The sequence below is a fragment of the Labilibaculum filiforme genome (assembly GCF_002843315.1).
Taxonomy (GTDB): Bacteria; Bacteroidota; Bacteroidia; order Bacteroidales; family Marinifilaceae; genus Labilibaculum; species Labilibaculum filiforme.
This window is the reverse complement of record NZ_MVDD01000012.1, coordinates 57,672-115,342: the sequence shown is the minus strand read 5'-3', so window position 1 is coordinate 115,342 and position 57,671 is coordinate 57,672. Positions and strand designations below refer to the sequence as shown.

36 protein-coding genes (2 of these 36 cut by a window edge) are annotated in these 57,671 nt (G+C 36.1%); 18 read left to right on the top strand and 18 right to left on the bottom strand.

Going from position 1 to position 57,671, the window contains the following annotated elements; all coding sequences use genetic code 11:
- The 5 genes from BZG02_RS15175 to BZG02_RS15155 form a co-directional block, all read right to left on the bottom strand.
- Positions 1–273, bottom strand: partial view of an LOG family protein gene (locus BZG02_RS15175; protein ID WP_101262288.1) — the 5' portion only. Its footprint begins 294 nt before the window's first position; the window shows 273 of its 567 coding nt (coding positions 1–273); its start codon is at positions 271–273; its stop codon lies off the left edge, out of view.
- A gap of 141 nt (positions 274–414) precedes the next feature.
- The gene (gene gyrB / locus BZG02_RS15170) at positions 415–2,376 is read right to left on the bottom strand and encodes a DNA topoisomerase (ATP-hydrolyzing) subunit B (protein ID WP_101262287.1); all 1,962 of its coding nucleotides are present in this window, start codon (positions 2,374–2,376) and stop codon (positions 415–417) included.
- Positions 2,377–2,723: 347 nt separating this feature from the next.
- Positions 2,724–3,224, bottom strand: a complete 501-nt coding sequence (locus BZG02_RS15165; RefSeq protein WP_101262286.1) for a hypothetical protein — start codon at positions 3,222–3,224, stop codon at positions 2,724–2,726.
- A gap of 133 nt (positions 3,225–3,357) precedes the next feature.
- Complete coding sequence (locus tag BZG02_RS15160) at positions 3,358–5,067, bottom strand: TonB-dependent receptor (RefSeq protein ID WP_101262285.1); 1,710 nt, start codon at positions 5,065–5,067, stop codon at positions 3,358–3,360.
- A 22-nt stretch (positions 5,068–5,089) separates the two neighbouring features.
- Positions 5,090–8,149 (bottom strand): tetratricopeptide repeat protein, encoded by a 3,060-nt coding sequence (locus BZG02_RS15155; RefSeq protein ID WP_180335746.1) that lies wholly within the window; start codon positions 8,147–8,149, stop codon positions 5,090–5,092.
- Between the two features lie 391 nt (positions 8,150–8,540).
- On the opposite strand from BZG02_RS15155, the gene BZG02_RS15150 reads away from it, so the two are divergent.
- Both BZG02_RS15150 and BZG02_RS15145 read left to right on the top strand, forming a co-directional pair.
- Positions 8,541–9,254 (top strand): cell division ATP-binding protein FtsE, encoded by a 714-nt coding sequence (locus BZG02_RS15150; RefSeq protein ID WP_101262283.1) that lies wholly within the window; start codon positions 8,541–8,543, stop codon positions 9,252–9,254.
- A gap of 51 nt (positions 9,255–9,305) precedes the next feature.
- Positions 9,306–9,986, top strand: coding sequence for a rhomboid family intramembrane serine protease (locus tag BZG02_RS15145; RefSeq protein ID WP_245868100.1), 681 nt, complete (start codon positions 9,306–9,308; stop codon positions 9,984–9,986).
- 91 nt (positions 9,987–10,077) lie between these two features.
- Here the strand turns inward: BZG02_RS15145 and BZG02_RS15140 are convergent, their stop codons facing one another.
- Both BZG02_RS15140 and BZG02_RS15135 read right to left on the bottom strand, forming a co-directional pair.
- Positions 10,078–10,881, bottom strand: a complete 804-nt coding sequence (locus BZG02_RS15140) for a M48 family metallopeptidase (RefSeq protein ID WP_245868099.1) — start codon at positions 10,879–10,881, stop codon at positions 10,078–10,080.
- A gap of 129 nt (positions 10,882–11,010) precedes the next feature.
- Positions 11,011–13,128, bottom strand: coding sequence for a thioredoxin domain-containing protein (locus BZG02_RS15135; protein ID WP_218972256.1), 2,118 nt, complete (start codon positions 13,126–13,128; stop codon positions 11,011–11,013).
- A gap of 483 nt (positions 13,129–13,611) precedes the next feature.
- On the opposite strand from BZG02_RS15135, the gene BZG02_RS15130 reads away from it, so the two are divergent.
- The gene (locus BZG02_RS15130; RefSeq protein WP_143470490.1) at positions 13,612–14,235 is read left to right on the top strand and encodes a hypothetical protein; all 624 of its coding nucleotides are present in this window, start codon (positions 13,612–13,614) and stop codon (positions 14,233–14,235) included.
- Between the two features lie 486 nt (positions 14,236–14,721).
- Here the strand turns inward: BZG02_RS15130 and BZG02_RS15125 are convergent, their stop codons facing one another.
- From BZG02_RS15125 to BZG02_RS15100, 6 genes are all read right to left on the bottom strand, one after another.
- On the bottom strand, positions 14,722–16,104 hold the full coding sequence (locus tag BZG02_RS15125) for a family 43 glycosylhydrolase (RefSeq protein ID WP_101262281.1): 1,383 nt from the start codon (positions 16,102–16,104) through the stop codon (positions 14,722–14,724).
- A 24-nt stretch (positions 16,105–16,128) separates the two neighbouring features.
- Entirely contained in the window at positions 16,129–17,541 is a 1,413-nt protein-coding gene (locus BZG02_RS15120) for a sulfatase-like hydrolase/transferase (RefSeq protein ID WP_101262295.1), read from the bottom strand.
- A gap of 127 nt (positions 17,542–17,668) precedes the next feature.
- Positions 17,669–19,495, bottom strand: coding sequence for a sulfatase-like hydrolase/transferase (locus tag BZG02_RS15115; protein WP_101262280.1), 1,827 nt, complete (start codon positions 19,493–19,495; stop codon positions 17,669–17,671).
- A gap of 44 nt (positions 19,496–19,539) precedes the next feature.
- A complete protein-coding gene (locus tag BZG02_RS15110; RefSeq protein WP_101262279.1) occupies positions 19,540–21,360 on the bottom strand; it encodes an arylsulfatase in 1,821 nt (606 codons plus the stop codon).
- A gap of 47 nt (positions 21,361–21,407) precedes the next feature.
- Entirely contained in the window at positions 21,408–24,086 is a 2,679-nt protein-coding gene (locus BZG02_RS15105; protein ID WP_101262278.1) for a VPS10 domain-containing protein, read from the bottom strand.
- Positions 24,087–24,136: 50 nt separating this feature from the next.
- Positions 24,137–27,262, bottom strand: a complete 3,126-nt coding sequence (locus tag BZG02_RS15100; protein WP_180335745.1) for a T9SS type A sorting domain-containing protein — start codon at positions 27,260–27,262, stop codon at positions 24,137–24,139.
- A gap of 426 nt (positions 27,263–27,688) precedes the next feature.
- On the opposite strand from BZG02_RS15100, the gene BZG02_RS15095 reads away from it, so the two are divergent.
- From BZG02_RS15095 to BZG02_RS15065, 7 genes are all read left to right on the top strand, one after another.
- Positions 27,689–28,636 (top strand): YitT family protein, encoded by a 948-nt coding sequence (locus BZG02_RS15095; protein ID WP_101262277.1) that lies wholly within the window; start codon positions 27,689–27,691, stop codon positions 28,634–28,636.
- Positions 28,637–28,966: 330 nt separating this feature from the next.
- Positions 28,967–31,144, top strand: coding sequence for an amino acid permease (locus tag BZG02_RS15090; RefSeq protein WP_101262276.1), 2,178 nt, complete (start codon positions 28,967–28,969; stop codon positions 31,142–31,144).
- Between the two features lie 172 nt (positions 31,145–31,316).
- Entirely contained in the window at positions 31,317–32,126 is an 810-nt protein-coding gene (locus tag BZG02_RS15085) for an amidohydrolase family protein (RefSeq protein WP_101262275.1), read from the top strand.
- Positions 32,127–32,499: 373 nt separating this feature from the next.
- Complete coding sequence (locus BZG02_RS15080) at positions 32,500–32,823, top strand: hypothetical protein (protein ID WP_101262274.1); 324 nt, start codon at positions 32,500–32,502, stop codon at positions 32,821–32,823.
- Between the two features lie 334 nt (positions 32,824–33,157).
- Positions 33,158–34,681, top strand: coding sequence for an alpha-L-fucosidase (locus BZG02_RS15075; protein WP_101262273.1), 1,524 nt, complete (start codon positions 33,158–33,160; stop codon positions 34,679–34,681).
- A gap of 275 nt (positions 34,682–34,956) precedes the next feature.
- Entirely contained in the window at positions 34,957–36,708 is a 1,752-nt protein-coding gene (locus tag BZG02_RS15070) for a sensor histidine kinase (protein ID WP_101262272.1), read from the top strand.
- Positions 36,709–37,466: 758 nt separating this feature from the next.
- The gene (locus tag BZG02_RS15065; RefSeq protein WP_101262271.1) at positions 37,467–39,875 is read left to right on the top strand and encodes a glycoside hydrolase family 2 TIM barrel-domain containing protein; all 2,409 of its coding nucleotides are present in this window, start codon (positions 37,467–37,469) and stop codon (positions 39,873–39,875) included.
- A 128-nt stretch (positions 39,876–40,003) separates the two neighbouring features.
- Here the strand turns inward: BZG02_RS15065 and hutG are convergent, their stop codons facing one another.
- The 3 genes from hutG to hutH form a co-directional block, all read right to left on the bottom strand.
- Positions 40,004–41,023, bottom strand: a complete 1,020-nt coding sequence (gene hutG / locus BZG02_RS15060) for a formimidoylglutamase (protein WP_218972255.1) — start codon at positions 41,021–41,023, stop codon at positions 40,004–40,006.
- Between the two features lie 76 nt (positions 41,024–41,099).
- Positions 41,100–43,097, bottom strand: a complete 1,998-nt coding sequence (locus BZG02_RS15055) for a urocanate hydratase (RefSeq protein ID WP_101262270.1) — start codon at positions 43,095–43,097, stop codon at positions 41,100–41,102.
- A 13-nt stretch (positions 43,098–43,110) separates the two neighbouring features.
- On the bottom strand, positions 43,111–44,601 hold the full coding sequence (gene hutH / locus BZG02_RS15050; protein ID WP_101262269.1) for a histidine ammonia-lyase: 1,491 nt from the start codon (positions 44,599–44,601) through the stop codon (positions 43,111–43,113).
- Positions 44,602–44,684: 83 nt separating this feature from the next.
- Between hutH and BZG02_RS15045 the strand changes: the two genes are divergently transcribed.
- Complete coding sequence (locus tag BZG02_RS15045) at positions 44,685–45,572, top strand: LysR family transcriptional regulator (protein ID WP_101262268.1); 888 nt, start codon at positions 44,685–44,687, stop codon at positions 45,570–45,572.
- A 147-nt stretch (positions 45,573–45,719) separates the two neighbouring features.
- On the opposite strand, the gene BZG02_RS15040 is transcribed toward BZG02_RS15045, so the two are convergent.
- Positions 45,720–46,586, bottom strand: a complete 867-nt coding sequence (locus tag BZG02_RS15040) for a helix-turn-helix transcriptional regulator (RefSeq protein WP_101262267.1) — start codon at positions 46,584–46,586, stop codon at positions 45,720–45,722.
- A gap of 165 nt (positions 46,587–46,751) precedes the next feature.
- Between BZG02_RS15040 and BZG02_RS15035 the strand changes: the two genes are divergently transcribed.
- From BZG02_RS15035 to BZG02_RS15025, 3 genes are all read left to right on the top strand, one after another.
- A complete protein-coding gene (locus tag BZG02_RS15035) occupies positions 46,752–47,786 on the top strand; it encodes a uroporphyrinogen decarboxylase family protein (RefSeq protein ID WP_101262266.1) in 1,035 nt (344 codons plus the stop codon).
- Between the two features lie 91 nt (positions 47,787–47,877).
- Entirely contained in the window at positions 47,878–48,948 is a 1,071-nt protein-coding gene (locus BZG02_RS15030; RefSeq protein ID WP_101262265.1) for an L-rhamnose/proton symporter RhaT, read from the top strand.
- Positions 48,949–49,269: 321 nt separating this feature from the next.
- Positions 49,270–49,719 carry a KTSC domain-containing protein gene (locus BZG02_RS15025; RefSeq protein WP_101262264.1) on the top strand — a complete coding sequence of 150 codons (450 nt, stop codon included), beginning with the start codon at positions 49,270–49,272 and terminating at the stop codon, positions 49,717–49,719.
- Positions 49,720–49,800: 81 nt separating this feature from the next.
- On the opposite strand, the gene BZG02_RS15020 is transcribed toward BZG02_RS15025, so the two are convergent.
- A complete protein-coding gene (locus tag BZG02_RS15020; RefSeq protein WP_218972254.1) occupies positions 49,801–50,235 on the bottom strand; it encodes a 2OG-Fe(II) oxygenase in 435 nt (144 codons plus the stop codon).
- A gap of 366 nt (positions 50,236–50,601) precedes the next feature.
- Between BZG02_RS15020 and BZG02_RS15015 the strand changes: the two genes are divergently transcribed.
- From BZG02_RS15015 to BZG02_RS15000, 4 genes are all read left to right on the top strand, one after another.
- A complete protein-coding gene (locus BZG02_RS15015; protein ID WP_101262263.1) occupies positions 50,602–51,225 on the top strand; it encodes a hypothetical protein in 624 nt (207 codons plus the stop codon).
- 153 nt (positions 51,226–51,378) lie between these two features.
- Positions 51,379–51,894: a CIA30 family protein gene (locus tag BZG02_RS15010; protein WP_218972253.1), complete on the top strand. Its 516-nt coding sequence runs from the start codon at positions 51,379–51,381 to the stop codon at positions 51,892–51,894.
- 180 nt (positions 51,895–52,074) lie between these two features.
- A complete protein-coding gene (gene bamA, locus BZG02_RS15005) occupies positions 52,075–53,895 on the top strand; it encodes an outer membrane protein assembly factor BamA (protein WP_101262262.1) in 1,821 nt (606 codons plus the stop codon).
- A gap of 21 nt (positions 53,896–53,916) precedes the next feature.
- Positions 53,917–57,671, top strand: partial view of a translocation/assembly module TamB domain-containing protein gene (locus BZG02_RS15000; RefSeq protein ID WP_180335744.1) — the 5' portion only. It continues 832 nt past the right edge of the window; the window shows 3,755 of its 4,587 coding nt (coding positions 1–3,755); the start codon lies at positions 53,917–53,919; its stop codon lies off the right edge, out of view.

The window sequence follows — 57,671 nt, the reverse complement described above, 5'->3', positions numbered from 1 at the left end:
TTTTTTCCGTTCCGACATATCCGAAGTAATGATCAATTCGTCTAAAAAGTCGGCAGTTAATCCATAATCAGCAATTAATTTAGGAACAACACCAATTACTTTGCCACCAGCCTGCTTCGCGGAAACTGCAACTTGATTCATCAACCCAACATTGGTTCCTCCATAAACTAAATTGTAGCCACAAGAGGCAATTGCTATTCCCAAATTTTCGGCTTCCTGAAAATACTTTTTATCTACAGAATTACTGGAAGAACAAAACACACAAATATTCATATTTTTTACATTTATAATTTGCAGGAAAATTATTCATTTTGTTTTACACAACAAATAATAAAACACAAATTTGATGATTTGGTAATAATAAAAAAAGCCCTTGAGAGTTAACTCAAGGGCTTCAGCTTCTTTATTTAAACCTTATGCATCAATGTTCGCATAAGTTGCATTTTTCTCAATAAATTCTCGTCTAGGAGGAACTTCATCACCCATTAACATAGAGAATGTATGATCTGCTTCTGCAGCATTATCAATAGTTACCTGGCGCAAAGTTCTAGCTTCTGGATTCATTGTTGTAGTCCATAATTGCTCCGCACTCATCTCTCCAAGACCTTTGTAACGCTGAATGTGCATAGAAGATTCTTTTCCCCCACCCCATTCGTCGATTAAACGCAAACGCTGATCTTCATTCCAGCAATATTGTTCGTTCTTTCCTTTTTTCACCAAATACAAAGGAGGTGTTGCAATATATAAATAACCACTTTCGATTAATGACTTCATATATCGGAAAAAGAAGGTCATAATAAGAGTAGCGATATGACTACCATCGACATCGGCATCACACATGATAACGATTTTGTGATAACGAATCTTCTCCACATTAGCCGCTTTACTATCCTCTTCGGTTCCAATTGTAACTCCTAAAGCAGTAAATATATTCTTGATCTCTTCACTTTCGAAAACTTTGTGTTGCATGGCTTTCTCCACATTCAGAATTTTACCTTTTAAAGGCAGAATTGCTTGAAATTTACGATCACGACCTTGCTTAGCAGTACCACCCGCCGAATCACCCTCGACAAGGAATACTTCGCAGTTAACTGGATCTTTATCTGAACAATCAGAAAGCTTACCTGGAAGTCCAGAACCTCCTAATATTGTTTTTCTTTGTACTAATTCACGAGCTTTTCTAGCCGCATGACGAGCCGTAGCTGCCATTATTACTTTTTGCACAATTGTTCTAGCATCTTTTGGATGTTCTTCCAAGTAATTCGCCAACATTGTACTTACAGCCTGATCAACAGCAATACTAACTTCCGAGTTTCCTAATTTTGTTTTTGTTTGTCCTTCGAACTGAGGTTCTGCAACTTTCACAGAAACAACAGCTGTTAATCCTTCTCGAAAATCATCCCCACTAATATCAAACTTTAATTTAGACAACATTCCAGACTTGTCTGCAAATGCTTTAAGAGTTCGGGTCAATCCTCGACGGAAACCTGTTAAGTGAGTTCCTCCTTCGATTGTATTAATATTATTCACGTATGAGTGAATATTTTCCGAATAGGAAGAATTATATTGAAGTGCTATCTCAACAGGAACTTCATTCTTATCGATTGAAACATGAATTGTTTCTTCTATTAAACGCTCTCTTGTACTATCAAGATATTCAACAAACTCTTTTAATCCTTCTTTCGAGTAAAATGTTTCGAAACGGAACTCGCCTTTGTCATCCACATCCCGTTTATCGGTAAGATTCAATCGAATTTCCTTATTAAGGAAAGCAAGTTCTCTTAAACGAGCCGCTAAAATATCGTATTTATACTCTGTAACCAAGAAGATAGAATCATCTGGTTTAAAAGTAATATTTGTTCCGGTATGATTTGTCTCCCCAATCACTTTAACATCTCCAAGAGGAGCACCTTTTGAATACTCTTGATGATATACTTTTCCATCGCGATGAATTTCTGCGGTTAAAAGTATTGACAATGCGTTCACACAAGAAACACCTACACCGTGCAATCCACCAGATACTTTGTAGGAACCTTTATCGAATTTACCTCCAGCGTGTAAAACCGTCATTACCACTTCTAGTGCCGACTTGTTTTCTTTCGCGTGCAGTTCTGTAGGAATACCACGACCGTCATCCTTAACGGTAATTGAGTTATCCTCATTAATGAATACATCGATATTGTTACAATATCCACCTAAGGCCTCATCAATAGAGTTATCTATCACCTCATACACCAAATGGTGCAAACCTTTCACATTTACATCACCAATATACATAGAAGGGCGCTTACGAACCGCTTCCAATCCTTCTAATACCTGAATACTATCAGCTGAATATTCATTATTCTCGTTTGGCTTTTTTTCTAAATCACTCATTTATCAGATCTTTAGTTGTCAATCAAACAATTTGATCAATAATCATTTCATTATTGATCAAATCATGATCTTATATTCTAATCTATTTTTTGTACAAAAATTAATTTATTCTCAGGAAAGTTTTTTTTCTGTTTAGATCAACAAAAATCAGCAATAGAAAGAAAGATACAACACATTCATTACCAATACATTAATCCACCACTTACTCCTAGAGGTAAAAGTAAAACAAAGATAGTAAAAATGATCAATTTACGGGTTGTTTTATTCAGAAAAATCGTGCTTGGTATTAGTTTTTGACAAACATTTTTTTAACGCATTAACCGGAAGGTAAATGCGTGCCTTTATGTTTATAATTCCATGGAATTGCTTCGTCGTGGTCTTTTCATTTTAAATTTAATGATGAAACTATCGATATCAGCACCTGATTTAGTACGTCCGTACTCACGAAGTTCAAAGACGGTAATTACATTTTTAAAATTTTTAGGCATTGCTTTCCACATCTTGTAAAAAACGACCTGAACATTTTCCAAATCGGCATCTTCGAGTTTTATTTTAAGCACCTCTTTGCTTTTTGGCATTGCAAACACACCCACTCCATGCGAATCCCAATCAATAGCTTCTTCGGCAACAAAAGCCATATTAAGCGTATCTCTAGTAATATCAAACAAGTAAGTTATTCCAATATCCTCTGCTCCCATCTCCATTAAAACTTCGAGTGGTTTTTGATCATTATTCACAGAAAGTTTCCATCGCTCGTCAGTTTGAGCAGTAAGCTCCGCTCCAAATAAAAAAAACAGGAGAACAAATGGAAGGAAATATTTTAATTTATTGATGATTTTAAAATACATAATTTCGATTGAGATTTAATAATTATACTAAAACTAGCAAAAAGCATGCAAAAAACAATTTGCAAACATAAGTAAATTAAAAAAGGATGTTCTATTAACAGAACATCCTTTTGAAAAATACTTTTAAAACGGCTTAAAACACCACTTTTACACCCAATAAAAAATTAAGTCTTTGAGATGGATATCCGTCCCATTGGTAATACTTATCGGCAAATAAATTATTTACCTTACCAAAGGCTGTAAAATGCTTATTTAGGCGATAACTTGCTCCTACATTTAAATCGTACACGGCATCTAATGTTTTTACCGTAGATCCTATACTAACAGGTCTCTCGCCCAAAACATTCACCCCTGCCTGAAAATTTAAATCGTCGGTAAAAGCGTAGGCTGCATTTACATTCATTTCGAATTCTGGTTTGTGCCAAGCTTCTGCTTGTTTATCGAGAGTATATTTATTATACCAAACCGCAGCATTCAGGTCCAATTTATCGCTCCAACCAATATTTACTTCAGCACCCAAACGAAGCAAGCTAATATCATCGTAAACTACATCGAATTTATTCGAATAAGTTGGACCGGAATAATTTGCATTTGGCGCACCAGCATTTCTTTTTACAAAAAAGTACTGATCGTCAACCGAACTGTATTCTGCCGATAATTTAAAGGAGGAATTGGATGATAAACTGCCTTTTATTCCTCCAAACAATCGGTATTTTTGATTGGATGGCATTACATTTAAACCTGAGTAAACGTATGGATTTTCAGCAACAATATCATTGTATTTATTCATTTTCAAATCCCCATCCAATCCTGTGAATAAGGTCATAATGCCATCAATCACCTCTAAATCGATAGCGATATCTGGATATAGCTTGGCTTCGGAATCGTCGCCCATGGCAAGTACTGTATTTACTCCTAGTTTTAGGTTTAGTTTACCGGTTTGTAACGAATATTGAGGATTTAGGTCCCAAACCAGTGTATTTCTTTCTAAAGTATTTCCCAACTCTTCCCAATCGATAATTCCATCGGTTCCAAAGTAATCAAAAGCAGAAGTCAAACTCCATAAACCTTCTCCCCGGCGAATTTTTGCCACAGCATTAATTACTACATCATTCTCAGTTACCAAAATATCATCGGCAAAATGCTCATATTGCAAACCAGCACCAAAATTTAGTCTTTCATCGTCTTTAAATGTAGTTTGAAAATCAGCAGCCAAACCCAAACGATTCTGAACCTGCTCGTTGTAAGGAAATAAATTCACATAATTAGCAGCAACATCATTACTTGACTGAAAACCGAAAAAATCGTAGCCTTTGTGCTCGTAATAGACTTTTCCGCTAAGCTTACCTTCATCCAAATACACACTACCATATACTTCAGCCAATTGCTCGGTCCAATCGGGCTTAGCTTTACGACCATTTTCCAACTCTAATTTTCCGTTGGTAGAATAATGACGAATATGAATTCCAAAATCGCTAGTTTTCGAGCGTTGGTTATTGAATCGATAATCCCCGAAAAGGGTTGAATAGTTACCTCCAGCCAATGTTAACGTGTGACTATTAATAGATTGCAAAGGCTCGCCAACAATTCTAGCGGCAGGAATAAGTGCGGGTGAAAATCCTACAGCCAAAGGCTTTGTTTGTATAAAATAGGAAAACGAAGGTGTAAAAGTTGCGGTATCCTGCACCACTGGCAATTCACCAATTCGTTTCGATTTATTTATTTTAGGTTGATAAGCAGTCTTTACTTTTACTTCCTTATTTAAATCTCTTTCTTCCTGTGCATAAGAAACTGAAAATACCAAGCTAGTTATTGCAAGAGTGAATATGATCTTTTTAAACATTACTTTTTTTATTAGTGGTTAATTACTTGATGTCTAGTCTATTTAGCATTTTTTCCAACATTATCCTCTCCTCGTCCATCTGAAGAGAATCTGATTTTTCTGAAGATTTTTCGAACAACTTATTACTTTCGGTACTATCGGCTCCTTCGAACTGGACTTTTACTTCTTTATTAACAATTTTTTCCTGGGCCTTTTTCTCACCAGCCAAAAGAACATCTAATTTTGCCTGTGCTCTTTCCATTATACCATCGTTTTTTACAGCATAATTATCGACAATACTTTGCAAGGTGTAACGTGCCTGAAAAGGATCGTTCTTTTTTAGAAAAACATCCGATAATAAAAGAAAACTTTCTGCTAACCAGTAATGATGCGGCGAATTCATTTCAATAAACTCATTGATTTCTTTTTCGGCCATATCGTATTGTCCTTTCTCCAAATATATTTTTGCCATCAGGTATTTTGCTTCGGCACCTTCGGCAGTTTTTGTTTCCTTAGCAACCTCTTTAAAGTCGGTAACTGCTGCAGTTGTATTCGCCAAATTAAAATAAGACTTGCCTCGTTTATATTTTGCTTCGCGAATTAATTCTTCCTGTAATTTAGGAAGTTCGAGTACATCGCCTACTGCCTGAATTGTATTCTGATATTCTTTTAAGCTATACACTGCACGCATGTATCCCACTTTAGCCAATTTTACATTCTCAGGAATTTCGGCCATTTGTGCCAATCTTGAAAACTGTTTTTTTGCCTGCGTGTAATTCTTATTTCTATAATTTAACTGCGATGAAGCCAATAAAGCCCTCTCGGTAAACAAATTATTCGGACGACTTAGTACTTGTTCGAAACCTGCTAGTGCCTCGTCGAATTTTTGTTGGTTAAGGGCCGCATCGGCTTTGTAAAATTGTGCATTTAATTGAAACATTCCATTTGGGAAATTCATTAAATAGTCTCCCAAAGCATTTGTTCCTTTTTCGGTTTCGCCCGACATGTATAATCGTTCGGCAGAAATATAGGAAAGAGAATCTTTCTCTGAAGTACGAATCCCTCCTCCTTCATTAACCGACTCTGCAAACGCAAAATAGTCGTTCACATTATTCATATCCACATAAACATTCTTTAATCCCATAAATGCGCTTTTCTTTTCTTCGCTTTGCGGATATTTTATCACCACCTCTTTGTAAGCGGCGATAGCTTTTTGATACTCTTTAGCATTATAATTTAGCTGTCCGAGTTGCAATAACGATTTAGGTGCATAACTACCATTGGGAAATTTGCTTACCAATTCTTTATAAATAGATACCGCTGTGGTCTGATCGTCTAACTTTACTTTTGCATTTGCCAATTCGTACAACGCATCATCCAAATATTCCGAATCGGGATGAGAAGTACGTATTTGTTGTAATAACCGCGATTTTTCGGCAGAGTCACCCAATAATCCTACAGAAAGAGCTTGCTGATACAAGGCATAATCGTTATCCCATTTACTTGTATTTACTGATTTACGGTAATACTCGGCTGCATTTTTGTAATCTCTATTTAAGAAGAAACAATCGCCAATACGGTTACAAGCATCCGAAACATAGTTACTTTTTTCGTTGTATTGATTCACAAACTTACGAAACCAATCGGAAGCCTCATTGTACTTGTCCTGCTCGAAATAAGCATAAGCAATATTGTAGTAAGCGCGCTCGTAATATTCCGACGCTCCCGAACCCGGCGACGACAAAAACTCATTGTAAAGAGCTGTTGCCTTTGTAAAATCGCCCATGCGATAATTCGCTTCGGCTTTCCAATAAATACACTCTGCAGCAATCTGAGAATTATAGATTTTGTATTCCAGGGCAGCATTAAAAGAATCTATTGCCTTGCTATAATTTAGTTGCTTCATCAGCTCTAATCCTCGCAACCAGGAAACTCTTTGGTAGGCTTTTTTTATCTCAGGTGTTTTTTTAGCAATTTTATCCATAGAAAGTAAGGCGTCGCCATAATTCTTGGTGGTCATGTACACTTTCACCAAATAATCGTAGGCCTCATCGTTACGATCCGAATCGGGATACTTTTGCAAATACTCATCAAAAGCTTTAATCGTCTCGTTAAAGGGAGAATAAGAAAGTTCGTAAGTTAATTTTGCAAAATTAAACAAAGCATCCTGTTGCATATTTTTATCAAAATCCATTCTGGCGGTACTTGCAAAAGCCACTTTAGCACCCTGCTTATCGCCTAATTGTAAGGAGCAATCGGCCAAGCAATAATTAGCAACCATTAGTAGCTCATCATTTTCACCACCAACTTTCTCGAATTGCTCCACCGCTTCGCCAAATTTCTTTTGTTTGTACAAACAATATCCATAAGCAAATCGATCCTCCCGAGAAAAGCTTTTTGTTCCTTTATCCAGAAATGGGATTGCCTTTTGATATTCTTTCAACTGATAATGGGAAAGCCCTATCATTTTTGCAATTTCGTCGCTACGCGTAACTGAGGCATCCTCTAAAAATTGCGGTGCATATTCAATTACCTTGGTGTATTTCTCTTGCAGATAATAAATTTGTGTGATATAGTAAGGAACAATTGGCTGAAAGGTTTTATTCTTGATTAGCTTTTCGAAGCCATTTAATGCCGTTTGATAATTCTCATTTAAATAAGCAATATGGGCATAGTAATAATTTGCCGGTGCGTTATATTCTCCCGACACCTCGATGATCTCGAAAAAGAATTTTCGTGCCTCTTCATATTTTTTCTCTACAAAATAGGAATATCCCATTTTAAACTGATACTCAGTTCGCTGATCGGAATCTAAAGCATAAATATCTACCTGCTTCAACCACTCCAAAGCATCCTTATATTTTTTAGAACGATATTGTTGTCTGCCAAGCTGAAAAAAGGCAGCTTGTTTTAAATTACTTTCGGGATGTTTTCGAATGAAAGCTTTCATTTCCTCTTCGGCCTCGGGGCGAAAAAGCTCGATAGAACACCAAGCCATGTAGAAATCTGCTTTGGTAGATCGATCGGAATAAGCATCCTCTTCCATTTTTACAAAATCGGCAAATTCGTGTCTTGCGCCGCCATAATTTTTATTTTGGAACATTTCCATGGCCGATTGCCAAAGCTGGTTACTACTTTTATGGGTTAATGATTTTTGGGCCTGCGCTGTATATCCCAAACATAAAAAAAACAGGGAAGTCAAAATCCACAAATTACATTTGTTTCTCATACTGTATTGCGTGTGTAAATATAACAAGTAAAAACGTTGAACAATTACGCCTTTCAGCGACTAATTTACGAATCGATCCCGACTCACAAAATCAGCCTTAAAGGTATAAATAATCTGTAAGCTTATTGTATTTCAAACGGAGGAAACAAAGAAAAATTGCAAACTGTTTTGATAAAGAAAAAGAGCAATAAAAAACCTTCTGCCGAAATAATTTTTTAGATTTGTATATCAACATACAATTTGAATTCTAAAAAAAACGAAATACATGTCCGAATCTCCTATCATTGAACTTAAAAATGCAGTTATCCGTCAGGCGGATAATATTATTCTAACCGACGTTAGTTTAGAAATTGAAAAAGGAGAATTTGTTTACATTATCGGAAAAGTAGGCAGTGGCAAAACCAGTTTAATGAAAACCCTGTACGCTGACCTGCCAATAAAAGAAGGAGGAGGCTCTGTTGCCGGATTTTATCTTCCTATCATTAAAACCAAACAAGTTCCTTTTTTAAGACGAAAAATAGGTATCGTATTTCAAGATTTTCAATTACTAACCGATCGTAATGTTCACGCTAATTTGGAATTTGTTTTAAAAGCTACCGGTTGGAAAAATAAAAAAGAGATTGATAATAGAATTGAGGAAGTACTAAGTAAAGTAAATATGGGCAAAAAAGGATACAAAATGCCACATGAACTTTCGGGAGGAGAACAGCAACGAATTGTGATTGCCCGTGCCTTACTGAATTCTCCGGATATTATTTTAGCGGATGAGCCAACGGGTAATCTTGACCCTGAAACCTCGGATGAATTGGCTGAATTACTAATGGATATCAGTAAAAATGGACGAACTATTGTAATGGCAACCCACCAGCACGATCTGCTAAAAAAATTCCCTGCTCGCACATTAGAATGCAAAGACGGAAAAGTAATTGAGATTTCGAATCCAAAAACCGATGTTGAGGAAGAACTTGAATTAGAGTAAACCAAACCGGAGAAAACTAAAGGCTTGCCACAAACTTACACCAATCAGCACTTGCGAAATAAAATTCCATACCATAAGGATTTTGAAAAATTGAAGCTAAAACACAGCTTAATTTTTCCGCTCGCTTTTATTTTTTTGATTTGGGCAGTTAAGCTGTTTGAATGGGGTCTTGGTTTGGACTTGTACTATTTAGGAATTTTCCCTTTACACAGTAAAGGTTTAATAGGAATTCTCACCAGTCCGCTAATACACAAGGATTTTAGTCATTTAATGGCCAATACCGTACCCTTTCTAGTATTAAGTTGGGGCATCTTTTATTTTTATCGGCCTCTTTCGTATCGAATATTTATACTTTGTTATCTTACCGCAAACATCTTGGTTTGGCTGGGCGCGCGCGAAGCCTACCATATTGGTGCCAGCGGATTGGTTTATGCTTTTGCATCCTTCCTGTTTTTTAGTGGAATTATTCGCAACCACTACCGATTAATTGCCATCTCGTTTATTGTCGTTTTTTTGTACGGCGGTTTATTTTGGGGTGTATTTCCGATCCTAACGGATGTTTCGTGGGAAGGGCACTTATTTGGTGCTTTCTCTGGTTTAATTTATGCTTTGGCTTATCGCAACCAAGGACCCAAAAAACCAATAGCCATTATTTCGGAAGATGACGATTCGATTCCTGAGGAAATTTGGAATTCGGAATATTTAGAAGATAAAGAAGTATTAAGGAAATGAGCAATAAGCTGTAGTTTTAAGCTCCTTTTTCTTTATAAATAGATGGCATACTCCCCTGCGGTGAGCATGCCATCTATTTATAATTCGTATTTTATTTCTTTTTATAATACTTCATTGCCTCTGGCAAATAAGCCTTTAAATCCGACACACGAGTTTCGTCGGCAGGGTGAGTCGACAAGAATTCTGGTGGTTTTTGACCTCCACTCTCTCCCATTCTTTTCCAAAACTCAACTGCTTCGGCAGGATCGTATCCAGCCATCGCCATAAATATCAAGCCCATTTTATCGGCTTCGGTTTCATGAGAACGCGAAAATGGCAACATAACACCAACATTGGTACCAACACCAAAGGCAGTCATCCAAATTTGCTGTGTTTCGGCAGGTTTTTCGTTTAGCGCCAATGCCAAGCCTTGTCCTAAATACTGAATTCCCATTTGCTGACTCATTCGCTCATTACCATGACGAGCAATTGCATGGGCTATTTCGTGTCCCATTACTACAGCCAGACCAGTTTCTGTTTGAGTATATGGTAAAATTCCTGTGTAAAAAACCACTTTACCACCTGGCATACACCATGCGTTAGGCGTATCATCTTCCACCAAATTAAATTCCCAAACAAAATCAGAAATACGATCGCTTAGTCCGTTTTCGTTCATAAACTGCTCTACCGCAGCAGAAATTCTGGCACCACAAGCTTTTACCATTGCAGTTTGCTCTTTGTTGTCGGAAAGCTTGCTTTCCTTTAAAAAAGCATCGTATTGGGTTAAACTAGTCGCAATCATTTCTGTTTCTGGAAACAAATTCATTTGTTTTCTGCCGGTAATGGGTACTGTTGCACATGCAATTGCAAACAATAAAAATCCCGATAGCAAAATGGTACGCATGTTTTTTTTCATCGTTTTTTTATTTTTAATAGTTGTTTCTTTTATCATTCAATTCTTAGAGTTCGCTCCAAGTTATTAATATTAAACGCCCTTCGGGGTTTAAAATAAATAGTTACTCCTTATTTTACGGATAGCTACTCATTATTTACGGAGCGCTATCTCCAGTTGATTTAACAAATCGTTTACATTAGTAACGGGCAATTTGCACGACTGATTAATACAAAGATAAAAAGTTGTTTGCCCATTTACATATCTATTTTGCAGTAAAGGCAAATTACTTTCTGATGTACTCCCAGAAATTAAAATATTGGGCAAAAATAACTCTTCAATTTTTCGTTTCTGATTCACAGCATCCTCTCCCATAATAACAATTTCGACTGGAGGATTTGCTAACCAAAAATAGACTTGTCCCCAATTAGAATGATAAGATATTGTTTTTTCGAAGCGAGGTTTTATATTGGCAAGCATTTGCTTAGAACGCTCGATATATTGAGTCTTATCTAAGTAAGTACCAACTAAAAACAGACTTTTCGCGATGGAAGAATTGGAGGATGGAATGACATTATCGACCAACTCCATTTTGCGGGCAATTAAAGCATCATCTTCGTTCGAAGTATAAAAAAACATGCCTGACTTTTCGTCGGAAAAATGAAGCAGTACTTGTTCCAGTAAATCATTTGCTTTTAAAAGCCATTCTTCGTTAAAGCTTGCCTGATAAAGCGCCACAAAAGCCTCAATGGTAAAGCTATAATCGTCGAGAAAAGCATTAATTTTAGAATTGCCATCCTTGTAATTACGATGCAAATGCGCTTTACCTTTCCAAAGATGTTGCTGCATAAATTCTGCATTTTGAATGGCTCGATTCAAATAATTTTGGTCGCCCAAGGCTTTATACGCATCCACATATCCTTTTAGCATAAGCGCATTCCAGCTAGTAAGGGCTTTATCATCGAGTGCCGGACGAATTCTCTTGGTTCGTTTATGCAGCAAAAACCTTCTGTCCCTTTCTAATTTAAGCTCCAATTGTTTTACGGATATCTTGTATTTCTTCGCCAAGGACTTTTTATCGGTCTGAATCATCAGAATATTACCTTCCTCCCAATTCGCCGGATTGGTGATTCCGTAGAATTCACAAAACAGTTCCGAATCTTCTTTTAAAAGAGCATCTACTTCCGATTTTTCCCACACATAAAATTTACCTTCTACCCCTTCACTATCCGCATCGAGCGAGGAATAAAAACCAGCTTGAGGCAAACTTAATTCCCGATTTACAAACTCGAGTGTTTGCTGAATTACCTGCTTATATTCGGGAATTTTTGTAAGTTGATATGCTTCGGCATACAAACTTATTAACTGTGCATTATCGTAAAGCATTTTTTCGAAATGCGGTACTTTCCAAATTGCATCCACCGAATAGCGGGCAAAACCGCCTCCCACCTGATCGTAAATACCACCCATGGCCATTTTATCGAGCGTAAGCGTTACCTGATTGAGCGCCGACTGATCTTTTGTAAAATAATAGTAGCGCAGTAAAAATTGCAACGAATTAGGCAAAGGAAATTTGGGAACCCGATTGTTTCCTCCTTCACGGGAATCAAAATCTTGTTTCCAATTACGATATGCTTTTTCTAAATCCGCAACAGGGAAAGAAGACGCTTCGGCCTTTACCGTAATAATTTCGTTTTCGCGGATACCCATGGCCAATTGATTTGCTACCTGTTGTACTTTATCGGTCTCGTTAACCCACGCATTTTGAATGCCTTTTAGTACATTCACCCAATTACCGGCAGGGAAATAGGTGCCTCCAAAAAACGGTTTTCCATCGGGCATGGCAAAACAATTTAGTGGCCAGCCCCCACTTCCAGTCATCATTTGCACAGCATCCATATAAATTTGGTCGATATCGGGGCGTTCCTCGCGATCGACTTTAATACAAACGAAAAATTCGTTCATTACTTTTGCTACCTCCTCGTTTTCGAAACTTTCGCGCTCCATAACATGGCACCAATGGCAGGCAGCATAACCAATACTAATTAGTAATACTTTATTTTCTTTTTTGGCTTTTGCCAGCGCTTCGGGTCCCCAAGGATACCAATTAACTGGATTGTGTGCATGTTGCAGGAGGTATGGACTATTTTCGTGACTTAAACTATTGGTATGTGTATAATTCATATTTTTTTTCTGAGTTTGGGAAAATACAGCATTCACCGCACCAAGTATAAACACTAAAACCAGAGTTACTTGTGCTAATTTGATCATTTTAATTTCCCTTTACTTATTAAAGCAAGTTAAAGATAGAAATTATTTTTAATCATTTTAAATAAGGATGGGGAATTGGTAAAACACCGGAGCAAAACAAACGAAGCTAACAACGCAGTGAATTAAAACGCCCCACGAAGGGTTTCGAACTAAGTAAAATTCTTCATTTTTCCTAAAACACAAGCCCCTGCCAAACAAAGTTTTTCTTAACTATTTATATTAATACCGAATAAGTAAAGCCACTTTCCTATTTTTATTTTATTCTTACTTTTAGGCAAGTGTTAAACAAGTAAACTTGGCACTCCTATGATACATTTACACTTGAAGCCAAATAAAAAATACGAGACCTAGTTTTATTGAGGATACATAAGACACAAACCTATGGGTTATATCAGTGTAAGTTTTAAAATCAATAGAAAGAATAGAAATACAGCTACAAATTCACAAGGCTGTGTGCGGAACAAAAACAAAAGTAAATACCTAATGGAAAAGATTTTTAGAATTGAAAAGAAGAAAAATTTAATTGTGACACCTGATTATATTGCCCTCTCGAGTAATAAATTTGAAGATTATACCGAGATGAAAAAAAAATCTGAAATGATTTCCCAAAAGAAAGACTTTCAAATTATCAATAAAAAAGATTTATATGGAATAGTTTTTAATGAAAAAGGAAATACGATAAAGCTAAGTTATGCTTCGGAAACAGAGGTTAACGACATGATAAAACTGATTCCATCAGATAATTCAGAACTTAAAGAGCTTGCAGATTCTATAGGAAGTATTTTTGAAATGGAATTAAAAACGAAGACCGAAAATAAAGCAAAATACCTAACATTAAACTCCATTAAAATTCTGTTTGTTTGTCTATTCTCCTATCTGATAGTAACTGCTTCAATAAATATGCAACAAGGAACAGAATATGAATTTTCTGGAAAACAAAAAGGTTTAAGCAAACTATTCATGTTATTTATAGACACAATAGGACCTATTGGGACTTCTATATTTTGTGCATTAGCAATAGGATACTATAGTTATAAGTTGATTAAAAGATATAAAAATCCAGCAATTGATTTTGAATTTAAAAAAATCATTCACAAAACAACATAGAAAAACTCCAAGATTCGTGCAGCCACAACTACCAATAGCCTAAGGTCGGAAAACGAACACGAAAATGAAAAATGTTACTCTTATAAGGGAATGGTATCCGTTATAAAACTTTTAGTGAAGGGCAACTTTCTGTGGAAATCACTTTAATCCGCCAAGAAACTTATAATTTTCCATTAGTCTTAATTATAATGACGAATGATTGATACTACTTATAAATATTTTAGATTCATTGAAAACTCCGTTAACAGTATTAATAAATCCTACTTATGGTTCTCAAAATGTTCTAATCTATTAAATGAAAGAGAAAATATGAATTAAAGTAAATAAAATCGAGCCATAATCAACAACACAGATGACGGTCTAATGACTGTAGCTGTGCCTCTTTCACACCCTAAACTTGGGCAAGTTCGGCAGAAATCAAGCGGGGTTTCCTGATAAAATCGGAACATTTACGAACACACCTAAATTCCTTGTTGCTTCCTTGATTTACTCCACCAAAACCTCATCGATTTCCCAAGAGCCATTTTCTACATTAAATGCTGGTTGTAGTGCAATTTGCATTAATCGTTCGTTTACTACTTTAAATTGAGATAAATTAATTGAATAAGTTGAAAAATTAGAATCGTTCGAACGAATAGGAATGCTTATCCATTCTTGTTGTTTCCAGTCCACCTGTCCGGTTGATTCTCCCCAAAAACCGGGGCTCTGATTACGAGTATAAATAGCAAACTTCATCTGCTTAGCATTGCTGTTGTTCTTTATCTTAAAGCTTACTTTAGAACACAAACGGGTGTCGGTATATAACCATGGTGCAGATTGAATTAAAGCATTTTTAGCTGTAATTGTTCCTTTTAAAATTCCACTAGAAAATTGAAGATCTGTTCCATTCAAGGCCTTCCAACCCATGGTACTATTTTTAAATTGAAACGGTCGTCCTGGTGCTGGATACATTCTGTCGTTTTCGGGAATAAAAATACTCTCGTCCTGATTAAAGAATACAGGTTTTAAACTTGCTCCACGATAAAAGGCACTAATATCATGATTTTCCTGAAGCACATACTTTTGTTCGTGCCAATCAAAAAAACTGGTATGTCCACCTTCTAAAAATGCACCTTTAAAATCGTATGGTCCATATAAATTCTTCGACATGGCATAACGGCTTCCAAATACCAAATAATACCAATCGTTGCGTTTGAACAAAGTTGGCTTATCCTCAGCAATTACTTTTTCACCATTCTCATCTTTCACTAAAATGGCTTTTGGTTCAGTCGTTAAAGACTTCATATCCTTAGCCAATGTAGCCATGTAGTAGGTATTCACACCAAAGCAAATTGTGTATTCATCATTTTCGATATAGATCTCAGGATCGTAAGGATGTACAGGAACAATTCCTTTAGGCAATAATGGCTTACCCAGCAAATCTTTGTATTCGCCCGTAATTTTATCGGCAACCACTACTCCTGTATTGATATTGCGATTCGAAAAGAACCAATAGTATTTACCATCTCTCTCACAAATATCTCCTGCCCAGCAATTTGGATTGTCGCCAATGTAAGTATCCTTAGGATAAATATTCCGATGGTGCTCCCAATTCTTTAAATCTGCAGATGACCATATTTCCCAACGATCCATTCGAAAAGAGCCTTTTCCCTCCCAAGATTCATCGTGTCCGCAAATGACAAACACCGTATCGTTTTGCACCCAAGCATGCGGATCGGCCATCCCATGTTCGGGAACAATTACATCAACACTTATGGCATTTGGATTAAAACTCATGCCTACCGTTTTTTTTTGAGCATGAAGTAGATTACCAACTAGCAGAAAAGAAAAAACAGTAAGTATTCGAACTTTTTTTAAAGGAAATTGCATCTTACATAATGATTAATTGACAACTTATTTATCTAAAACAGGAGTTCTTTTTTCGTCCATTCGTTTCATGGCATTTACTTCGTAAACCCTTTTTAATTGCCACAACGGACGTTCCAAATCACTCTCCCATTCCCAAAGCAGCTTAAACATTTCGCGCACTTTTTCGGGATATTTATAGGCCAAATTATTACTTTCGGTGATATCTTTTTCTAGATTATAAAGCTCTGCAGGTCTGTCGGGAAAACGAAGCATTTTCCAATCGCCTTTAAGAACAACCCCTCTATTCTCTTTCTTCCAAAAAAGTAATTTGTGTGGTTCTGTCTTGGTTTTATTGGTGATATAAGGCAAAAGATCAACTCCATCCAAACCAGCAATTTTGTTTGCATTTCCCCCTGCAGTATTCAGAAAAGTTGGTAGCATATCGAGCATGCTTACCGCACTTGTATATTCCGAACCTGCCTTAATAACCGATGGAAGTTTCATGATACAAGGAACCCGAATACCGCCTTCCAAATAATTCGATTTGCAACCACTTAATGGATAATTACAAGTCATAGTTCCATCAGGGCCACCGTTATCATTTGCAAAAACAATCAACGAATTTTCTTCCAAACCCAACTCTTTTAACTTATCCATAATCTTACCACACGCACGATCCATTGCATAAGTCATGGCTGCTAATTGCTTCCGCTCTCCAGTTAGGTCTTTAAATAAATCTAAATCGGACGCTTTAGATTCAAGAGGGGAATGCACTGCATTAAACGAAACATACATAAAAAATGGTTTTTTCTGATTTCGCTCAATAAAGTCGCAGGCCTCATCGGCAATAGCATCTGTTAAATATTTATCTGGTTCCTGAAAATTCCCAAAGCCTTTCTCCATTCTTTCGTCGTGTTTTGTGAAAGCTTCTTTCTGGCTTAATGGGAAAAAGCTTCTTGCCCCACCTCTAAAACCATAAAACTCATCAAAACCTCTGCCTAAAGGATGATATCTATCGGCATTTCCCAGGTGCCATTTCCCTAAAATTATTGATTGATAACCTAATGGATGAAGATAATCAGCAACTGTTTTAATATCAACAGGCAATCCCATCTCATCGCCCAGCAACTTAGAAGAAGCACTCATATAACCAGGAACATTATTTTCCTCTATTCCATATCGTTGCGGATAAATTCCTGTTAGCAATGCCGCTCTCGATGGTCCACAAACTGCATCTGTTGTATAGGCTTGATTAAAAACCATCCCTTCGGAGGCCAATTTATCCAAATTAGGAGTCTTAAATGTTTTACTTCCCTGAAAACCAAAATCATGATATCCGGCATCGTCGGCAAGAAGCATAATAATATTGGTTTTTTTCTGTGCCGATGTAGGTAAGAAAGAGAAAAAAAGCAAACTTACAAACAGTCCTAAACATACAATACATCTGAATCTCTTCATTTTATCCATGTCAATTTTAATTTAATTATGACAACTATTTTATTTACTCCACCCCTTTTATTATTGTTTGAAGAGTAGTTGGTAGTATTTTAAAAATTACAATTCTATGAGTTTATCAAAACATTATTTACAATTTCAATTGATGATCGTGTGCCCCTGGAGCAAAATTGCTGCGAAATATTTCCGTTCCATCGGCTTTTTTACCCCAACCTACTTCAATACGTCCATCACCAAGCACAATATTGATTAGCTTTTCTTTCATTGTTTTCGCTATCTTCTCATACTTCTTTTCAAAAGCTAAATTGTTAGCTTCCTTCGGATCTAATTTTGTATCGTAAAGTGCAGGATCTAAATCCTCATAACTAGCATTACGAGCCCAATCCATATCTTTGCCTCGTACTTTATTGGGACGAGTCTGCATCGAGAAAACATAATCTTTAGTCCGAATATATGCCCTCGGACCTGTTACAGCATGACTTTCTCCAATGATATAATCTCTGGCAGGAATTTCTTTGGATGCTACTTTTGCCATATCAAATCCATCCAGATAATTAAATTTTGGATCCTCCAGATTTGCGCCAGCCATAGCCAGAATTGTTGGAGCAATATCAACAAACTCGGTATAATCTCGAACTACTTTACCCGCAGGGAATTTTTTTTGATCGGAGGAAACAACTACAATTGGATTGTGTGTATCCACTTCCCACGGAGTAAACTTAGAAACAGCCCCATGATCGTTTAATTTCCAACCATGGTCGCCACAAACGTAAACAATCATCCAAGGCTTCTTATTTTTCTCACTATAAGCAATAAAAGCATCCGTTGCCTGTCCAATTAAAGCATCGCCATAAGCACAAAATGCATAATAATCTTGAACCATTTTTTGTTTTTCATCATCGGTAAAATGATTCGAATAAGCATGTGATACTTGTTTTCGAAGTTGAGCTGGCATTGTTTTTAGATCTCTATCGTCGAAAACAGGAAGTTTATAGCTATACTTTTGAAATCGCGCCCGATAATCAGCAGGTGGTAACACTGGAGTATGTGGAAAATCAAATCCAATATAAAAAAACTGTGGTTTGGAAGCATCAATTCCATTAATAGTTTGCGAACCAACCGTAAATTTATTGTCCTTATTTTGCAAATAATCTTCAAAAATGGTAGCGTAATAAGCATCTCTTGTTTTTCCTGCTGGTTGTGAACTCACACCAGAAAGAATCATTCCATTATCGAGTTGTTTTCCAGTTTTCTTGTTGTAATAACGAAGCATATCGTATTCTTTCATTGTTTTTTCTGCCATGCCTGCATATTCTGGTCTTTGCCTTTCCAAGTCTAAGGAAGTATACTTAAACTCCCCTTCGGGCGTCACAAAAAAATCTAAGTTTTTAATTGGCTTCTCCAGTTTTTTCCCATCCACTTCGTTAAAATTATCTTTTCCCCAAGCAGTAAAACCTTCCTTTCGCAATGCTTTAAAGTCGATATTGTTTTGGTATATATCGGTTGGTTTCGCTTTTCCATTTTCAAGTGTTTTTACTCGTACTCCCAACTTCCCAATTCGTAAAGTTTGGTAACCAAGCGCTGCCATTTGTTCTGGCAAAGTAGGCTTGCAATGCGATGCCTTATTATTATGGTATTCAAACTCATAAACTCCCGAATGAAAAGGATAACGGCCATAATGCATAGATGCTCGCGAAGGAGCGCAACCAGTAGCCTGACAGTAGGTATTGATATAGGTGGTTCCCATCTCGGTTAAACGATCGGTATTTGGAGATTCCACATAGCCCAATTCACTCATTTCCTGCCCTTTCAACATTTTATTAAAAGAACGAATTGCATCGTAGCGATGATCGTCGGTTAAAATCCAAAGTATATTAGCTTGCTGTTGAGCAATCACTATTTTACCGCCAAATAATAAAACTAAACTTACTAGAAACAGAATTTTATTAATTTTCATACAACCTCTTTTTTATATTTTGTGTGTCTTAATAGTTTCTAAATTCATTTTTCAAATAAATCATTTTCAGCACTAGAAAACGATTCCACTTTACGGATATAAGTATAATACACTCCATACTTCTCATTTCCTTCGATAAAATCGTTTACCAATAATGTTTTTCCTTTTTCGAGTCTAACTGTAAATGTAACAGCCTCTTCGTTGCCTACCACTTCTTTTTCGAGTATTTGATTGGCAATACTAATTCGCACTTTCTCGGGCTTAATTGTTGAATAAGTAAACAGATGCTTCGGATTTTTTGCAGGGATTCCCCAAATAGAGCCAGGGCATTCTTTGGGCCATCTGCAACAAGATATTTCGTATAAACCAGTACAATCTACTCGTAAAGAATGTGTATTATTGGTATTCTTCATTCCTTCGGCCACCTGTTCGCATTTCCAAATTCCTGCATCTTCGCCAATTGCATGTTGTATTGTTAAGGTAATTTCTTCCTGCGTTTTATTTCCAATAACGTGTACTGGCAGTTCTTGATAAGCTAATTTTGTTTTTGCGATTCTCACAAATCGAGCATTATCATTCAACAAGTTTTGCACCAGTTCCGGATGCTCTTTCGCGATGTTATTTTGCTGATATTTATCTTTTTCGATATTGTATAATTCTTTGCCATTCACCAATCGCCACTTGTCACTCATAATGCATGTCTGGTTTTCATCCATCGGAGGTCGCCAATCCTGACGGTTATGCACAAATAGGCTTCTCTCCTCCAATTTGCTTTCATTGTTTACAAGTAGTGCCGAAAAATCGACTCCATCCAAATTTAACTTTTCGGGTAAATTCAAATGGCACAAACTTGCTAGTGTAGGCAGTAAATCAACATGAGCAGTTAGGTCCGAAATATCTTTTCCTCCCTCTATTTTTCCATCTGGCCAACGAATAAAAAATGGTACACGATGTCCACCTTCTGTTTTCGCTCCTTTCATTCCTCGGAAGCCTTTATTGTATCCTATTTTACCATCTCTACTAATTCCTCCACTTGAACCATTATCGGTCATAAAAATTAGAATGGTATTATCTAAGAGTCCTTTCTCCTTCAGATATTTATCTAGTTTGCCGATATTTTCATCGATATTTGCGATCATTCCGTAGAAATTGGCACTAACAATTTCCTCTCCCTCTAAATCTTTGTACCGATCGGAATATTTATCATCAACCAACCACGGACTGTGTGGAGCATTGGTTGGTAAGTAAACAAAAAATGGATTTTCCTTATTGTTATCGATAAATTTGATAGCTTCCCGAAACCAAACATCCGTACAATAACCTTCAAATTGTTTCGGTTCGTTATTTACGTAATACACATCGTTAAAATAAGTATTCCCCCAATAATCCGACAATTCTCCAACTCCACCAGCTTTGTGCTGAATGGCAACATCAAAACCACAATCGGTAGGACGCACCGGATAATTATCGCCCAAATGCCACTTCCCAAAAATACCAGTTGTATATCCATTTTGTTTAAATACATCGGCCATGCCGGAGGTATTTTCCGGAAGTGCATCGCGACCTTTATAGGTTGCCCAAGCACCATTATTAATAGGATACTTCCCAGTCATTATAGCGCCTCTCGTTGGAGCACAGTACGGACTTACATGAAAATCTGTTAAACGAACCGATTGATCATGAAAAGCATCAATATTTGGCGTTTTCAGCCAAGGATTACCATGACAAGCCAAGTCGCCAATTCCTTGATCATCCGTAAGGATTAAAATTACATTGGGAGGCGTTTGCGCTTTTGATTCCAGAACTATACCTATTGTAACAAATTGCAATAGAACAAGAATTCCCACAAGTAATCTTCGTAACATACTTTCTCTTTTTTTAGTCTTTATAAACCCTATTTAGTACAAAAAAATTACTCTTCAAGCCAGCCTTTGGTATCCCCATTTAAATAAGCAACATACCATCCACATCCCCACGAAGCACACCAAAGCACATTTTCGTTATAAGGATCCGGTTTTACATCTACAATTTTATCTGGCTGACCTAAACCTTTGTTCATTTTAGTCCAACTAACGCCACCATTCTTAGATAAATAAATTCCTGGATTCATAAACTCTTCGGCCTTACTTACTGCCTGTCCGCCTACACTAATAACAATAAGATCGGGATTCACCGGAGAGGTTTCTACCTGCCAAACAAAAGGAGCTTTAAAAATTTGCTTCCAATGCTTTCCATTATCTTTACTTTGCCAAACGCCTCCTTCTTCATAAGAACCATTCCGTCGTCCGGTCGAGATATAAATATATTTGGTATTGCGATCTACAAACACATTACTTACTGACTTAATGACTTCGGGAATTGTTATTTTCATCCAACTATTCCCTTTATTAATGGTCTTATATAATGCCCCATTATTATCATTTAAAGCAGCATAAATCGTCTCTGAATCATTTGGATCCATCACAATTCGACGAACACTTGCTCCTTTGTGCAAACCATTATTGCATAATTCCCAAGTATAACCACCATCAAAAGAACGATAAAAACCATATCCTCCTTTTGTTAATTTTTCAGCAGGAGAACCCCCTATTTCTGAAATTTTTACAGAAGTAGAACAGAAATACATATTATCGGGATTTACCGGATCAATTATTAGTGAGTTTTGTGGGGCAAGTCCTTTATATTCAGGACTGTCAGCCTCAAAAATACTTGCAATATTCTCCCACGATTTACCACCATCAGTTGTTTTACGTAACTTCCCTCGATGCTCCTGTCTCCATGCTAAAAAGTAAATAGTATTTGGATCATTAGGATGTACAGCAACCGTTGAAATAGAGTGTGCACCATGTCTTCCACTTCCATCATGCACTTGACCTTCTATTTGTTCAACGGCCACAGCCTGCTTATCTTTCCATTCTCCTAAATCAGTAGTCTGCCATAAACCATGCTCTCCACTACAAAGCAATCTTCTGGCTTTTATTCCTGTTTCAAGAAGCATATATCTGCCTGGCAAATTACTTCCGCCACGACCAATCCATTTGTTACTCCCCGGCGCAGTTTCAAAATCATCTACCTGTTTCCACGATTCTCCTTTATCCGTAGTTTTTAAAGTCTGTTGATCTATTCCTATATAAACTTGTCCAATGGAATTTATTTCCATCATTCTATTACCCGAACTTGCTTGTGAATTATCCATATATTCCTGCAGATGTGCAAAATCAACATTCGCTCCAACAGGATTATTCCTCTTTTGCCAATACTCCTTATCTTTTCCACTTTTCCAATAGGCTCCCTGACGAGCACATGCGAACCAGGTTTCCCCTCCATTCTCTGTTTTCCAAACATCGCCAGCACCAAAAGTAAAATCGTGCTTTTTGTTGAAGGAAACATATATCTCCTCTCTATTTAGTGGATTTACAACAAGACGATTAAAAACGGGTAAGGTCTCCCTTGGTAGTTTAGTGAATTTTTCTTTCGATTCATTCTTAGAGATTCCAAACCAGTGTGACATTGTTTTATGGAAACGATCCACTTCTGCCGGAAAGCTCATTGAATTTAAATCGAACACCAAATTATTGGTAATATTCCTCCAATTCAAACCACCATCCTTACTAGTGTACACTCCTCCTTTTGCAGTTACGGTATTTCCTTTGTCTTCATAAACAGTCTGTTCCACCAAATAAAGAAGAAACTCTTTGGTTTTATCGTTGTAATAAGAACTAATATCGCGAGGTAAATTATTAGGCAATCCTTTCGCAGTATTTTTCCAACTAAGTCCGCCATCCTTGCTAAGCATTACTCCAAAGTTAGTTGCCATGATCAGCTTTTTCGTATCGTTCGGATTAATAATAATTTTCCCTACCTCGGTATTTTCAGGCAAACCATTACTTATCTTTTCCCAGGATTTTCCTTTATCACTTGTTTTCCAAATGTAACCATATGCCGCATATTTTAATTTTACCCCATTTGGTTTTGCTGCCGATCGATGATTACTCTTCACATTCCAAAAATCACCTGCTCCAACATACCAAATTTTATCGTTTATTGGGTCCACAGCCAATTCGCTATGACGAGTTCCTTTTTGCTCATAATACCAACCTTTTTCGAACGATTTTGAATCATTTGGGTCAATACCAAAATCTTTGAAACTTTTACCAAATCCCCCACTTCTTTCCCAGCTTCTGCCTCTATCAAAAGTTTCATAAATCCAGCCATTCCAATCAATAGCTTTTCCATAATCCGGATCCTGTCTGGAGAATTCAATATCCAAAACTCTTTTCATATCCTGTCCTAAACCATCGTGATCCTTTAAAGACTGCCACGACTTTCCATTATCCCAAGTACCGAAACTAACATGCATATCTGGTCCCATAAACATGACATTAGTATCCGTAGGGTGACACCAAAACTCTTCACAGTATCCCGACATTCCAGGACCAAAGTTTTTCCATACCACCGTAGTGTCGGATTGAATTTTCTGCGTCTTTATTATATTAAAAAAATTTTTATCCTTCTTTTGAGCCACAGTCTGAATAGACATACTCAAACCTATCAAAACACATATTGTCAATAATTCTAAATTCTTTGCCATTTCCTCTTTTTAAACAATAGTTCTTTACTCCTTTTATACCTCTTCTCCAACTATCTATTAATCATAAATTTTCGAATGACATAACTTACTCTGTTTGTAATAGTTATAACATAAACACCCGAATTTAGTTGAGACACATCAATTAAACCTTGTTCCAAAGTACCCAACTGCACAGTCTTCCCCTGAATGTTATGTATCAGATACTTCACGTGTTCATCTGAACCTGAAATTCTAAGCTTACCATCTACCACAGGATTTGGAAATATCCTAACCGATTCATCATCAATCATTTGTATGGCAGTAGTGACGTTATTTTTAACTTGAATAATAACATCAAGAGAATCCTTACCCAAATCATTACTAACTACTAAAGTGATAATGAAGGTAGAATCCTTATTTACTTTGGGAGCGGTAAAAGTCGTTTTATTTTTATCAGTTGCTGATAATGAAATTCCATCTGGTGCAATCCACTCATAAGTAAGCTGAAAGCCAATAGAACCAAGTCCATAAAGTGTTACTTCTTCATTCTCAAAAAGCTCCGCATTCTTACAAACCGCTTTTACCTTATCGTTTTTAATTAAGGCTTTAAACCAACCACTTCCCCATCCAGCACACCAAATTACACCTTCATTATAAGGATCAGGTTTAACATCAACCATTTTATTTGGTTGTCCAATTCCTTTATTTATTTTAGCCCAAGTAGTTCCATCATCTTTAGACAAATAAATTCCCGGATTTTTAAACTGGTCTGTCAAGTTTGGAATCTGCGCAGGCACTGAAATAATAATAATATTTGAATTTACTGGTGAAACCTCGGTTTGCCACACATAAGGAGCTATAAATATTTTTTCCCAACTTGTTCCTTCATCTTTACTTCTCCAAACTCCTCCTGCATCGAAGCTACCTGAACGAGAGCCACCTGACAAAAAGCGATACTTGGTATTCCGATCAATAAACAAGTTGTTCACTGACTTAATTTCAGTAGGAATACTTTCTTTCTTCCAAGTTTTGGCTCCATCTACCGATTTGTACAAACCTCCCAGATCATTATTTCCAAATTGATTTAATGCAGCATAAATTATGCTTGAATTAGCAGGATCCATACATAACCTTCGAACACTTACATTAGCAGGTAAACCCGAATTACTCAACGACCAATTGTATCCCCCATCTGTTGATCGATAAACACCATAACCACCCTTGGTAAGAATACTTTCATCTGGTGAAGAACCTACCTCCTGCACAACTTTTCGGGTGGCACAGAAATACATATTATCTGGATTTTTCGGATCAATCATCAAAGAAGACTGAAATGGTACATTTTCCCAACTATTATTACTCGCCTCGAAAATAGTTGCAATATTGTTCCATGTTTTGCCTCCATCAATAGTTTTTCGCAACTTCCCTCTATGTTCCTGACGGCAACTTAGTATATAAATTATGTTCGGATTATTGGGATGTACCGCAACTGTAGAAGTCGAGTGAGATGCAAGATTCCCATCATGATCATGCACTTGTCCTTCTATCTGTTTTACTGCAACCACATCTTTACCAGAGTAATCTCCTAAATCAGCTGTTTCCCATAGGCCATGTTCCCCAGAGCAAAACAATGCACGTCCAGGTATTCCTGTTTCGTGTAACATAAACCGTCCTGGAAGATTACTATCTCCCCTGCCAACCCACGCATTGGATCCTTCTGCTGTTTCATAATCATCAACCTGTTGCCAATTTGCGCCCTTGTCATTACTTCGAAGAGTTTGTTGTGCTACTCCTATAAACACCTGTCCTTTAGCATTTATTGCCAACATTCTGTTCCCTGAATTTTCCGAACCCTCATCCATCTCGCGCTGTACGTGCGAAAACTTAAGATTTGTTCCAATCGGATTACCACGTCCATTCCAATACGATTTGTCATTTTCATCCATCCAGTATTTACCATTGCGAGCACAAGCAAACCAACTTTGTCCGCCATCCTCTGTTTTCCATAAATCTCCAGGACCAAACCCAAAGTCATGCTTCTTGTTATGCGAGACATAAATTTCATTTTTATTCAAAGGATTAACCACAATTCGATTGTACACAGACATTGTATTGCTCGGATATACGCTATAGGTACTTTGTGAAGCACTTTTACTTATTCCTAACCAATGAGATACTGTTCTATGGTATCCATCTCTAACTGCGTAATTAGTAATGGCACTTATATCAAATCCTAAATTACCAGTAATACTCGTCCAGCTTACTCCGCTATCGGTACTTTTATAAACACCACCTTTTGCATTAATTGTAGATCCATTTGGCTCATAAACAGTCTGTACTACCAAATAAAGAATAAACTCTCCTGTTGTTTTATCATAAAAAGAAGTAAGATCGCGAGGTAAATTATTCGGCAAACCCACATTACCTGCTGTCCAAATATCTCCACCATCAGCACTTAAGTATACACCATAACTGGTAGCCATTATCATCTTATCGGGATTATTTGGATTAAACAGTATTCTGCCAACATCTAAATTATTAGAAATACTAGTAGCCACTTTGGCCCAATTTGCACCACGATCAGTGGTTTTCCATACGTAACCATAATCGGCCCTAGAATGAATATTCCCATTTGGTTTTGCTAGCGTTCTATGATTTTCTTTTACATTCCAAAAATCACCTGCTCCAACAAACCAGATGCTATCGTTTGTTGGATGAATCGCAATTTTAGTATGGGCTTTTCCAATATCACTTATCTGAGTCCATGTTCGTCCTCTGTTTTTTGATTCAAATACTTTTCCTTCTCGTTCCAAGGCAACCCCATAATCCGGATTTACCAACGAAAATTGAATATCGTGCACCCGAACCATATCAAGACCATCGCCATCACAGTCTTTAATCGTTTGCCATGATTTTCCATTATCCCATGTTCCATAGGACACATGCATATCTGGTCCCATAAACATGACATTAGTATCCGTAGGGTGACACCAGAATTCCTCGTTGTATCCTGACATTCCAGGACCAAAGTTTTTCCATACCACCGTAGTGTCGGATTGAATTTTTTGCGTCTTTATTATATTAAAAAAAGCATCCTTTTCTTGATTTGATTTTTGACTATAACTTGTATTCCAACCAATCAAAATAAATGATCCAATTAAAAAAGTTTTGAGAAGTTTTGGCATTATTTTATTCATTTTCTTGTTTTATAATTTTACGATTATAAAATTGAAGAAACTAAAGCGAAATCGATATAAATAATAGTTTACTAAAACTAGTCACGAACTTATTTCACCTGTACAAAAACTAGACAAAAATAAAAACAAACAAGCATAAGCGCTGATAAACAAAGAACTACAAGCAAGTCTACGAAACACCAATTAAAACACATCAGACAAATAAGCTACAAAATAGGTCAAACATAGCTTTGGATTCTTATTTTGCTTTTTCCGCTATAAAATCAATAATATTTCATGCTTTACTTTATGCTAAGAGCACATTTTTCCTAATTCCAATAAACTGCTATCTGTTTGCAAAATTTAAATTAGAGAAAAAGAGTATATTCGAAAATATAAATAGCTGTAGAATTTTAAATTAGCCTTAAGTAATAAATCAGATAAATTATGATTCGTTTTTTTGACAATGTAATTTCAGAGATCGTTAAACGCAGACTTAAAAATAAAAAATATAGAAGCACTTTAATTGAGAAGGCAATTTTAAATACAAAAGTTGAATTCTCTCATTTAACTAGAGACAGCTTTTTTATTTTAGTAGGTGTGTTAGCTGCTGCTTTTGGATTAAAAGGTTTTTTACTTCCCAACATGTTTATTGATGGTGGCGTAATGGGGATCTCTCTTACCATCGCAGAGCTAACAAATATTCCATTATCCATTTTAATTGTGGCAATTAACCTTCCGTTTATAATAATGGGCTTAACCACTATTAGTAGACAATTTGCCATAAAAAGTATTTTTGCGATCGTTTTGCTTGCTGTAACGCTTCATTTTATTCCATTTCCTATTATTACAAGTGACAAATTACTAATTGCCATTTTTGGTGGTTTCTTTCTAGGTTTAGGAATTGGTTTAGCTATTAGAGGTGGTTCGGTTATTGATGGAACCGAGGTATTAGCAATCTTTGTAAGTAAAAAAACGTCCTTAACCATTGGAGATGTTATTTTAATTTTCAATGTCCTTATTTTTTCAGTGGCTGCCTATGTCTTTTCCATTGAAATTGCATTGTATGCCATGCTAACCTATTTGGCCGCATCAAAAACCGTCGATTTTGTAGTTTCGGGTATTGAAGAATATGTTGGAGTAACAATTATTTCGGAAAATAGTGAAGGAATTAGATTGGCTATTATTCAAAAACTAGGACGAGGCTGTACTGTTTATTCAGGCAAAAAGGGACATACACTGGAACAAGTAGACATTATTTACACTCTAATAACACGATTGGAGCTAGCAAAACTACATACCGAAATCGATAAAATTGATAAAGATGCATTTGTTGTAATGCACAGTATAAAAGACGCAAAAGGAGGAATGATAAAAAAAAGACCTTTGAAATAGTGAGTAAGCATCAACCTAGAGCCGGAACACAGCTACCCACCTCAAAACAAATCTTCACTTTACAAGCATCTTAGTTTTTAAGACGATAAACATGCCGCTTTTGTATCAAAGAAGCACTTTCCTTTACGGATATACAAAATAAAATTTTGCCAATTTATTTTTTTTGCTGAGCTTACATAAAAGTTGATAACAATTAACACAAAACATATTCAAAATCAACAGTAGGCTGGTGCTTCTAAAACTACCAAGTTATAGGTGGCATGCATTTATTTCTATCATTTTCATTTTCCCCAATAATTAGTGGGTAGTAAACATTAATAAAATAGAGCCATGACTAAGAAGACTTTCGGAACCTTTGCAGGAGTTTTCACCCCAACTACATTAACAATACTTGGTGTAATAATGTACATTCGCCAGTCTTGGGTAGTTGGAAATGCAGGTATTTTAGGAGCTTTAGCAATCGTATTATTATCGGTAGCAATCACCTTTACAACTGCTTTAAGCTTATCGTCCATTACTACCAATGTTCGTATTGGTGCCGGTGGCGCTTTTAGTATTATCTCAAAATCATTAGGTCTGGAAATAGGTGGAGCCATTGGAATCCCTTTTTATATTGCACAAGCTTTGGCCGTTGCGATGTATGTTTTTGGTTTTAGGGAAGGGATGGTTTCCATTGTACCAGGACTTAATCCTTTAGTACTTGATATTAGTATTTTTTCACTGGTAATGATTATTGCGTTTATTAGTACCAGCTTTGCCTTTAAAATTCAATACATCATTCTGGGTATCATTGCGCTATCTTTACTATCTATTTATGGAGCTTTATTTGTTAATGATTTAAACTACAACTTCGAATTGTTTGGCAGCTATGCTGGTTCCAAGGAAAATAATTTTAGTGGCACATCATTTTGGGGTGTTTTTGCTGTATTTTTCCCCGCTGTAACCGGAGTGATGGCGGGTGCTAATATGTCGGGCGATTTAACGAGTCCACGTATCAGTATTCCAAAAGGAACTATTTCTGCTGTGATTTTAACCACGTTAATTTACATCAGTTTAATATTTGTAGCCTCGATGCTAGCCACCTCCGACGAAATGACCTCCAACTACAATTTATTTATCGACAAAGCACTTTACGGTCCAATTGTTCTTGCCGGATTACTTGGCGCCACACTTTCATCGGCATTGGGTTCGTTTATTGGCGCCCCACGAATAATGCTGGCACTTGCCGAAAAAGGAATTCTTCCCAGAAGCAAAGAACTTGCTGCAACCTCAAAACGAGGCGAACCTGTTCATGCAATGCTGGTAACAGCAATCGTTGTACTTATCGGTATCTCGTTACGAAATTTGAACACAATTGCTCCCATACTTACCATGTTTTTTATGATTACCTATGCAATGGTAAATATTGTAGTTCTTATAGAGCAATCGCTAAGCTTACCAAGTTACCGACCAACATTAAAAGTACCTTTAATAGTGCCTGCTTTGGGCGCTTTTGGCTCCATCGCAATTATGTTTGTAATGAATGTAATTGTAGCCTTACTATCGCTGATATTTATCTTTGTTTTCTATTTTTATTTGGTAAACTTGAAATTAAAATCGGAAGCAGGAGATTCCCGAAGTGGTCTATTTACTGCACTTGCCGAATGGGCTACCAAAAAATCAAGTAATCTTAGCCCGCAAAAAGAAGTTCGATCCTGGCGACCTGACCTTTTAATTCCGATGACAATGCCAAAAGAGATTCGGAGTTCTTACAAACTTATTCATTCGATTATTTATCCAAAAGGTTCTATTAAAATATTATCCATATTTAATGAAAACCCTGAAGAGCAAAAAAACATCGAATTATTTTTAAACAATGCTTCTCAGAAATTTAAAGAAAGTGGCCTTGCTGTTTCGTATGCGTTTGTTGAGAACAAAGAATTCAACACAACCATTAATATTAGTATGCAATCGCTTAATGCTGCATTTTTTAAACCCAATGTGATTTTTGCAAGTATCGACACTGGAAGTGTTAATCCTGACTATTACAACCAACTAATAGCGGATGTAAAAAAGAATAATTTTGGAATGATTATTTACATTCCATTTTCAACTGCAAGTCTTGCCATCGAAAAAAACATCAATTTATGGTTGGAAAATATTCCGGCCGATTGGAAGGAATCTTTTAATTTGGGAGATAACGACCTTGCAACGCTTCTATCTATTTTAGTTTGCAAAAACTGGAAAGGAACCATCGATACCTACATTGTGAACAACAATCCGAATTTAAAATTCTCGGAGCAAGACATAGAAAACTTTCAAAGTATGATTCGATTTCCAAAACATACAAGTATAAATATTACGCAAGGAAAACTTTTAGATAATGTGAAGAAGTACCGAAATACCGATGTAAATATTTTTAGTGTTAATTCGGATATGAACTGCCTTGAGATGATTAACATCGTGAATGAATCGCGGATTTCTGCTATTTTCTGTGTTGATTCGAACCTAGAAAACGTTCTTGTGTAACCCAATATTCAAGCAAACTGTTTAAAACACAATAAAAAAAGAAATTGTTCCTGCATGTTTTGGTCAGGGGCAATTTCTTTTTCTATATTTATCAGACAAAATAATTTTGAGTAAATTCACCAATCAAAGTGCACGCATGTAGCATTTTAAAACCTAAAAGACTCACAATACTATGATTATAGACGTACATACACACATTAACAATTACCACGAGGATAGAGTAATTTCATTGGAAGCCAGCTTAAATCACCTATCCGACACGATGAAGGAAAATAAGGTAGATTATTCATTGGTCTTATCCTCGTACAAAGTAAACGAAAACAGACCGAGCACGAAACAGGTAGTAGAAGCCATAAGAGGTAGAGATAACCTAGGCGTGATTGCCGGTGTAAGTTACCTTCACTATACGCATAGAGACCTACGGGAAATTAGCGAATACTTAGAGGCCGGACTTATTAAGGGCTTAAAATTTTACCCTGGTTACGAACCATTTTATCCTAACGATAGTCGCCTTAAAGTAATGTACGAAATGGCGATAGAATACGATGTTCCGGTAATGTTTCACTCTGGCGACACCTATGCCCCAACCGGAAAAGTAAAGTATTCACACCCCTTGCACATTGATGATGTAGCAGTTGACTTTCCGGATTTAAAAATCGTAATCTGTCACGTTGGAAACCCTTGGATTAGAGACTGTATGGAAATGGTGTATAAAAATAAAAATGTGTATGCTGATATTTCAGGTTTAGTACTTGGTGATTTTTCGGACAAATTTGAACGCCATATGAAAAATGAGATTGAGGAAATGATTAATTACGCTGGTGATCCTAACTATTTGTTATATGGTACCGATTGGCCAATATCTAATATGAAATCTTATTTAAAATTTATGGATCAGTTAGAACTGGCTGATGATAAAAAAGAATTAATAATGTGGAAAAATGCGGCGGATCTTTTCAAAATTGACACTTCGAAACTTTAGTCCCTTTTCCTAATTTCACAAACTATAAGAGCCTGTTTCTATCGTATGAAACAGGCTTTTTTTATGCGCTTGGGCAAGTTCCAAAAGAGCAGTCCTTTTCGTAAAGTAAAGTCCGTCCGGCTTAAGAACAATCCAAAAATCTTTAAAAACTAAAAAATAATTGGCATTAGTCGTTCAAAAAGATCACCACGAAAAACAAAGAGATTCAAAGAGAAAAAACACAAGCCAACCGGAAGTAGAAATTGAATTGAGAATTAATAAGCTATTCCACTTTTTATCCTTTTGAAATATACTAATTTTGGCTTTTCTACAAGAATCAAAATTTCGAGAAGTAAAATACATTTAATCACCGATCTATATACAAACAAAGAGCATGGAAAAAAACACAATGAAACCATCAGCAGAAGCGAAAGCACTTTCTCTTTTTTTAATGGCATATAAAACAAAAGATCCTATTTACAAAGAGAAATCGAAACGAATTAATAAACAGTGGAATTTGGTGAAAAGTGGTGAATTAAGCAACAGTGACTATATGGATGAGGTGAATAAAATGTTAACATCCTATGGTGGTTATTCAGCAGTTGTCGAGAAAACTGTTCAATTTTACATTGAAAAAACCGGCGAATGGAAATTAGAAGGTAAGGATGAATATTGCCAGGACGCCAGACGGATTGCCGATAAAATTTTGAAGAAATAGGCATTCGTTCAAATACCCGATAAATTACCGAATTCTACTATTCGATTGTAAAGCCATTCTAATAAGAGTGGCTTTTCCTATGGAATAATTTTCCATTATAACTTTAACCACAAAGAAAAACGAAGGACATCACCATATACCATAAATAATATCCACTTAGACTGCCTTAAAATATAGAAGTAAGCTAACACGAACGGCTTATTTATTGGCAAGTAGAGCAATTACACCCCTACATTTCGTTGGATATGTTAATGCAATACAGGAAGTCATTTTCTAATTTTACCCCATCGATCAAAATAAACTCCAACTTTAAAACCGCTAAAAATATTCTATAATGAGTAAAAAAATAATATTCCTTGCATTAACACTATTCAGTTTGAGCAATTATTCCATTGGTCAAAAAAAATACAAAGCCGATTGGGAATCATTAAAAACCTATGAGATACCGCAATGGTACAAGGATGCCAAATTTGGGATTTTTATTCACTGGGGACCAACAACTGTACCTGCAAACAATGCAGAATGGTACGGTTTTCATATGTGGAACGAAGGAGAAGTTGATGCATTGGGAAATCCAAGCAAACAAGCCTCAAGCGCCTATAAATTTCATAAAGAGAATTTTGGGGAGCCTGCCGACTATGGATACACCAAATTTATTCCAGAATTTAAAGCCGAAAACTTCAACGCCAAAGAGTGGATTGATCTATTTGTGGAAGCTGGCGCAAAATATGTGGTTCCGGTAGGAGAACATTGCGATGGATTTGCCATGTACAATTCTAAAATCACTCGTTGGAATTCTGTAGATATGGGACCTAAAAAAGATATTGTTGGGGAACTATTTTCGGAAGCCCGCAAACAAGGGTTAAAGGTGGGAACCTCATCGCATTATGCTTATGGATGGCACTGGTGGACTTACAAAGACAAATACGAAACTACGAATCCAGAGCTCAGAGATTTTTATTGGGATGCTCATGATCGTTGGGAACCTGCAACCGAAGCTTGGGTAAAAAATTGGTACAATCGCACCATGGATTTAATGACCCAATATCAACCAGATTTGTTCTGGTTCGACCTAGGATTTTGTGAACCTGCTTACGAAGAAGCACGCAAAAAAATATTGGCTAATTACTACAACCAAGGTTTAAAAAACAATCAGGAAGTTGTATTAAACTACAAAAACATAAAATGGAAGCCAGTACCCGATGGTGCCGCAGTTTTAGATTTAGAGAGTGGAAAACTAGATAGAATTCGCGAAGATGTTTGGCAAACCGACATGAGTTTAGGTGGTTGGCGTTGGGGATATTGTGAGCCTTACGAAATGCGTGAAGCTGGAAATTACCTGCAGGATTTAATTGATATCGTTAGTAAAAACGGAGTGTTGCTGCTAAATGTTGCGCCCAACAAACATGGAGTTATTCCCGATGATCAGAAAGCCATTTTAAGAGAAATTGGTAGCTGGTTAAAAGTAAATGGAGAAGGAATCTACGAAAGTGTTCCATTTACCGTTTTTGGTCAAGGACCTAATAATGCGGAAATGCGAATGCATGCAAATTTACACGAAAAAGGCTTTAATTCTGATGATATCCGCTATACCAAAAACAAACAGAACATTTATGCTTTTTGGATGGAAGTAGACAATAGAAACGTAATTACATTAGATGCCCTTGGCGCAGAAGATCGTGTAATTAATGATGCCATTAAAAAAGTAAGTCTGCTGGGTTATAATTCAGAAATTACTTGGATTCAGAAAAAAAAAGAGTTAGTAATTCAACTACCTACCAACTTTAGTTCGAAAAATCCGGTATGTTTTAAAATTGAACTGGAAGCAATGCCAAGCGATATTTTTGGAGATAAATAACAAAAATAAAATAGTATCCCCTAAAGGTCTGAAAAAGCAATTTTTCAGACCTTTTTTAATTCTATTTCCTATCAACGCGAATAAAAATAGCGGGAAACAGCCCTTAAAGAGCAAAATTATCCAGCCATGCACTGTTTTTTGTATCGTAAAAGCGATATGATTTAATAAAATTTCACAATCTTTACTTAGACCAGAAAAAAAGACAGTGCCGAAATCTATAGTAGATAAATGCTGTTAAATTCAATTTAATAATTTATCCCCAATGAAATACGCCTATGTTTCCAATTGATATTCGCACCATTTACCTTAGTTTAACTATTACTAGTATTATAAATCTAATATTAATTGGCTCTTTATATTTTCAAATTAAAAATAGATATCCTGGAACTTTTTTAATTCTACTTAGCTTTTTTATCAGCGCAACGGGAAATATTTTGGTTTTTTTACGCAGTGCTATCCCCGATTGGATTTCTATACCAGTAGCCAATACACTAATTGTTTCATCCACCATTATTTTACTAATTGGATTGGAGCAATTCGTGAAGAAAAAAGGATACCAACTCCAAAACTATATTCTACTACTTGTTTTTCTTCTGGTTCATTCGTATTTCACGTTTGTAGAACCCAATTTAAACGCCAGAATCATTAATATCTCCTTCGCTTATGTTCTGGTAAGTTTTCAAATTGCATTTTTAATGTTAAAACGGGCTCCTGCATCCATGCGAAAAATAACTAGTCCGGTTGGTTATGTGTTTGTTGGCGTTTTTGCTATTCAAATTTTTCGCATTATTTATTTGTTACAAAACAACCAAAAGTTAACCGACTACTTCAAGTCAGAGGTTTCAGAAGCTCTATTTATATTAACTTGGGAAATCATTATCATATCTCTTACCTACAGCATCTTTTTGATGTACAACAAGCAACTGCTTATTGATGTAAATGCCCAGGAAGAAAAGTTTTCAAAAGCATTTCATGCAGCCCCCTTCTTAATCATGTTATCGAAATTTTCGGATGGAGAAATTTTCGAGGTCAACGAAAATGTTCAATCCATTTCCGGCTATCATCCCAACGAATTAATTGGTATAAAATCGATTGATTTGAGAATATGGGAGCATAATAGCGATCGCCTAAAATTCACCTCCGATTTACTGTCGAATGGAATTGTTATAGAAGATGAATATCTATTTCGTAAAAAATCGGGGGAATTGTTTCCTGGACTTATAACAGCCGAAATCATAACTATAAATAATGAACAGAGTATTATTTCGGTAATAAACGACATCACCACCAGAAAACAAGCAGAACTTAAACTTCGGAATAGCGAAGCTTCATTAAGAGAACTAAACTCCACAAAAGACAAGTTTTTTTCCATTATAGCTCACGATTTAAAAAGTCCATTTAATGGCATAATGGGCTTTAGCGAGATATTAAATAACCAGGTTAAAAACAACAATTATGAGGGAATTGAAAAATATGCTGAAATTATAAATACCTCTTCGCAACATGCCATGGACCTACTAACAAACCTGATGGAATGGTCGAGGGTACAAACAGATTTAATAAAGTTCAATCCCGAATATATTGATGTAGTTCCAATGATAAAATCAATTCTCGAATTATTAAAAAGCGCCTCGGAACACAAATCCATTACCATTAACTTAAACAGCTCCTTTAATTTCATTTTATATGCCGATAAAGAAATGATCGAAGTGGTATTACGAAACCTTATTTCTAATGCCATCAAATTTACCCCTCACAAAGGAGCTATAAACATTGCTACTCTCGAAAAAGAAAACGAATATGTAATTTCTGTTGCTGATAACGGCATTGGTATCGAAAATAGTAAGCTTGAAAAGCTATTTCGAATTGATACCTCTCACTCAACCTTAGGCACAAATAATGAAAGAGGTACAGGTTTAGGCTTAATTCTTTGTAGAGATTTTATTGCGAAACACCAAGGGAAAATTTGGGTGGAAAGTGAACTTGATGTTGGAAGTACCTTTTATTTTTCTTTGCCCAAAAACTAAACTCTTTAGCATCCTGTAAAATCGAGTCGTAAGCGAAACCAAATGGCTTTTCGATTGGTCGAGCAGGACAAGTAGTTTTAAGCACGGAGAAAAAACAGAGGATACACAAGAAAAAAAGTAAAAAACCATCCGGCCACTGTATACTGAACCCTAAAAACTGGTTTAAAAAAGCAGATAAGGAATGAGAATGATATTTCTAGAACAATACTAATCGGTATTACAAAGGCGACTCATAATTCAGTACTACAAAATCGACAATTTTCGCTGCCAAACTATCCGCATGCATGTCTCTATCGGGCGATGGATGTCATTCGGCAATATCGAAAGCAATCACCTTTTTGGTGGCAAACAAGAAGCTCAGCAATTTAAATACAAACGAAAAAAAACAACTACAAGCTAATACTTTGATTTCGTGACACTTTTGGAATATTTATAAATTATAACGGAAATACAATCGATAAAATCGTTTCATATCCAAATAAAATTTCGAACTCATAACAACATTTTAATTACCCCAAAGCACATAGTACAAAGAAAGGATTCTTAGTTTTAATCGATCTAATAATTTAATTTTTTGCCCCCCAATGAATTCTTTTAAATCGTTTACCATTTATAACGTAATAATATTTTCTACTATTTCGATTCTTTCCTCTTGTCTCCCCCAAAAAAAAGAGATTAAAAAAACTAAGGTTCCCATTCCTTTGTCCAATGAAATTTAAAATTGCAAACAACTATATTTCAACAAAAAAACACTCGCAATGAAACTTAAGCAACTTCTTCTAATAGTAATATGTAGTACATTTTTAAGTGCCTATTCATCAAACAAAACAGAATCTCGTAAAAGAATAAATTTCAACTCCGATTGGAAGTTTTTACTGGAAGATAAAAAAGAATTCTGCTCTGAAGAGTATGATGATAGTAGTTGGCGTACGATCAATTTGCCTCATGACTGGAGTGTTGAAGCTGAGTTTAGCAAGGAAAATTCGGGAAGAAATGCATGGTTGCCAGGAGGAATTGCCTGGTATCGAAAAACTTTTGAATTACCTGCGAATTACGATGGTAAAAACATTGAAATTCAATTCGATGGCATTTACAAAAACGCTAGCATTTGGGTAAACAATCATCCTGTTGGTCAGCAACACGATGGTTACACAAGTTTTTATTTTGAGATCAGTGAGCTATTGAAATTTGGCGAAAGCAATACCATTGCCGTTCGAGTAGATAATTCTGTTCAACCCAACTGCCGTTGGTATTCAGGATCGGGAATTTATCGCAACACATGGCTTACCATAAGCAATAAAACCCACGTAGCTACCTGGGGAACTTTTATTAGCACTCCAAGCATTGATAAAGAAAAGGCTCATGTTGAAATCATAACAACTATTAAAAATTTAGATGTCAAAAAAAATCTAAACCTGGAAACTGTCATTTACGATCCTCAAGGAAATAAGGTAATTAGTTCTTCTTCCGAAATTGAAATGGAACGTTACCGTGATACAGATATCAAACAAGAACTTGTGATTCCTAATCCTCAATTATGGGAATTGGAAGATACAAAGCTGTATACGGCCATTTCAATTATTACATCCGATAAAGGGATTGAAGATGAATACAAAACTACTTTCGGGGTTCGAGAAATTACATTTGATGCTGAAAAAGGTTTCTTTTTGAATGGTAAAAACATGAAAATGAAAGGCATTTGCCTGCATCACGAGGCAGGCTCTTTGGGTGCTGCCGTTCCGAAAGCTGTTTGGCGTCGTCGTTTACTAAAATTAAAATCGATTGGTTGCAACGCAATTCGAACTGCCCACAATCCTACTTCTGTTGAGTTTTTAGATTTATGCGATGAATTAGGCCTTCTGGTTATGGATGAGTTTGTTGATAAATGGGAGAATCCATACAAGAAACCAACCGACAAGAAAGATCCATTTTTCGATGTTCCTTTTGCCGATCAACATTTTAGTTCAGAATGGAAAAAGAATTTTGGCCAGACCATTCGTCGAGATCGCAACCATCCTTCTGTTATTATTTGGAGCGTTGGAAATGAAAATCATGCTCCCGGAAGCGCAGAAGAGAACCATGGCATGAAAAAATATGGTGCTTTTGTACGAAGTATAGATCCAACCCGCCCTGTTATATCCGGCATGGAAAGAGGTAGAGATAAAGCAGTTGCTGATAAAGTAAATGATATTATTGAAACTTGTGAGTACATGGATTTAATCGCTTTAAACTATGGCGAACAATGGTGCAAATTAATTGCCGATAAAAAGCCAGGCAAAGCATATGTAAGTACTGAAAGCTATGTTTATTTTAATTCGGCTTTAGAAAAACGTTTTGCCAACATTGAACGTTCTCCTTGGCTAGATGTTCTTGATAATGATAACAATATGGGCCTATTCCTTTGGGTTGGCATTGACTATTTAGGAGAATCAAAATCGTGGCCTCATTTGGGATCAACCTCTGGTCTTTTAACTGCCGCTGGATTTCGCAAAAACAGCTCCTACTTGTACGAAGCTTTTTGGTCTGATAAACCTATGGTACACCTCGAAGTTTACGAAAGAGATGCTGATGATTTTTCAAAAACAGGTCGTTGGGGCTGGCCACAAATGAATGAGAAATGGAACTTTCCAAAAGATTCGGTACTTGATGTGGTTACCTACACCAATTGCGAAACAGTAGATCTATACCTAAATAACAAAAAATTAGGAAGTCAGAAACTGGCTGACTTTCCAAATTGGATCGTAAAATGGCGTAAAATTTCCCACAAAGCAGGTACACTAAGAGCGGTAGGTAAAATAAATGGCAAAGTAGTTTGTGAGAGTGAATTACATACAACTAGTAAAGCTCATCACATCATTTTAAATTCTGATCTACAAAATCCAAAAGCAAATGATCTTGTTCATATAGAGATTAGCTTATCGGATAAAAAAGGAAATCGAGTAAGCATTGATGATAAAGAACTTCAGTTTGAGTTAGAAGGAGATGGAGAAATAATCGCTTTGGACAATGGCGACAACAGCAATTCTTATTTGTTCCGAAACAAAAAAAGCCGTTCTACTCACAAAGGTAGATGTTTGTGCATTGTAAAACTCGGAAGCAATCGTACTCAGAAATTAAAATTGACTGTTTCAGGTAATGACTTAAAAGCCTCGAGCATTGCATTTTAAAAAATATTGCCAATTAGAGGGTGTCCAAAATCAGCGACATCCTCGTCAAAAAAAAGAAAATAAAAATCGCTGAAACAAACCAGAAGAAAGAATCCCCTTGCCAGAAACAGGAAAAAAAAATCCCGTTGCTATATAGGCACCTCATAATTCAACACCACAAAATCGAGTATTTTTGCTGCCAAACTCGCCGTATGCATGTCCCTGTCGAGCGATGGATTTAACTCGGCAATATCAAAAGCAATTACCTTCTTGGTTGCAAACAGGAAATTCAGCAATTTAAATACAAAATAGGGTGTAAAACCCAATGGCGAAGGCGCACTTACACCAGGAGCATAAGCCGACGAAAAACCATCCATATCGATAGTAACATACAGGTAATCGTTATTCGCAATTATGGGTGCCAGCTTAGTTTTTATGCTTTCCATTTCCAATACCGACGATTCGCAATCGTAGTTGATTGAATAGTTGATGTGTTCCCTTTTGGCGATATCAAATAATTCTTTGGTATTGGATTGCTGCTGAATGCCAATGGCATAATAATCTATCAAATCTCCTTTTTCGTGGCATTCCGATAGAATCTGATTAAAAGGAGTTCCGGAATTTCCTCTCCCCTCAACCGTTCGAAGATCGAAATGGGCATCGAAATTAATGATTCCCACTTTGCGCTTTGTATTCTCCTTAATGGCATCTCTAATTCCCATAAAATGTGCGTACGACATGTCGTGTCCGCCACCAATACCAATCGGAAATATCTGCCGTTTAATCAGGTCGGATACTGCACAGGAAAATAGCTGCTGACAAGCTTCCATATCATCATCATTACACACAATATTGCCCGCATCAATCACGCGCTTGTCTTCAAAATGAATCGGCAGTTTTGCCAATCGGTCTCGAATCGCTTTGGGACCTTCGTGTGCTCCCATTCTGCCTCTATTACGACGAACTCCCTCATCGCAAACGTAACCCAAAATAGCAATATCTATTTTCGTATCATCGGTTTGTGTTTGTAAATCGTTCCAATCAACAAACTCAATTTGTTGGTGCCAATACTGCTTCCCCATGTCTGGATTTGATTTCCGTCCTTCCCAGCAGCCTTTTTCAGCAGGTCTGTATTCCGCATTAATCAGATTATTCTCTCTTTTATCCACAATTACAAACTATTATATATGAAATTGGTTCAGGACGTACCTGAACCAATTTTATTTTTATTTATCGTATTTATTCCTAAAACAGGTCACTCAATAAATTATCATCTACAAGATTTGGGACGGTTACCTTTAAATCTGGTCGGCGTTCCATTTCTCTTTTAATGGCAAACATTGCACCTTCGTTTCTAGCCCAGCTACGACGAGCAATACCGTTATTTACATCGTAAAACAACATGTGTTTTAAACGACTATCTGCCTCTGGTGTGCCATCCAATAGCATTCCAAATCCACCATTGGTTACCTCTCCCCAGCCTACGCCACCACCATTGTGAATCGAAACCCAGGTAGCACCTCTAAAACTATCCCCAATCACATTCTGAATAGCCATATCAGCAGTAAACTTACTGCCATCGTAAATATTTGAAGTCTCCCGGTAAGGAGAATCCGTTCCACTAACATCATGATGATCGCGACCTAAAACAACAGGTCCGATTTTACCTTTGGCAATAGCATTGTTGAATGCTTCTGCAATTTTCGCACGTCCTTCAGCATCGGCATATAAAATTCGGGCCTGAGAACCCACCACCATTTTATTCTTCTTAGCATCCTTAATCCAGGTAATGTTATCCTGCATTTGCAATTGAATTTCTTCCGGAGAATTTTCCATAATCCCTTGCAAAACTTCCATTGCCAACTCATCAGTTTGGTCTAAATCTTCAGGTTTCCCAGAAGTACATACCCATCGAAATGGTCCGAAACCATAATCGAAACACATTGGTCCAACAATATCCTGAACGTATGATTTATATTTAAAATCGATGCCATTTTCGGCCATAACATCTCCGCCCGCACGAGAAGCCTCTAATAGAAATGCGTTTCCGTAATCGAAGAAATAAGTTCCTTTTGCAGTGTGTTTATTGATAGCCGCCGCATGTCGACGCAAAGTTGCCTGTACCTTTTCTTTGAATAGTTCCGGCTCTTCACGAATCATTCTATTCGACTCTTCGTAAGAAATATCGGCAGGATAATAACCACCCGTCCAAGGAATGTGTAAAGAAGTTTGATCGGAACCAATATGAATAAAGATATTCTCCTCATCGAAACGCTCCCAAACATCAACGATATTACCAATAAAAGCAATAGATACAACTTCATTATTTTCTTGTGCTTTGCGAACCCGAACCAACAATTCGTCCATCGAGTCGATTAAAACATCCACCCAGCCTTGCTCATAACGCTTGGTAGCCGCCTTCGCATTAACCTCCGCAGCAATCGTGATACAACCGGCAATATTTCCTGCTTTTGGTTGCGCTCCACTCATCCCACCTAATCCGGCAGTTAAGAAAATCTTTCCTGAAGGAGTTTCTCCCTTTTTCAGGATTTTACGAAATGCATTCATCACCGTAATGGTCGTACCATGAACAATTCCCTGCGGACCAATATACATAAACGAACCCGCTGTCATTTGTCCGTATTGCGATACGCCTAGCGCATTAAATTTCTCCCAATCATCAGGTTTCGAATAATTAGGAACCACCATACCATTAGTTACCACTACTCTTGGAGCTCCTTTCGATGAAGGAAACAATCCCATTGGATGACCCGAATATAAATTCAAAGTCTGTTCGTCGGTCATGATCGCCAAATACTGCATAGTAAGCAAGTATTGCGCCCAGTTTTGAAAAACTGCTCCATTTCCACCATAAGTAATCAACTCCTCGGGATGCTGTGCTACAGCAGGATTCAAATTATTTTGCATCATCAACATAATGCCTGCGGCTTGTATTGATTTAGCAGGATATTCTTGAATTGGCCGAGCATACATTTCATAATCCGGCTTAAAACGGTACATATAAATACGACCGAAATCCAATAATTCCTGTGCAAATTCAACGGCTAATTCCTGATGCCACTCTTTCGGAAAATAACGCAAGGCATTACGAATTGCCAATTGTTTTTCCTCTACTGATAAAATATCTTTTCGTTTAGGAGCCCTGTTGGCATCCTTCGGATATGCTTTTTTTGCAGGTAATTCAGTTGGAATTCCTTGCAATATTTGTTCTTTAAACGTCATAGCTCTTTCTTTACTATTTCACAATAAAAGCTCTGGTTTTCACAAAATCGATCATGGTGTAAATATCATCTTTCAACACACGATCATCTTCCAGTTTAGCCACCTTACTTCTAATAATATTGAAATTCTTTTCCATAATATCGGAAACATGATTCGGACTTCTAAACTCTAAAGCTTGAGCACCATACATCAGTTCAATAGCGAATATCTTTTCGATATTACCTAAGATCTGATTGAATTTTCGACCCGAAATACTTCCCATAGAAACATGATCCTCTTGTCCTAAAGAGGTTGGAACACTATCGGCCGAAGGTGGAAAACAAAGCGATTTATTTTCAGTTACCAAAGCAGCAGTAGTATATTGAGGAATCATAAATCCAGAATTTAATCCACCACTTGCAGTTAACAAACGAGGCAATCCAAATTTACCTTCCAATAGTAAATAGCATCTTCTATCGGCAATATTACCAAGTTCCGAAGCTGCAATCGAACAATAATCCAAAGCCATAGCTAAAGGTTGTCCATGAAAATTACCACCCGAAATTGCTTCTGTATCGCTTAAAACAATAGGATTATCGGTAACCGAATTCATTTCAATTTCGGCCAACTCATTTAAATGATACCAAGCATTTCTCGAAGCACCATGCACCTGAGGGATGCAACGCAATGAATAAGGATCCTGAACACGTTCACAATTAATGTGACCTGCTAAATTTTCTGAATTCTCTAGTAACATGCGCATGCGTTCTGCTACTTTAATGTTTCCTTTAAACGGACGAATAGCGTGTAATTCCTCTCTGTAAGGAGCAGCGCTTCCCTGAAAACCTTCCAAGCTCATTGCTCCTGCAACATCAGCCAAATCGAGAAGATATTCCATTTTATATAAACCTCGAATGGTATGCGCCAAAATAAATTGAGTTCCGTTAATCAAACCCAAACCTTCTTTGGCTTCCAATCGAATTGCTTTTAAGCCATGCTTTGCCAACACTTCTTTGGCAGGAATAATATCTTTACCAATCCAGAATTCACCTTCGCCTAAAAGAGGCAAAAACAGATGCGACAAAGGAGCTAAATCTCCCGAAGCACCAACAGATCCCTGTTCTGGCACTACTGGTAATAGGTCATTTTCAATAAAAAATAGGATACGTTCGATTAGCTCCAAACGAACCCCTGAAAAACCTTGCGCTAATGCCTGCACCTTGCAGATCATCATAATTTTCGATAACTCTTTCCCAATAGGATTTCCCACTCCAACAGCATGAGTAATCAACAAATTCTCTTGCAATTTACTCGTTTGTTCGGGGGAAATTTGAGTATCACACAAAGGTCCAAAACCAGTATTAATTCCATAATATGCTTTATTGGATTTCGCCATGCACTCAACTTTGGCTCTGCAAGCATTCACTTTGTTAATAGCTTCTGGAGTTAAACCAGCTTTAAGCTCCCCGCGAGCTATCTGAATTGTCTTATCAACCGTTAGGTGATCTATTCCATATTTAAACATAGTTCCAATAGATTTATTTTTATTACAAAGTTATTTGTAATTTTGATACCCAACAAGACCATCTTCATCTCTAATTAATAACCATGAGTAATCAAATAGAATTAAGACACTATAGATATTTTCTTGCTTTAGCAGAAGATTTGCATTTTAGAAAAGCGGCCGAAAGCCTTTATATTTCGCAACCTGGTTTAAGTCGACAAATTAAACAGATGGAAGAATACTTGGGAATAAGTCTGTTCGAAAGACACAACCGAAAAGTGATACTAACAAAAGCTGGTTCGTATTTACAAACCGAATTAATCAAGAATTTTAAGCAGTTGGATGAGATTATCAATCATGCAAAATTAGTAAACGACGGTTTGGATGGGAATTTAAAACTAGGATATGTTGGTTCTGCAATGCAGGATGTAATTCCCGAACTATTGCTAAAATTTAAACAACACCATCCTAAAGTTCTATTTAGCTTGAATGAAATGGACAACAAAAAGCAAATACAGGCACTTTTAAATCAAGAAATTGATATCGGTTTTGTAAGAATGGAACGCGTGCCCCGAGGCTTAAATATTCGATCGGTATTCGAAGACACTTTCTCGCTGGTTTTACCAAAAAACCATCCAATTAATGAGGATAACTTTACCAGTTTATCGCAACTAAAAGATGAATCTTTTATCTTTTTTGACGCTTCATACAGCGAATCCTATTACGAAAAAGTAATGCAAATTTTTGACAAGCGCGGATTTGCACCCTTAATTTCCCATTACACCGTAAATGCAAGTTCTATATTTAGATTGGTGGAAAATAATTTTGGAGTATCTCTTGTACCAACATCGCTAAAACTTGGTTACGATATGGGAATTAAGTTTATAGAACTGAATAAAATACCCCAACGAACCACCTTACGGATTGTTTGGAATACGACCAATACCAATCCTATTTTAGCAAACTTCTTAAATCTTACGAAAGCCAAGTAAATCCATTAAAAAAAACAAAATCATGGCAAATTCCATTTCAAATTCGAATTCTCCATCCGATCGTATTAATTTCACTTTCTAACAAACAACAATATTGAGGAAACCTTAACCAAAACTAGCTATCTATCAATAACTTTCAAAAAACACTTAAATCAAACCTCCCATTCTTCGATACTCTTCGGGAGTAGTATTGGTAATTTTTTTAAACATTCGCGTATAGTATTGTTGACTATTAAAACCTATTTCTTCGCTAATATTTCTTTGGGTTTTCGTTGTTGTAATTAAAAGTTCCTGTGCTTTTTCCACTCTTTTTCTATTAATAAACTCCATTGGTCGCATACCAGTAATACTTTTAAATTGCCTGGTAAAATGATCGGTAGAACAACAAGCAAGACTAGCCAATGCCTCCAACCTTATTTCCTCGTAAAGATGATTGGAAATAAATTCGAATGTTTTTTTTATAAATGATTGCTTCTGAAGATGCAGAGTTCCCGAACTTCCACTTTGAATAAACCGGGAAAATAATTGCTTAATAATTCCTTCGGTTTCTAATTGAATACTATTGGAACGATGATCTAAAGGGTTTCGCTTCCAACTACTTTTTTCATAAATATTCGGATCGGAATATTTCAAACCCAATGTCGGATTTATTTCAAGAAGCCGATCAAATAAATGAATATCGATGGGCAAAGATTTTACTTCCTGCGCCATAGAAAGTTGATCGAAAATTTTTAATCCGTCGGACATTTGATGCGAAAAATGCAAATAGTAATGACTCAGGTTTTCGACACAATGATAACCGCATAAAGTATAGCTAGGCACTAGGTACATGAATCCTGGCTTAAGTTGTAGTAGCTTATTATCTGGGAATATATATCCTTCCCCTTCTGTAATCAGATAAATCCTGGAAAAAGGGCTTATAATATTAGAATAATTCCATTCCTGCTCCACGGTACACTTTGCAGTATTAAAAATGTGAATTTTGATTTCATTAATTAAACCAGGAGATATCATTCGTCGTCAATTTCTTTCAAAAGTAGCTATAAATGTCGGAAATGTATAAATGATTACCGATTTTCTATATAAAATAAATCGCCAGACACCTACTTTTGAATTGTTTAAGTATCAATACAAACAAAGCATTAAAAACAATAAGCATACCTATAAAAAAAATTAAGAATGAATTCAAAAGAGCGAGTATTTGCAACAATTAGAAGAGAAAAGGTAGATTATCCAGCCAGTTGGCTAGGTCTTCCTGTGCCACCAGCATTGCCTGCATTGTACGATTATTTTAAAGTTTCTAGTGTAAACGAACTAAAAAAATGCATTAATGATGATGTGTGGCCTATAATTGTACCTTATAATAATGCCCCTCACTTCGACGTAGGTTGTGCCCTTAATTTCGCAAAAACAAATTCTTCCACTGGTACCCAAGATGAACGTACCCTTACCGCTCCTGGATATTTTGAAGGAATGAGCGATCCTGCTGAAGTGGCAAAATACCCATGGCCAAATCCATCCGATTTTCTTGATATAAACAAAGCCAAAGAAGAAGCTGCTGCTGCGCCTAAAGATTATTTTCGCATGGGAATTATGTGGAGTGCTCATTTCCAGGACACTTGTGCTGCGTTCGGAATGGAAGATGCACTCATTACGATGATGATGTATCCGGAAATGTTTCAGGCAGTAATTGATAGAATTACAGAATTCTATTTAGACCTAAATGGAAGATTTTACGAAGCAACCAAAGGAAATTTAGATGGTGTTCTTATTGGCAACGACTTTGGAAGTCAAACGGCCTTAATGGTAGATCCTGATATGCTTCGTGAGTATGTTTTTCCTGGCACTAAAAAATTAATTGACCAGGCAAAAAGTTATGGCCTTGTAGTATTGCATCATTCCTGTGGATCGATTTTTCCGATTATAGATGATTTGTATGAAATGGGAGTTGACATTGTTCATCCAATTCAAGCCTTAGCTGCAGATATGAGTGCCGAAAACCTAAGCACCAAATTTGATTCGAAAGCATTTTGTGGCGCTGTTGATGCTCAGGAACTACTCGTTAATGGTACTCCTGCACAGATAACTGCCCGAGTACTCGAACTAAAAAAACTATTCCCAACTGGTTTAATTATTTCTCCGAGTCACGAGGCCATTTTACCGGATATTGCCCCTGAAAATATTGAGGCTCTTTTCGATGCTGTTAAAAAATAAAAATCAACCTTTATACCCAAAGGCTAAATAAAAACAATTCGCATACAAGAGTATATTGCATGCCTATTTCACCTAACCTAAACAAAAACACATGATAACTCCTAATCCTGTATTCGGAACTGGTTTGCACGCCATCGGTGGCATTTCAGCTGCTAGTTGCTATATGCCTTTCGAAAAAGTTAAACAATGGTCCTGGGGCATTTTCTGGATTGTTCAATCTTTATTTGCCTGGTTAATTATGCCACTAATAATTGGGTATTTAACAATTCCTGATTTATTTACAGTCTTAAGTAAAGCGCCAGCATCCGTATTTTGGCCAGCTTTACTATTAGGAGCAGTTTATGGTTTTGGTGGTTTATCATTTGGTTATGCCATAAGAAGCATTGGCTATTCGTTAACCTACACAATATCCATTGGAATATCTGCTGTATTGGGTACTATAATTCCTTTAATTCTAAAGGGACAATTAATAGAACAATTTACAAAAGTTGGCGGAGGCATAGTACTTTTCGGTATGATTGCATCTATTATTGGAGTTGCCCTTTGTGGAAGAGCAGGCTTTCTTAAAGAGAAATTTTTGTCCTCTAAAACAGAAGAGAAAGGGAAAAAATTCCAAATGAAAAAAGGGCTGATATTGACTCTAATAGCAGGTTCCCTATCCGCAATTTGGGGCGTTTCTCTTGAAATAGGACAACCTATTTCCGATATTGCCGCAGAATATGGTGCTGGTCATTTTGAAGGCAATGCAAAATTAATTGTATCCTCGCTGGGATGTTTACTTACCAATCTTATCTGGTTTGGCATAGTAACCTTCAAAGATGGTTCCATTAAAACATTATTCTCGACCAAAGAAACCGGAACCAAAAGATATATCTCTAACTTTTCGCTATCGGCTTTAGCTGGTTCCCTATGGTATTTACAATTCTTCTTTTACGGCTTAGGACACGTAAGAATGGGAAGTTTTCAATTCGCAAGTTGGGTACTTCACATGTCGATGTTAATTTTCTTTAGTTACATTATTGGTGTGCTCATGAAAGAATGGAAAGCTGTAAATCGTAAAACCTATATCATGTTAATTACTGCCTTATTGGTATTAGTTATTTCCTTTGTAATTATGACCTATGGAAGCTATGTTGGCGAATTGGCTAACGGAATTCATTAATTTATAAAAAAAACACAAGTATGGTTGTTGAGAATAATTTTAAAAAGATCGCAAACTTTCTAATTTCAAGTCTCAACAACCTTTTTTATCTGTCCGATTAATTAGTACGTTGTAAAGAATTAGAAGTAAATACGCATTTAGAATCACAATCTCGTCCCTAAAACTAGATACTCTCCGGTAATAAAATAGAAAATTTAAATAATACTTCTCTATTACAACATTAAAATATGTACTTTTGCGGCTGTTTTACGAAAAAACAAAAAAAGTGTCATAAAAAACACTTTAAATATCTATCAATTAAGAATTTTAGAAAGAGCCGGTATGAAGCGAGTGAATGCGTACAAAAAATTATTTAGTGTTGATCAGGATACTGATCTTAAAAAATTAAAATCAACCTACAGAAACTTGGTGAAAGAATGGCATCCTGATAAATTTCAATCTGATGATGAAAAATTTGCGGAAGCAGAAATTAAAAGTCGTGAAATTATTGACGCATATCATTTCTTAGTAAGTATTTCTCCAGAAACAATTGCTGCAAACTTAGCAGAATATACTTCAACAACTACCGAATCGGGAATTGCTGATTACAAACACAAAGGCTTACTACTTGAAATTTCGTTTACCGATGGAACAACCTATGAATACTTTGGCGTGACTGCAAATGTGTTTAACAAATTCATCAACTCCGACAAACAGTACCGTTTTGCGAAACGAAGCATTTTTAACTCCTACCTGTACCGAAAATCAAAAAAGGATGCAATAGCAGCCTAACCAAATAACTTTTTTCAATATCATTACCAAGCTCGTTAGAACTTGGTAATGATATTTTAAGAGAAATCACCTGTAAGCTGATCAGTTCGTCTTTAACCATCCGGTAATACTAAGTCTGGGTTGATTACTGAGCAATACTTCGTGTTCAAGTTCACTACTCTTAAAAAAAACACATTTACCGTTAATCGGAGCAATATTCTGATTGTGATCCAAGTGGTAAATACACAATTCCCCACCATCTCCTTGCTTCCAATCAATATTTAAATACATGATCATCGTAAAAGCTCTGCCTTTATTATTCACAAACTGATCGAGATGCTTTTTATAGAAAGTTCCTTTTTCATAAAGTGCATAATGAAATTCATAACCCGTAATTCCTGTATAACAGGTCTGATTTAAATAAACTACGAAACGATCCATCAAATCAAAAAAGCTATCTTCATGCTTATCTCGATGTTTGCGATCGAGCCAATAAATTTTGTCGCTACGAATTAATTTATCGTGAATAAGATCCATTTTATTACCTATTCCTGCACAAAGCATTTGCTCCTGCAACAATAGCTCAATAAATTCCCCTTAAGCTGATAAGCAAGCGTTTCGCTCAGGAAATTATCTGCCAAGCCAACATTACTTTTCAAATAACTGTTGACTAAATCATCAAATGTTGTATCCAATTGAATCCATAAAAAATTATTGCGGAACAAATCCACTTATCCTACAAGGTAGACTATTCAACTGAAATAAAATGTGAATTCAATAAGATTAAAATCTTCTACTAAATACTCCCAAATAAATGAAAACAAAACTTTATAATTCTCAATATTATTGATAAATTTAGGAACTATACAGTTTTATTTCAGAATAATTTAAAAGATGGCATAAATGAGTTTTGGCGGTTCGGTACAAGCAATGATTAGCTCCATAAAAAACAATGCGAGACCTAAAAATGATCGTTTCCGTTCGCATAGTAAAGATTGTATTAAACGACCTTCTGCAATTCGTACTTTGGAATATAAAAAAGTTACCGAATCCGAATTAAAGCAAATAAAAAACAAAATAAGAGTAAAAGCACTTAAAGAAAATCGAAAACTAAAATTATTAGTACTTCTTATCAGCATTCCAATTCTTGGTACAATCTATTGCATTGCTCAATACAAAATTGATGATTTTCAAGAAAACCATCGAATTGCAGCAATTAAAATACAACATGAAATTGATGAAATTAAACAAGCAAAAGAAAATAAAATCTTATATTTCCTTGAAGATGGAAGTAGCTGGCTAAATAAAGGCCATTACAAAAATGCGAAAACTCAATTTTATAACGCCTACAAAATAGAATCAGATGACTATCGAATTAATTATGCAAATACAAAAGTATACGTTTTAGATTGTATTGAAAACAATGTAAAATGCGTAACTGCAGAAAGAATGGTAAAAGGCTTAAAAGAAAAATATGGCAATAAAGCCGAAATAGTAGAATTGGAACTTCTTCTTGAACAAAAATAGACCGGCTCCAAAAACTTACTTTATTTCTGTAATTACGCAAATCAACATCAAAACTCATCTTAGAAAACAATTGAAATTGAAATATCGAGTTAAATAAAGTGTACGAAAACATTTTAGCTTAATAATTGTTTTACCAATATAACGATACAACCTATGCAAGTTCAAACTCTAATGAATCCGAATACAGCTACATTGGTGGAATTTAATTCTACCAGCAATATCTCCGACTGGTTCGTTATAAATGACACCATTATGGGAGGAAAATCCGATTCCGGCTTTTACCTAAATAAAGAAGGTGATGCCGTTTTTAAAGGCAATATTTCTCTTGAAAATAAAGGTGGTTTTAGCATGCTGAAACATCGCTTATTGCCAATAAATGTAGCAAAATATGATACAATTGCACTAAAACTAAAAGGCGATGGAAAAAGATATCAAGTCAGACTTAAATCCAATTCCGAAGAGCAACACGCTTACGCTTCCTATTTTGTTACATCAGGCAACTGGCAAATTATTGAAATTCCTTTAGCAGAACTACACCCAACTTTTCGCGGACAAAAGCTACAAATAGCAAACTATCCTAATAAAATTCTGGAGGAGATTGCAATACTTATCGGCAATAAAAAAGCGGAGAGCTTTCACTTAGAATTAAAATGGATTGCCTTAAAATAATCACCTGTTAACCTAAATTGACATAAACTCAAAATTAGTGAAAGAAAGACTACTTGAACTCTCTTTTTTCAGCCTTTAAAATTACATCCAGAAATTTTTCTTTCACTTCCGTGGCTTTCGAACAAAATTGCATCTAAATTCTATATCTTTATTCATTAATAATAAGTCGGGCAAAGGAATATGGTGCAACTTCGAAAGGTTTTATTAACAATTATATTTTTAACAGGTTTTATCCTGAAGATAGCTGCACAGGACAATGCGATTATTAATAAAATTAGCTTTACCGGAATTGATACCCTAGGAAAGGAAACTCTTCTAAAGCAAATGAATACCAAAGCCAGACCTTTCACTGGTAAAATGACTTTTTGGAAAAAAAGTGCACGTTTTTCTAGCTTCACCTTCGAAGAAGACATTTTAAAATTAAAAAAATACTATCAACAAAACGGTTTTTTAGATGCTAGCATTCCCTACGACATAGTGCCCAACAAAAACAACAAAAAAGTTAATATCACTATACATATTAAGAAAGGAAATCCGGTTTTAATTGGCGAAATCAAGTACTTGATGCAGAAAAATACCGAAACCAAAAAAATCTTAGATTCCATTACAACAATTATCCCTATTCAACCAGGCATGCTTTTTCAGGATGAAAAAATAATTGCTGCCGAAAAGTTGATTCGCGAAAAATTCAGTAAGAAAGGATATCCTTTAGTAAAAGTAGAAAAAAACATTTTTTTAAATGAAAAACTACGTGTTGCCAACATTAACTTTACCATAAATACTGGTAATAAAAGCTACTTTGGTCGTATTAACTTAAAAGGCATCACATTAATCGACTCTACATACATTCGTAAACATATCGAAATAAAAAAAGGAGATAACTTTTCGCAGGTAAAAATTGAAAAGACTCAAGAAGAATTATTCGACATGAATCTTTTTCGATATGTAACCATTCGGGCAATGATGGACAGCGTAGAACAGGATGCAATTCCAATTTCTATCCATATTAAAGAGTTGCCTCGCTGGTCCTTAAAAGTGGGTGCCGGATATGGAACTGAGGATAAAGTCAGGACTTCGATCCTGCTTAAACGTTTAAATTTCTTGGGCGGAGGCCGTACCCTAATAATTAAAGGAGAACAATCCTACTTTACACCTCTTAGCATCGAAAGTAAATTTATTCAGCCCGATATTTGGACTAAGAATCTGGATCTTATTTTAAACCCATACTTTTCACGCGAAAGAGAAGATAGTTATAAGGTAGACAGGCTGGGCACTTCGGTTACTTTGCAAAAGGAGCTAAGCAAAAAATCGGCCGCCTATATTTCTTATACCTTTGGAAAGGATAATGTTGATTTATCCAAAAGTAAAAGCTCTTTATCGATTGAAGAAGCAGACAAATTAAATCATAACAAATCTGGAATCACTTTTGGATACAACAAAAACACCACCAATGATATTTTTTCTCCCACCAAAGGATGGAAATACGAAGGAACACTAACCTATATGGGAATTGGCTTTAACTCTCAATTTCATTACTATAAAATCATGACAGAAATAGACTATTTCCAAAAACTTGGAAAGAATGTTGTTTTTGCCGGGAAATTAAAAACTGGAGTCATCAATCCTACTCAAGGCGATTCACAAACTCCAATTGAAGACCGTTTTTTAATGGGAGGAGCATTATCCTTACGTGGTTGGGGTCGTAATCAAATTTCCCCTATCAATGAATCTGGAAGTAAATTGGGTGGAAATAGTATGTTGGAAAGTAGTGCTGAATTAAGATTTCCATTGTACGGTATTTTTTCGGGAACGGCCTTTGCCGATTTAGGAAATTCGTGGTTCAACCCATGGGAATTTAAACCAAATCAACTAAACTACGATGCAGGACTCGGATTACGTGTAAAAACACCAGTTGGACCTATTCGTGTAGATGTTGCAAGTCCATTATTTGAAGGGAAATTTGAAACCCAATTTTTTATCACGATTGGACATGCCTTTTAAGGAAAAAAAATGAGTACAAGAATGAAACGAATTTTTAAAATAGCAGGAATTACAAGTGCAGGAATAATTATTCTCCTGGGGTTGTTGCTATTTCTTCTTTCCACCGGACTTTTCAATAATTGGATTTCAGAAACCATATGCAGCACTGCCAATCAGCAACTAAATGCAAAACTTAGCATCGAAAAAATAGAAGGAAATCCTCTCTCCCATCTTCAAATAAAAAAAATTATTTTGGAGCACAACAATGGGAAGTTACTTGAGCTGGACGAACTAGAAATTACCTACAACATATGGAAAATTATTGCCGGAAAACTAGAAATTACTTCTCTGGAATTAAACGGAACCTCGGTATTTTTACAACAAGACAAGAAAGGAATCTGGAACCTTGAAAAACTGATTCCTATTGCAGAAAACCCCGAACCAAATGTTCCTAGTAGTCCCTTTTCATGGAAAATTGAATTAAAAGATTTCTCGGTAAAAAATTTTGAAGCTAATATTATCGCTAACGACAGCACCAAATTAATTCCCCGCAAAGTAAAATTAAGCACTTCTCTGGGGTTTGAATTTGCAGCTAATTTAATGCAGCTTAATCTGCATCAGCTCGAAATAAACACACAAAAGCCATCATTAGAAATTAAGGATATCCATTTTCAGGCAAGTTTAATTGATTCGGTTTTTAGTTGGACTAACTTTCAAATACAACTTCCTAAATCTACCATTCATTCAAAAGGTTCCCTTCCTTTAAATCAACTGCTTCAGTCCGAAATTTCACTCCAAGCAAACCCTTTCGACTTTGAAGACATAAAAGAATGGGTCTCTGGAATTCATGGCAAACCACAGCTAAATTTAGAAATCGCAAAAAAAGAAAATACCAGTCATCTCGACTTCTCTATACAACAAGAAAATCAGACGATTAAAATGCTGGGCGAGATGAAAGATATCGATGGCCTGCCAAGCTTTCATTTTTTGTTACATGCCGATAGTTTAAATGGAGAATACTGGACACACAGAGCAGATTTAAAATCGAATATTAAAGGCGAATTTGAGTTAAGTGGGAAAGGATTGGATTACAAAGAAAATACCATTCATGCCGAAGCCAAATTTGCCGATTTACGATACAAAAATTACGAATTGGATAATTTCATACTGTTTCTTGACAAAAACAAAGATGAACTCGATGTGACAGCAAAAGCAAGCACTATTTTCGGAAAACTAGACACTAAAATTCATCTTAAAAAGCTTTTTGAAACGGCCAATTACAATGCCGATGTAAAAATTGCCAATTTAGATTTAAGTAAACTAAGCGGAAATCAGAAGTTAAAATCGAATCTTAACCTAAACTTACAAGCTATTGGCCAAGGCTTCACCCCTGGCGAGTTGCAAACAAAAATTCAACTACAAGCATCCAAATCGGTACTTTTCAAACAAGCAATCACCAATTTAAGCGCCAATATTCTTATTGATAAAAAAGAATATCAAATACCTAAAATAAACTTCGAAGCACCTTATTTAATGGCTATGCTTTCGGGGAAGGGAAATTATAGTGAAAACAATCAACTTCATTTAGAACTAAAATCGAAAAATATAGCTGCACCACTCCTAGCTTTAGGTTTACAACCAATCGACTTTGATGGAGAGATCACCAGTGATTTATCGGGGCCTTTAAATGCTTTAGATTTTAAAAGCGACATCACAATTGCAGATGCCAAATTGGACTCTTTAGTCCTGCAGAATTTAAAAGCCAGTATACATGCACGCTTTTCGGGAACAGATTTATTTGTAGAAAGCGATTCCGTTTCGAAAAAAGAAGCGAGTACCGATATCCTTCTCAAAAACCTTTATTTAAGCACAAAAGTCGACGCTGCTTATATTGCATTTGAGAAATATTACTTAGCAAATACGGACTTTACTTTTGAAAAAAATAAAGAAAATAGTAGTGGCAGTCTTACTTCTTCTACCATTTTAGGAAATCTAAAAAGCAAGTTCACCATCAACAATCTTTTTACCATTCCTGTTTATAAAATAGAAAGCAGTTTAAAAAACACTGATCTTTCTCAAATCACCAAAAATGAAAAATTCCGTTCCAATTTGAACCTCGAAATAGCAGCCAATGGAACAGGAATTCAACCAGAATTAATGAATGCCAATCTGGAAATTCGATCCAATGAATCCTCCTTATTTGATTTGCCTGTCGATAATTTCGAAGCAAATATAAACTATAATAAAGGAGAATATCAGGTAAATGGCTTTCAAATAGAAACTCCATTTGTAGTAGCCAGCTTAATTGGTAATGGCAACTGGAAAAAGAAGAATCAGCTAGAGCTAAGCATAGAAACTACTGATATACAACAACTAAACACTGCTTTAGAAACAGAGAATGTGCAACTTACCGGACAATTAAATGCCAAACTTAAAGGTCCGGCCGATTCCCTTCACTTCTTAACTACTATAAATGTTGAGAAGCTAAAACTCGACACAATAAACATCCAAAAAATTGCTGCAGATGCAAGTATCCATTTTGCAGATACCTCTTATGCTGGATTTTTAAACATTTTGGTAAACGATACCAAAATTCATGATTTTGATTTACAGGAACTTCAATTTAAAAGTAAATTCAATCAGCAAAAAGCCAGCAATTCCTTTTCTTTTTATGCCAGCGACTCCTTACATGGTAAAATTATTTCGGAAATAAAGTTTCACAAAGACCCGAGCATCTCCTTTTCAAATATCCTGTTGAATTTAAATCAGCATATATGGACAGGCGGAAATGATCATAATTACATCCGATTTGGAAGAGATTCAATAGAAATTCACCAATTTGAAGTGCATTCTAAAGAAAGTGCATTAAAAGCAAATGGAATTTTCTCTTTTAATGGAACGGAAGATTTGCAGGTTGAACTTCGGGATATCAACCTAATTAACATTTCTGGCCTTAAATTATTGCCTTATCAAATTTCGGGAAAAGTAAATGCATTGCTCCACCTTACAGGAACAGCAAACAAACCAAACATCAATACGCTTGTCACAATCAATAATCCTGAAATTGACAGTCTTCGGTTTAGTAAATTTCACTCCGAAATTAACTATTCCAACGATCAACTTCATCTTGAATCCTACCTTAACGGTTATGCAACTCAGCTAATAAACGCTAAACTCGATCTTCCTGTACAGTTTTCCATCAACCAAAAATTACTACTCCCAAAAGAGGACAATTCCATACATGCAATTGTAAAAATTGATCAACTTGACATTAATAAATTTAACCGATTTATTCCAGTTACTGGCGTTGTAGCTAATGGATTACTAAGTGCACAAGTGAAGATTGACAATAAAATTAATGATCCTCACATTATTGGCAAAATCGATTTTAGTAAAGGTGCTTTACAATACAAAAAGCTGGGAATTAACTACTCCAATATCGAAATGCACAGCTCCCTAAACAATAAGCTTTTTCAGCTTGACAGTATTCATATAAATGCTGGGAAAGGAAAACTGCAACTAAAAGGTACTGCCGAAATGGAAAGTCTCTTTGATGGTACCTTAAAAAATATTGACCTGAAACTAAGTGGGCAAAATTTCAGAGCTTTTGACTCCGAACTATTAAAAGCCGTAATTAATACTAATTTAAGTATCAATGGTACACCCGAAAGTCCAACATTTAATGGAAAAGTAGCAATTTTAAATTCAACTTTAAATACGGATATATTCCTGAAAGAATTCAATCGTGTTTACGATGACTCTAACCAACCATTGCTGGTAACTGCTCGCAAGAATGC

Bases quoted from the DNA above. Each gene is read 5' to 3' on its own strand.
- gyrB (WP_101262287.1), bottom strand. From the start codon at position 2,376: ATGAGTGATTTAGAAAAAAAGCCAAACGAGAATAATGAATATTCAGCT.
- BZG02_RS15165 (WP_101262286.1), bottom strand. From the start codon at position 3,224: ATGTATTTTAAAATCATCAATAAATTAAAATATTTCCTTCCATTTGTT.
- BZG02_RS15160 (WP_101262285.1), bottom strand. From the start codon at position 5,067: ATGTTTAAAAAGATCATATTCACTCTTGCAATAACTAGCTTGGTATTT.
- BZG02_RS15155 (WP_180335746.1), bottom strand. From the start codon at position 8,149: ATGTTCCAAAATAAAAATTATGGCGGCGCAAGACACGAATTTGCCGAT.
- BZG02_RS15150 (WP_101262283.1), top strand. From the start codon at position 8,541: ATGTCCGAATCTCCTATCATTGAACTTAAAAATGCAGTTATCCGTCAG.
- BZG02_RS15140 (WP_245868099.1), bottom strand. From the start codon at position 10,881: ATGAAAAAAAACATGCGTACCATTTTGCTATCGGGATTTTTATTGTTT.
- BZG02_RS15135 (WP_218972256.1), bottom strand. From the start codon at position 13,128: ATGATCAAATTAGCACAAGTAACTCTGGTTTTAGTGTTTATACTTGGT.
- BZG02_RS15130 (WP_143470490.1), top strand. From the start codon at position 13,612: ATGGAAAAGATTTTTAGAATTGAAAAGAAGAAAAATTTAATTGTGACA.
- BZG02_RS15125 (WP_101262281.1), bottom strand. From the start codon at position 16,104: ATGCAATTTCCTTTAAAAAAAGTTCGAATACTTACTGTTTTTTCTTTT.
- BZG02_RS15120 (WP_101262295.1), bottom strand. From the start codon at position 17,541: ATGAAGAGATTCAGATGTATTGTATGTTTAGGACTGTTTGTAAGTTTG.
- BZG02_RS15115 (WP_101262280.1), bottom strand. From the start codon at position 19,495: ATGAAAATTAATAAAATTCTGTTTCTAGTAAGTTTAGTTTTATTATTT.
- BZG02_RS15110 (WP_101262279.1), bottom strand. From the start codon at position 21,360: ATGTTACGAAGATTACTTGTGGGAATTCTTGTTCTATTGCAATTTGTT.
- BZG02_RS15105 (WP_101262278.1), bottom strand. From the start codon at position 24,086: ATGGCAAAGAATTTAGAATTATTGACAATATGTGTTTTGATAGGTTTG.
- BZG02_RS15100 (WP_180335745.1), bottom strand. From the start codon at position 27,262: ATGAATAAAATAATGCCAAAACTTCTCAAAACTTTTTTAATTGGATCA.
- BZG02_RS15095 (WP_101262277.1), top strand. From the start codon at position 27,689: ATGATTCGTTTTTTTGACAATGTAATTTCAGAGATCGTTAAACGCAGA.
- BZG02_RS15090 (WP_101262276.1), top strand. From the start codon at position 28,967: ATGACTAAGAAGACTTTCGGAACCTTTGCAGGAGTTTTCACCCCAACT.
- BZG02_RS15085 (WP_101262275.1), top strand. From the start codon at position 31,317: ATGATTATAGACGTACATACACACATTAACAATTACCACGAGGATAGA.
- BZG02_RS15080 (WP_101262274.1), top strand. From the start codon at position 32,500: ATGGAAAAAAACACAATGAAACCATCAGCAGAAGCGAAAGCACTTTCT.
- BZG02_RS15075 (WP_101262273.1), top strand. From the start codon at position 33,158: ATGAGTAAAAAAATAATATTCCTTGCATTAACACTATTCAGTTTGAGC.
- BZG02_RS15070 (WP_101262272.1), top strand. From the start codon at position 34,957: ATGTTTCCAATTGATATTCGCACCATTTACCTTAGTTTAACTATTACT.
- BZG02_RS15065 (WP_101262271.1), top strand. From the start codon at position 37,467: ATGAAACTTAAGCAACTTCTTCTAATAGTAATATGTAGTACATTTTTA.
- BZG02_RS15055 (WP_101262270.1), bottom strand. From the start codon at position 43,097: ATGACGTTTAAAGAACAAATATTGCAAGGAATTCCAACTGAATTACCT.
- hutH (WP_101262269.1), bottom strand. From the start codon at position 44,601: ATGTTTAAATATGGAATAGATCACCTAACGGTTGATAAGACAATTCAG.
- BZG02_RS15045 (WP_101262268.1), top strand. From the start codon at position 44,685: ATGAGTAATCAAATAGAATTAAGACACTATAGATATTTTCTTGCTTTA.
- BZG02_RS15040 (WP_101262267.1), bottom strand. From the start codon at position 46,586: ATGATATCTCCTGGTTTAATTAATGAAATCAAAATTCACATTTTTAAT.
- BZG02_RS15035 (WP_101262266.1), top strand. From the start codon at position 46,752: ATGAATTCAAAAGAGCGAGTATTTGCAACAATTAGAAGAGAAAAGGTA.
- BZG02_RS15030 (WP_101262265.1), top strand. From the start codon at position 47,878: ATGATAACTCCTAATCCTGTATTCGGAACTGGTTTGCACGCCATCGGT.
- BZG02_RS15025 (WP_101262264.1), top strand. From the start codon at position 49,270: ATGAAGCGAGTGAATGCGTACAAAAAATTATTTAGTGTTGATCAGGAT.
- BZG02_RS15020 (WP_218972254.1), bottom strand. From the start codon at position 50,235: ATGGATCTTATTCACGATAAATTAATTCGTAGCGACAAAATTTATTGG.
- BZG02_RS15015 (WP_101262263.1), top strand. From the start codon at position 50,602: ATGAGTTTTGGCGGTTCGGTACAAGCAATGATTAGCTCCATAAAAAAC.
- BZG02_RS15010 (WP_218972253.1), top strand. From the start codon at position 51,379: ATGCAAGTTCAAACTCTAATGAATCCGAATACAGCTACATTGGTGGAA.
- bamA (WP_101262262.1), top strand. From the start codon at position 52,075: ATGGTGCAACTTCGAAAGGTTTTATTAACAATTATATTTTTAACAGGT.